This is a genomic window from Gracilibacillus sp. YIM 98692 (assembly GCF_010993965.1).
Taxonomy (GTDB): domain Bacteria; phylum Bacillota; class Bacilli; order Bacillales; family Amphibacillaceae; genus Gracilibacillus.
Genome location: NZ_WIXM01000013.1, coordinates 1 through 57,671 on the forward strand (window position 1 = coordinate 1; position 57,671 = coordinate 57,671).

Here is a 57,671-nt window from a genome sequence, read left to right on the forward strand (position 1 = left end):
TGAAGCGTTGCCCGCGGAAAGCGAAGTATATTTCCGAAGCGTCATTTAAACTCTCACCCTACAGTATTGCGCAGTTTGGTTCTACTACGCAGTTTTATGCAATTCATAAAAATGCTCCCCTCAAGTATCAGATTTTTATTTTTCAATCTGCCTACTTTGAGGGGAGCCTCTATTTTTTATTATTTTTATATAATAGATCAGTTTCTTATAGATCGGGTGCTTCACAATTAAATCATTACACTCATTATTTAGTAACGCTGCCTGGTTCTTTATGAAAATCAAGTCCAGAATATACGGCATCTACATACCCTTTGCGAACGACAAAATCCCCAAAATACTCATTTTCTTGACGTTCTTTTGCATAATGTTTAAAAATATCTTTCAAAATACTGAGGATCTCATCTTCTCCAATATTTTCACGATAAAGCTGATTGAGTCGGTCACCGACAAAGCTGCCACCTAAATAAAAATTATATTTACCCGGTGCTTTACCAATAAAACCAATTTCAGCTAGAGCTGGTCTTGCACAACCATTTGGGCAACCGGTCATACGGATAACAATCTCTTGATCTCTCAACCCTTCTTCCGCTAATGCATCCTCAATTTTGTCGATTAAGGACGGTAAATATCTTTCTGACTCTGCCATAGCAAGAGCACAAGTAGGCATTGCTACACAAGCCATTGAATTGCGACGTAGTCCCGAATAATGCTTTCCTTCTGTTAAGCCATATTCATCAATAATAGCTTGTACTTTTTTCTTCTTTTGTGCACTGACATTTGCGATAATAAGGTTTTGATTTGGCGTTAACCGAAAATCACCTGTATGAATTTTAGCGATTTCTCGTAAACCAGTCATTAATTGATAATCCTCTGTATCTTTAACACGTCCATTTTGAACGAATAATGTAAAATGCCATCTATTTTTCCCTTTGACCCATCCATAGCGATCACCATTATGATCAAAATGGTAATCTTTTTCTTCTTCTAGCTCCCATCCTAGGCGTTTGTTTAATTCTTCTTTGAACCAATCAAGGCCGTAGCGGTCAATCGTATATTTAAAACGAGCATTCTTACGATCAGAACGGTTTCCGTAATCACGCTGAATAGTTACTACTTTTTCTGCAACATCAATGACATCTTCTTTCGCACAATAACCAGCTATACGACCTAGCTGTGGGTACGTGTTTGTATTTCCATGGGTAGAACCCATACCACCACCAACAACAACATTAAAGCCCTTCACTTCATTTTCTTCGATAATGGCAATAAAACCTAAATCTTGTGAGAAGATATCTACATCATTAGATGGCGGTGCAGCAATTCCAATTTTAAATTTACGCGGTAAGTAAGTAGGCCCATATATTGGTTCCTCTTCTTTTGTATCCACGATTTTTTCATTATCCAGCCAAATTTCATGATACGCACCTGTTTTTGGTGATAAGTGATCACTAATGTTTTGTGCCCAATCTTGAATCTCCTGGTGGACGTCCGATTGATAAGGGTTCGGATTACACATTACGTTACGGTTTACGTCACCGCACGCAGCAATGGTAGTCATTAATTGATCATTAATAGTTTTAATCGTATCTTTTAAATTCCATTTTAAAATGCCATGTAATTGAAATGCTTGCCTAGTCGTTAATTTAATCGTATCATCACCGTATTTTTGGGAAAGTTCATCTACTGCCAGCCATTGGTTTGGTGTCGCAACACCACCAGGAATAGCGACACGTAACATGAATTGATAAGCAGGCTCAAGTTTTTGCTTACGTCTTTCATCTCGAATGTCACGGTCATCTTGTTGGTAACTACCATGGAACTTTAATAGCTTGGTATCCTCTTCTGATATAGATGCAGTTATTGGGTCTTGCAACCCTTCTTGTATGGTCCCTCTCAGGAATTCACTATTTGCTTTTATGGCTTCCATTGGATCTAATTTCTTCTTATCTGTCATAACCGTTTCCCCCCTCTTTAGTAGACATCACGCTGATAACGTTTTTCTGTTTTTAATCGATTGATAAAATCTTCTGCTTCCGTACTTGTCATATTGCCTTCTGTTTCTATAATAGTTAAGAGTGTTTGATGAACATCTTTCGCCATTCTTTTTTCATCACCACATACATAGATATGAGCGCCTTGTTCAATCCAACTGTATAGTTCTTTGGCTTTTTCTAACATACGGTGTTGTACATATACTTTCTCTTCACTATCTCGTGAGAAAGCCACATCCATTTTAGTTAATACGCCTTCTTTTAGCCACTTTTGGAAGTCTACTTGATATAAGAAGTCTGTTCGGAAGTGTTGATCACCAAAGAATAACCATGTTTTCCCTTCTAACTCAAGTTCTTCGCGTTCCTCTAAATATCCTCTGAATGGAGCAACTCCTGTACCTGGACCAATCATAATCACTGGTGTCTCATCCGTTGGGAATTTAAAATTCGGGTTTTTATGCACATACACATTTAATTGATCACCAGGCTTAATTCGTTCTGCAATTTCTCCTGAGCATACTCCAGTTCGATCACGGCCGTGTGTATGGTATCGAACTGTTGCAATTGTTAAGTGGACCTCATCAGGATTTGCTTGGTAACTGCTGGAGATAGAGTATTGCCTAGCTGGTATTTTGCGTAAAATTTGAACTAGCTTAGTAGGATCTAAATCTTTTGGTTGATAATCCGTAATTAAGTCTAAAAAGTCACGACCATCGATATATTCTTTCACCTTGTCTGTGTCTTGAATCAGTTTGTTCAACTCTTCATTCTCAAAGTGTTCGCTTGCTTTTTCTAATAAGCTTTTGGTAAGAACGGTTATTTCAAAAATGGAAGTGAGTGCTTCCGTTATCGAGCGTATTTCCCCCTGCTTATTAATAGGTATAGACTGTTCAGGGTCCCATGAAAGTTTTTTAATGATATTTGTCACAATAGTTGGCTCGTTTTTAGGATAAATAGCTAAGCAGTCTCCTGGTTCATAGCTAAGGTTAGAGCCTTCTAAAGAGATTTCAATATGTCTAGTTTCCTTTGCAGATCCTCGACCGCTCAGCTGAATATTTTCTAAAACTTCTGCTGAAAATGGATTTGTTCTTGAAAAGATTGGTTGTTCAGCAGGGCTAGGTGTTACATCACCGGTTTCTGCTGAATTACTTACACTTCCTTGTTCCTCTAAGATATCAATCACTTGGTTGATCCATTCTTCTGCTGGTTCATCAAAATCAACATCACAATCCACTCTCGGGTGGATGCGATTTGCTCCTAATTCTTCTAATCTTTTGTCAAAATCTTTGCCCGTTTGGCAGAAAAATTCATAAGATTCATCCCCCAAAGCGAGTACAGAGAAATTCACATCATTAAGTTTTGGCGCCTTTCGGCTGTGAAGAAATTCATGAAATTGAATTGCGTTATCTGGAGGATCTCCCTCACCATGTGTAGCACTCACAATAAATAGGTCTTCAACTTCTTTTAATTTCTTTGGCTTAAAGTCATCCATGCTGGAAACATTTGTTTCTCTGTTTAGTCCTTTTGCCTTTTCTGCTAATTGTTCTGCCACAGATTGGCTATTTCCTGTTTCGGATCCATAAAGGATGGTAACAGTCCTTAATTTTACGGGTTCTTTTTCTGTTTTCTTTGGCTGAGTAACAGTCCCTTCATTGTTTGCCTGAGAGGCAGCTAAGTACCCCGATAACCAATTCTTTTGTGCGTCTGTCAGAGTTGGTAATAGTTGGTTTAACATTTCTGTTTGTTTTTCATCAAAAGGGCTGTTCATTACTTGTAACGCCAATAGAATCACCTCTCTTTTGTATTTAAAAATAAGGTTTAGCGCCTTGAAATATAGGCGCTGTTCTTTTTCTTTATTATTCCGATAAGTTTACTTTGTTAAGGGTATAAAAATAAACCTTCTAATCAGATGATTGGGTTGCAGCGACATGTAATCCACATTCAGTTTTGTTAAAAGATGCCCATCTTCCAGCGCGTTCATCATCTGAATCAGAAACTGGAGATGTACATGGGATACAACCGATACTTGGGAAACCTTGGTCATGCAGTTCATTATATGGCAACTGCTTTTCCTCAATATAGTCCCAAACGTCGTCCCAAGACCAATAAATCAGTGGACAAACCTTTACGGACTTGAATCGTTCATCCTTATTGATGAAGTTTGTATTGGCTCGACTTGGTGATTGTTCCCGTCTTAAACCAGAAATCCATGCTGTCGCACCAGATAAAACTTCTTCAAGTGGCTTTATCTTACGAAGGTAACAACATTTATCAGGGTCTCGGCTCCATAGTGCTGATCCATGTTTTTTAGCCTGTTCATCCACCGTCAGTGATGGTTTCTTCATCGTTATTTGTAATGAAGGATATCTATTTTTTACTTCGTCAATTAAGTCATAGGTTTCTTGAAAATGTAAACCGGTATCTAAAAAAGCAAGCTTTGCATCAGGTTTAATATCAGCGATTAAGTCAATTAATACCATGCTCTCTGCACCAAAGCTGCATGCATAGACTAAGGAATCTTGGTACATTTCATATGCCCATTTTAATATAGTGTGAGCACCTTTTGTTGGATCGTTGTCATCTGGCTGAAAATCTTTCCACTGTGTATCTGTAAAATGGCTATAGGTAACGATTTGGTCTGACATACTCCCCCTCCTTGGTCAGGTCAATAAAAAAACTTCTTATCTAATTGATAAGAAGGTGTACTTGTATCTTCCACTTCTTATCTTCCGGGATATATTATATGATATCCCGCAGGAATTGGCACAGTGTCTAGTGAAATAGTACCTGTTGCCGAGGATTCACCGGGCCTGCCCCCTCCACCTCTCTGGATAAGAACTCTCGCTTATGAACTTAATATAATAGTATAACTATAAAATGGAAATGTCAACATCTAGGATAGAAAAATATATTAACTTAACATTTTATTAACATCAAGAATCACAAACTATTATTTTGTTTTCCCATTTGATTATAAGCGGTGAGCTCTTTCTCTTCAATGTTTGATTATTTAATTGGTTGTTATCTATACTATGAAACTCAAGTGCTTCATGTGCTTTATGCCATATTATTTATGGACTAATTTCACCAGCAGCTAGATGAGGAGAAAGTTTGGAAGTGGCATCCATTTATAAAAAGTTTCGATGAGGGTAGTAATCTATTATTCTTTCTTTCAAATACTGCCACTTCTTTAGTGCTGCAAGTTCACCTGTTTCCCAATACTATTTTTGAACAGTTCTACAGCTAGATAACACCCTGAGATATCATGGCATCTGCAACCTTTAAAAATCCGGCTATGTTTGCCCCGATAATCAAGTTTCCTCTTTTTCCATATTCCTCAGATGCTTCTATACAATCTTGGTAGATCCCTTGCATAATACTTTGCAATTGAGCTTCCACTTTATCAAACTCCCAAGATATTTTGGAACTATTTTGTGCCATTTCAAGAGAGGATACTGCCACACCACCTGCATTGGCTGCTTTAGCTGGTGCAAATAAGATGTTGTTCTCCACAAAAGTTGTGATAGCTCGAAGTGTAGATGGCATATTTGCTCCTTCACCAATCAGCTGAACGCCATTGTGAATGAGTGTCTTAGCTGATTTTTCATCCAATTCATTCTGAGTCGAGCATGGAAGAGCTATATCACATGGAATGTTCCAAATTCCTTCAAATCCAGGGGTGTAAGTAGCATTTGTATGTTCTTTCACGTATTCTTTAATTCTCTTTCGTTCAACTTCCTTAATCCTCTTAACAGTATCTAATTGGATTCCGTTTTTATCATATATATATCCACTGGAGTCACTACAACCCACAACATGAGCCCCAAGCTGAATAGCCTTTTCCATCGCATAGGTAGAGACATTTCCAGATCCAGATACGACAACGGTTTTTCCATCTAAACTTTCTCCTTGATCTTTCAACATTTCTTGTACAAAGTAAATGAGGCCATAGCCAGTTGCTTCCTTTCGAACTAAACTACCGCCGTAATGAATCCCTTTACCTGTTATAACACCTGCTTCATAGCTTCCTTTTAATCTTTTATATTGCCCGAATAAGTACCCAATCTCTCTAGCCCCCACTCCGATGTCTCCAGCTGGAACGTCCGTGTTTGGGCCAATATGCTTTGCTAATTCATTCATAAAGCTTTGGCAAAAACGCATGATTTCCCCATTTGATTTTTCTTTCGGATCAAAGTCTGAGCCCCCCTTACCACCACCTATCGGCTGACCTGTTAAAGCATTTTTAAAAATTTGTTCAAACCCTAAAAATTTTATAATGCTTGCGTTAACAGTAGAATGGAAACGCGTTCCTCCTTTATATGGGCCAATGGCACTGTTGAATTGGACTCGGAATCCACGGTTTACTCGTATATTCTCTTCATCATCTACCCAAGGAATACGAAAAGAAATCATTCTCTCCGGTTCTACTATTCTTTCTAAAATATTTTGTTCCATATAAATTGGATATTTTTCAAATATTGGTATTAACGAGTGAAATATTTCTTTTACTGCTTGGTGAAATTCCTTTTCATTTGGATTTCGCTGTTCCACGGTTTCAAAAACTCGATCAATATATCGCTGTGCTCTTTCCGATGACTGAGACATAAATCATCATTCGCTCCTTTGTCATGATTAGTCTTATAATATTTATAGTATGCCAATATTAGAAAGTTTGATTTATGTTACATGGACTCATTTAATTTTTTGTCAGAGGGAACAAAGGATAAAACGATCATACCTATAACGAAGAGCAAAATTAGACTTAGTATACCAGCATTCGATCTGCCAGTTATTTGAGCTGTAGCACCTAGTAAGAGTGGACCTGTAATGGAAGCGAATTTACCAAAAATATTATAAAAGCCAAAGAATTCATTCGATTGTTGTTTAGGAATAAGTTTGGCAAAATAAGATCTGCTAAGTGCTTGGATACCACCTTGAGAAGAAGCTACTAGCATAGCGATAATCCAAAAGTCGACAGCACTCTCTAAAAAATATCCATAAACACAAACTATAATATAGACTATAATTCCTATAAAAAGCATCGTTTTTGCTGAATATATATCCGCTAATTTACCATAAACAATGGAGAATGGAGCAGCAACTATTTGTGTTGCAAATAGAACGATTAAAATTGTAGAAGAGCTAAGCCCAACATCATCTCCATATGCAGAAGACATGGAGATAATAGTCCCAACACCATCAATATAAAAGAAGTAAGCAATAAGGAAAATCGATAAGTACTTGTATTGCTTCATGTTTTGTACGGTATGAAAAAGTCTTTTGAAGCTTGTTTTTATCGGATTAAGTTCTGGTTCGATAAAATGAACTTGGGAAACATTTTTAATGATTGGAATAGAAAAAGTTGCCCACCACAAACATGTGATGGCGAATGCTATCCTGCTTGCTGTTACACTTGATATCGGAATGATTTGTTTTTGTGCTAACAAAATAATGACAATACTGATAAGAAAAGGAATGGTGCTCCCAATATACCCAAATCCAAACCCACGGGCAGAAACATGATTCATTCGTTTATCGTTGGTTACATCCACCAAAAACGCGTCATAGAAAATGTTTGCCCCAGTAGAGCCAAGTGAAGCGAAGGTATAAAAAATTAAAAGAAGCAGCCATTCTCCTTCAGGTATAAATATAAGAACAGTAGTAGAAAAAATACCGAAAGCCATAAAGCTGAGGAAAAATTTCTTTTTAAACCCTTTGTAATCGGCAATCGCTCCTAGAATAGGGCCTAGCAGGGCCAATATAAAAGTAAAGGTAGCAATCGTATAGCCAAGGTACGCTGTGGAAGTTGCCCCAGAAATCCCTTGATTAGTAGCTTGAGCTTTATAATATAACGGAAATACAGCGGTGGTGATAATAATGGTAAAAGCGGAACTGGCCCAATCATAAAATACCCAGCTATTTTCCTTTTTAGAGTACCGTTTCATGACTTCTCAACTCCTTTACAAACATTGTACTAAATTAAAAGAGAAAATCTTACAATACGAAAAAAATTTAATAAATATTTAGTTTAATCATCGTTTATCATTTATCTATATGGGTAAATTAAAAATAAATATGATTTTGGGAGGATATGAAATAATGTATAAACCCTTACAAGCTTTCTTTAAAACCGAAGATGATGCCGAAACTGTAAAAGCATTATTAAATAAGTTAAAAGCAAACGATATAGTGATTGATCAGTTGCCTGATGGTGATGAGGGTGTCTTTTTGGTTCCGCTTGCATACTCTGGCAGTTCTACCAATGGAGTTGGAGCCGGTTCGGGAGGAGGTGTTCTCCCTCTTATCTCAAGGGATGAGATAGGTGGAGACGAAGAGTCAAGAGAATTTGTACTAGAGTGTGAAGTTGCTGAAGAAGACTATCAGGAGTCTTTGAAAATAGTCATGGAGAACGATGGTTATGTGGATAAAAAGCAAATAGATAACCACTAGTATTAGTTTCCCCCCTAAGTTTTTTCCAGGTGGGTAAATACCTTTTGCCCTCTTCTGGATTTTTTTGTTGACACACTTGTATATACAAGTTAAAATGTGAAAATGTATTCGGTTTCCTGTATATACAAGTACATGGATCCATAAAGAAAAGGAGGAAGCAGTATGAGTAAATATACAGAGCCTGCTAAAGATCTATTAGAAAAAGTTGGTGGAAGTGACAATATTTCAGTTGTAACACATTGTGCGACAAGAATGCGTTTTGTTCTAAATGATTCTAATAAAGCAGATGTAAACGCTATAGAAGATATAGATGTCGTGAAAGGAACTTTTACACAAGCTGGTCAATTCCAAGTTATTATCGGTAATGAAGTGGCAACCTTTTATAATGAATTTACGAAAATAGCAGGTGTAGATGATACATCAAAGGATGACGCCAAAGAAGCAGCTAAACAAAATATGAATATCATACAAAGACTTGTTTCTCACTTGGCAGATATTTTTACACCGATCATTCCTGCATTAGTTGTTGGTGGTCTTATATTAGGTTTTCGTAATGTTATCGGTGACGTTGAAATGATGAACAATGGAACGCAAACGTTAGCGGGTTCTTCCCAATTCTGGAGAGGGTTATATGATTTTCTTTGGTTAATCGGGGAAGCAATCTTTCACTTCCTGCCGGTCGCCATTACATGGGCGATATCAAGGAAGATGGGTACTACTCAAGTGCTAGGTATTGTGTTAGGTATTACATTAGTTTCACCTCAGCTACTTAATGCTTATGGTGTAGCTGGAGCTGAAGAAATCCCTGTTTGGGACTTTGGATTTGCACAAATCGACATGATTGGGTATCAAGCGCAAGTCATTCCCGCTATTTTAGCTGGTTTTGTCTTAGCTTACTTAGAAATTTGGTTACGTAAAATCATTCCGCAAGTAGTTTCGATGATTTTTGTTCCGTTTTTCTCATTAATCCCTGCCGTTTTGGTAGCACATGTTGTATTAGGGCCAATTGGCTGGGAGATTGGTTCATGGATCTCTAACATTGTATATTCGGGCTTAACTTCTGCTTTCGGTTGGCTATTTGCAGCTGTATTTGGTTTTGCCTATGCTCCACTTGTTATTACCGGACTGCATCATATGACAAATGCAATTGATTTACAGTTGATGAGTGAATTTAATGGGACGAACCTTTGGCCAATGATTGCGCTATCTAACATAGCACAAGGTTCAGCTGTTGTAGCGATCATTTATTTAAACCGCAAAGATAAGAAAGAGCAACAAGTTTCCGTCCCTGCTGCTATCTCTTGTTATCTAGGCGTAACAGAACCTGCATTGTTTGGTATTAATTTGAGATATTTATTTCCATTCATAGCAGGTATGTGTGGTTCTGCTATTGCAGCTGTTATTTCCGTAGGTTCTGGTGTGATGGCCAACTCTATTGGTGTTGGCGGTATACCAGGTATTCTTTCGATTCAAGTGCCGCATATGTTAATGTTTACGGTTGCTATGGTTATTGCTATTGTAGTTCCATTTATTTTAACAGTATTCTTATCCAAGACAAAAATGGGGAAAGATGCTTATGAACGTTTAGGGAAATAAGATGATGAAAGAGGAGACATCTCCTCTTTTTCCTATGTAAATAACTTTTTAAGGAAGGTGAGTAAAATGCGAGAAAAATGGTGGCAAAAATCAGTTGTTTATCAAATATATCCAAAAAGTTTTAATGATACAACTGGAAATGGAGTTGGGGATATACCAGGTATTATTCAAAAATTAGATTATTTAAAGACTTTAGGGGTTGATGTGATTTGGTTAACACCGATTTATGCGTCTCCACAAAGAGATAATGGGTACGACATTTCGGATTATTTTGCAATCCATGAAGAATATGGAACAATGGGAGATTTTGATCAGCTATTGAATGAAGCTCACCAACGTGGGCTGAAAATTATTATGGATATTGTGGTGAATCATACATCTACAGAGCACCATTGGTTTAAGGAGGCAAGAAAATCGGTCGACAATCCTTACCGTGACTACTATATCTGGAAGGGAGGAGATCCAAGTGAACCTCCAACGAATTGGCAATCCAAATTTGGTGGTTCTGCGTGGGAGTATGAGAAATCCACAGAGCAATATTACTTGCATTTATTTGATGTCACGCAAGCAGACTTGAATTGGGAAAAAGACCAAGTCCGCCGAGATGTTTATGAAATGATGCGATTTTGGTTAGATAAAGGGGTGGACGGTTTTCGGTTAGACGTCATAAATCTTATATCAAAAGATCAACGTTTCCCGAATGATGATGGTTCGCTGCCGCCAGGAGATGGACGAAGATTTTATACAGACGGGCCTCGAGTTCACGAATTTCTCCATGAAATGAACCAAGAAGTATTTAAAGGACGTCAAACGATGACAGTAGGTGAAATGTCTTCCACAACAATGGAAGATTGTATAAAATATACAAACCCAGAACGAGAAGAGTTAGATATGACATTTAATTTTCACCATCTCAAAGTGGATTATCCTAATGGAGAAAAGTGGACAAAGGCGCTATTTGATTTTCAAGAGTTAAAACAAATTTTGTCCAAATGGCAAGAGGGAATGCATGAGGGTGGTGGCTGGAATGCCTTATTCTGGTGTAATCATGACCAGCCTCGCATTGTTTCTAGGTTTGGCGATGATCAGAATTATCATCAAGAATCTGCAAAGATGCTGGCAACGACGATACATTTGATGCAAGGAACTCCTTACATTTATCAAGGAGAAGAGTTCGGGATGACCAACCCTGGTTTTGATGCTATCGAGCAATATCGAGATGTAGAATCTAAAAATATGTATGATTTAAAAAAAGAAGAGGGAATGTCTGAACAAGAAATTATAGACATCCTAAAAGAGAAATCGAGGGATAATTCGAGAACACCTGTACAATGGAGTGATGAACCGAATGCAGGATTCACAACAGGGACGCCGTGGATAGATATACCGCATAATTATCAACAAATTAATGCAAGCAAAGCCCTTCAAGAAGAAGGTTCTATATTTCAACATTACAGGAAACTGATTAGGCTAAGAAAGCAATATCAAGTTATTACAGATGGAACATATAGCTTGATTTCCCCTGAGCATCATGCTATTTTTGCCTATATTAGGGAAAATGACGTAGAACAATTAATGGTTATTAATAACTTTTATGGACAAAAAGTAGAGTTCTCTTTACCCGAAGAAATAAGCGGCGGTAACATCATCATTTCCAATTATTTAGACTCCCGTTGGGATCCGCAAATGCTGACTTTACGTCCATATGAATCAATAGCTTACTACAGAAAGAAGTAAATGAGGCAGATGATATGGAAAATAAGTACTTTGTTATCTATAAAGATATGGCAAAGAAAATGGACCACGGCCAATATAAACCAAAACAATTTTTACCATCGGAACATGAATTAAAAGAGCACTATGATACATCGAGAGAAACGATTCGAAAAGCCCTAACATTGCTAGCGCAAAACGGATATATACAAAAGATTCGAGGTAAGGGTTCTATTGTGATTGATCGCAGTAAATATGACTTTCCTGTGTCGGGATTAGTGAGTTTTAAAGAACTCACCAAAAAGCTGGGCCAAAAATCGGAGACGATTGTGCATACGTGTCAATTGGTGCATGCTTTTGGTTTTATAAGGGATCAATTAAACTTATCTGCCAAACACAAAGTGTGGGAAGTCATTCGGTCTAGAAACCTAGACAATTGTCGAGTTATCTTAGATAAGGATTACTTTGTGGAAAAGTATGTACCGTATTTAACAGAAGAGATTGCGAAGGATTCTATTTATGAATATATTGAAAACCATTTAGGCTTAACGATTAGTTTTGCTAAAAAAGAGATTGTGGTAGAAGAACCTACAGATGAGGATCGTTCTTTATTAGATTTAGAGGGTTACCATAATATTGTCGTAATTAAAAATTATGTGTATTTGGAAGATGCTAGCTTATTTCAATATACCGAATCACGCCATCGGCCAGATAAATTTCGTTTCGTTGATTTTGCAAGGCGAAACTCTTAAAAGCTTGGTAAGCACTTTTCCTTCCATTTTAAAAAAGCGCAGTATAGGTGTTTATACTGCGCTTTTTTTTATCTTTTTACCAAAAGAAAAATGGCGAAAAAGCAATGGTTGCAATAGCACCTAATGCAATACCAATACCTAAACCAGCACCATACCCGAAAAAGCCAATTCCATAACCACCTAAGTTTCTGCGGCCTCCTATTGGCTCTAAAAATACACGTGAAGGGCTAACACGGCGAATAATTCCTCTATGCACTTGCCCATCATGTGTTACAATTTTGGCGGGTCTCCCAATGTTTCTACAACATAAATCATAATGATGTCTGGACATACCTATACTCCTTTCCTGCATGCATAATACAATATATGCGGAATAAACCAAGTTGTATGGTTATGTGGAAGGTGGTATGCGCACATCTTATTCGTGTCCCCTGATGTCATTGATTACATCAAGGAATGTCGCATTAGGTAAGTATAGTAATTTAGATATAGGATAAGTGTTTCGTTTGATAAATTGTTTGATTAAGTTGTAACCAATTAAATACCCTAAGTTTTTTGGTATACCGCGTCCGCCATACATAATATGATCGTGGATGGCATCATTTCGAGTAATAGATAGATGAGGGGAGATCAGATCTTCCCAATAGGAACAAAAAGTTTCCGGAGGTATTATTTCGAGTCGTTGGTTGCCATAAGCATTGCCTAAAAGTTTACGAACAGCGTATTCTGCAATTCCCTCTAAAATGATCGCATCTAATAATTGATATTCTTGCTCCTCTTTCGGGAAGTGTTTTAAGCGACATGCATGACTATATTCATGAACAAACACAGCAGCTACTTGCTTTGCGGTAGCATTGCTATTGATAAATAAAAAAAGCTTATCAGGATAGCAGAGACCTGCATTTCCTCCATACCATTTACTTAATTCAAGGCTTCGCTCATTGGATGGTAATACAAAAATAGGTATATCCGGTCCATTCCACTTTTGGCGGAATTTTTGATACAGCTTTTCAGTGATCGTCAAAAATCGTTTCTTTAACCATGCTTGAATATAGGGGGGATCATTTTTTACTGGTACAAATAGGCCGTTTTGGATGAGATAATCTTGTATTATATCTGCCTCTGCATTTTGAAAAAATCCCATTAATGGCTCACAGATTTTGTTCTGTTGCTTACGAAAAGCTTCAGCATTTGATGTAGCTTCTAATTGAGTATAAGCTTTCAGCCACTGATTGGTTGGCTTCAACCCCATGCCAATTCACCTGCCTTCTAAATAATAAAAAAAGGGGCTATGTAAGGTCGATACCAAAGATTCTGTAGAAAATAACTTTTAAAAGTTCTATAGGCTGTCTTTCCAGCTATGCGGTTTATCTTTGAAATAAATTGTAGTAAGATTAGATATAATTGTTATTAAGTAGTGTATACTGAATGTTTAAAGAAGGTGAATAAAATGGAACAAAAAGAGATTGAATTATTGAAATTGTTAGAAAAAAACGGTCGTTTAGACACGGTTACGATAAGTAAAATGATTGATATCAGTCCAGAAGAAGTAGAACAAATGATTGCAAAGCTAGAAAAGGAAAATGCGATACTCGGATATTCAACACTGGTGGATTGGTCTAACGTGTATGAATATGAAGGGGTTGCTGCATTAATAGATGTCAAAGTAACGCCGGTAAGAGGGGTTGGCTTTGACAAAATTGCTTCTAGAATTTATAGGTTCCCCGAAGTAAAAGCTGTGTATTTAATGTCAGGCTCTTATGATTTAAGTGTGTCTGTTGAGGGACGTACCATGATGGAAGTTAGTCGATTTGTATCGGAAAAATTATCTACTTTAGATACGGTAATCTCCACCACTACTCATTTTATTTTGAAGAAATATAAGCACGATGGCATTATTTTTGATGAAGATAATGACGATGATAAAAGGATTATGGTGACACCATGAGCACTTCTTATTTAGCAAAAAATGTGGAAAATCTAAAGCCATCAGGTATTCGGAAATTTTTTGATCTCGCATCAAAGATGGACAATGTTATCTCATTAGGGGTTGGAGAACCAGATTTTGTGACACCTTGGAATGTAATTGAAGCAAGCTATCACTCCTTAGAAAAAGGATATACCGCATATACAGCAAATGCAGGGTTAATGGAGTTAAGAGAAGCGATTAGCGATTACTTAAATAAGACCTTTTCCATTTCCTACGAACCAGAGTCTCAAGTGCTTGTCACGGTAGGAGCTAGTCAAGCGATCGATTTAGCTTTACGAGCCGTCGTTGACCCAGAGGACGAGGTACTTATTGTAGAACCGTGCTTTGTATCCTACGGCCCAGCTATTAGTCTGGCAGGAGGGATCCCTGTACCTATAAGTGCCCAGGCTAAGAATGAATTTAAAATAACACCAGAACAAATAGAGGAAGCCGTCACAGAAAAAACAAAAGCCATTGTGTTATGCAGCCCTAACAACCCTACCGGGACAGTCTTAAATCAGTCAGAACTAGAAGAAGTTTCAAGCGTCATATGTAAACATGACCTTTTAGTGATTTCTGATGAAATTTATGCAGAATTATCTTATGATGACCAAGCGGCAAGTATTGCGTCCATTAACGGTATGACAGACCGTACTGTTGTCATTTCAGGTTTTTCCAAATCATTTGCCATGACAGGTTGGAGACTTGGTTATGCAGTGGGACCGACCGATATTATTCGAGCAATGACCAAAATTCATCAATATACGATGATGTGTGCTCCAACAATGGCACAACATGGTGCATTAGAAGCTTTGAGAAATGGTAATGATAGTGTAATGGAAATGAAAACAAGTTACCGGCAAAGAAGAAATTTGGTAGTCAAAGCATTAAATGAAATGGGATTATCCTGTCATTTGCCAGGTGGTGCTTTTTATGTTTTTCCTTCGATTCGAGAAACAGGCCTAAGCTCAGAGACGTTTGCTCAAAAGTTATTAGAAGAAGAAGGAGTTGCTGTTGTACCAGGACATGTATTTGGGGAAAGCGGGGAAGGATATATTCGTTGTTCCTATGCTACATCGATTAAACAATTAGATGAAGCAATGAAGCGAATGAATAGATTTGTTGAGAAGCACACATAAGTTATCGCCAAGTTGTAAGACACTTTAAACCAGAACCGGTATCAGGTTCTGGTTTTTATATGTTAAAAAACAAGAAATAGTATAAGCAGGCGTCACCATTTATGGCATAAGACTATCAGCTAGCGTAATATGCGAGATTTTATTAGCATCCTTTTATAGTTGTAGGTATAAGTTTGATTAAGGAAACTAAAAAATAATATTTGTACTTACAAGTTGAAGTATATTATAATAAGAGTTATAGAAAGACAGAGAGAGAGGATGGCATAAATGGAAATAAAGCGCATACACAATGTGGAGCTGACAACGAAGATAGGGGAAAAAGTTGAGCTTCCTGAAAGAGTATTAGCAGACATTAATGAAAATATTACAGCAGAATTTAAAGTTTCATGGACTGATATTCCTGCTGAACAATGGAATCAACCGGGAACCATTGAAGTCGAGGGGGAAATTGAACATAAAGAATATCCAAAACCTTTTATCGAACAACGAGCAGATCCATATTTGTATAAGCACTCAGATGGATATTATTACTTTACAGGATCGTACCCATTATATGACAGAATCGTTTTAAGACGCGCTAAAACGATTGATGAACTGCCAAACGCGGAAGAAAAAGTCATTTGGTGGAAACATGAATCCGGTATCATGTCTGAACATATTTGGGCACCGGAAATCCACTATATAGATGGAAAATGGTACATTCATGTTGCGGCAGGAGATAAAGATGACGTATGGGCGATTCGACCGTATGTGCTGGAATGCAATGCAGAAAACCCTTTAGAAGGGGATTGGGTGGAAAAAGGGCAAATCAACACTGAATTCCAGAGTTTTTCATTAGATGCTACAACATTCGAGCATCAAGGAAAGCGGTATTTAGTTTGGGCACAAAAAGTAGAAAACAATACGATTTCGAATTTATATATTGCCGAAATGGAGAACCCTTGGACCATCAAAAAGCAAGTATTTTTATCTACGCCTGAGTACAATTGGGAAACGATTGGGTTTGATGTCAATGAAGGACCTGCCATGATAAAGAATGGCCATAAAATATTTATTGCTTTTTCTGCTAGTGCTACGGATGAAAACTATGCAATGGGGCTATTGCAAGCAGACATCGACAGTGATTTATTAGATCCTGATTCATGGACAAAGGAAAAAGAGCCTGTGCTTGTATCCAGTGACCAAACAGGTGAATATGGACCTGGACATAATAGCTTTACAACGGATGAGGATGGATTTGATTTACTTGTTTATCATGCCAGACCATATAAAGGATTTAACACAGAGAATCCTCTTTATGACCATAATCGTCATGCACGAATTCAACGTTTATTTTGGACGAAAGATGGTTTTCCATACTTTGGGGAACCTGGCTACCAATTAAACTATCAGGGTATGAAAGCAAAAGCCATTATTACAGTAAAATAAGAAATGCCGAGCCACTATGCTCGGCATTTTTTCTCTTATCATAACAGAAGTATAAAATTTGTTCGTAATATCCATAAACTACGCAATAACTTTGGAAAGTTTTCCTCCCACTTTGCTCACGATGAGTGCTTAATCTAAGCTGCGGAAAATCGAAGTATATTTCAGAAGCTGTATTTATATACCACTCTCTCCAACCTTTGCACAATCGAATTTATTGGATGATATATTCAATTTCATCAAGCTTTCTTGAATATTTGATGTGAAAATCTTTTTGGTCAAAATACCACATATCTGATTCTTCTACAAAAAAGTAGATGCCCTCTTCTTCAATTCCCGCACCAGGATCTTGTGGCTCTGTTTTTTCAATGGCTAGAGAAAATCCTTTATGTACACCGCCAAAGCCACCGTACCTTGCTAAGAACCGCAAAGAGTCATTTTCTTTTAATTCTAATTCTTTAATAAACCACTTTGCAGCTGGTTTTGTGATAGACATTTCCAATGTTCTTCCCCCTTTTCGTTTAATATACCAAAAGGATGGGATGGATTACTACCTTTTGTATTTAAGTTACATTGGCTAAAATAAATACTGTTAGATTTTCTTACATTTAAATAGGAATGCTTTTTCATATTTTGTATACTGTAAACAAGAAGTTACGACGAATGCATAAGTGAAATAGGTGGTGTTACGAATGTCAGATAATCCGTCCTATAAGCAGAGAAAAGTGATCACCATAGGTGTAGTAAGTGAGTTGACGGGATTATCGGAACGTCAAATCCGATATTATGAGGAACGGAAGCTAGTTTTTCCGCAGAGATCACCGAAGGGAAATCGAAAGTATTCCTTTGCCGATGTGGAGTTATTAATAGATATTGCAAATAAGCGTGAAGAAGGCGTACAAACTTTTGAGATTAGACAAGACATGTTAAGGGAAGAAAGAAAAAAGGAAAAGAAATTGCGTAAACAACTATTACGTGGTGAAATTAATGCGCGATTTGGAGTGCAAAAAGAATAGACTGCAAAAAAAGGGAAGCCTAGTGTAAACGAGGCTTCTCTTCTTTTTGATATGGATTGTATCTAGTAAGTTTTATGGCATATTGACTGTCTCTTTCAAACTCCTGGCAATACCTTTCATAGTCCTGAACAATTTCACTTATCGGCTTTTTATACAGATCTTGATCATTCACATCGACTACACCTTTAGCCATCAACTGCTCGATTACATACGCTTTTTGCCTTTCGACCGCTTCACGTAAAAACGCCATGGCATAAGCCTCCTATAATTTAATTATGTGAGATTGCTTATTGTAAGTATTACCATGTTTGCTATATGTTATACTATCTGAACATATGCGATTATAGCGGAAATGTGACAGTGTAGTAGTCATGTCGTGTGCATGATTTTACTGTATCAATAGTTCGTGTCGAGTGTAGAATTACTATATAATATTGGTAGAAGTATGGAAAATCTAACTTTAGTATATGTTATTATCTTACCTTTGTATTGGCTTTTGTCAAGTAACTTAACATACAATTTAATAAAATAAATGAGGTGTTTACAAATGGGTAATCTACAGGTATCTGTGATTATTCCTACATATAATCGGCCCGTGGCACTAGCGGAGTTGCTAGGAGCTCTTGTTGAACAAACATTCCAGCATTTTGAAGTCATCATAGTGAATGATGCTGGTCAAGAGGTGGATTCTGTTGCGGCTTTGTATCCAGAATTAGATATAAGGGTGATTGATTTACAGGAAAATCATTACCATGTCTATGCCCGGAATCAAGGGATAAAGGCTGCTAAGGGGTCCTATATTATGTTTATGGATGATGATGATCTGCCATTGCCTTCTCATATGGAGCGGATGGTGAATGGTTTAAAAAGTGCTGAGCTTGTATATAGTGATGTAGAAATTGTAGATTATGAAGAAACGGAAACAAAGCGGATTCCGTTAAACCATTATTTATTTGCTTATGAGTACGATTTACAAGCTATGCGCCAATTTTCTACATATGTTCCATCTGGAAGTATGTATAAAAAAGAGATTCATGATCAGGTGGGAAGGCTTGATGAGGAGATGCGTAATTACTGGGATTGGGATTTCTTCTTAAGAGTGGCGGAGGGTTTCCGTGTGGAAAGAATCCCTGTTGCTAGTGTATTATATGGATTTTCTTTAGAAGGAAATAACCAATCCAAAAATTTAGATAACATGCGGTTTTATTTGAACCGTCTTAGTAAAAAGCATGATTTAGGATATCTACCGACGAAAAATTTTTATTTGTTATTGGAAGAACCTAGTGTTAAGCAAAGGGAATCGGAAAGCGAACGGATTTGGGATGGTGAGATGCCCCCATCTCGTTATGTAAGGTAGGGGATACTTTTGAGTCGACAACGTGACTTTACTAACGGAAATTTATGGGTAGATTTATTTTATTTTTCTGCGCCCATAATGTTTGCCAACCTTTTGCAGGTATCTTATCAATTTATTGATAGCCTTTGGGTTGGTAATTTGCTTGGTGCGAATGCTTTAGGAGCAGTGGCTGTTTCAGGTACTGTTATCTTTACCGTTCTTTCCTTTATTATTGGTATGAATAACACGACATTAACGATATTGTCTCAGCAAAAGGGCAAAGGAAATGAAGAAGGATTAAAAAATTATTTGAATGCTTTTGTTGTCACATTATCTTGTTTAGCTCTATTGATGGGTACATTTGGATTCATTTTTGCAAAGCCAATTCTACAGTTGTTAGGTACACCAATTAATATGCTGGCTGATGCTACCATTTATTTCCGAATTAATGCAATGGGAATCTTTTTTTTAGTTGGATATAATTTTATTAGTACCGTATTAAGGGCAGTTGGTGATAGTAAAACACCGTTAAAATTCGTAGCTATAGCTGTTTTACTTAATATTGTATTAGATCCTTTATTTATCTCTGTATTTGGATGGGGGATAGAAGGTGCAGCTCTTGCCACTATCTTTTCTCAAGGTTTTTCTTTCATCTATGGTGTGATTTATGTGTTAAGACAGAAGCTAGTCCCATTTCAGTGGCCAGATATTCCAAAATGGAAAGAAGTTCGTCTCATTCTGCATCTAGGTATTCCGTCTGGTCTGCAAATGGCAGTTATCTCAGCAGGATCTGCTGCTATTATGAGTGTTGTTACATCACATGGAGAAGCTGTAGTAGCAGGATATGGTGCAGCTCAAAGACTGGATAGCTTATTTTTATTACCTGCACATGCCTTAAGTGCAACAGTCAACAGCATGGCTGGTCAAAATATTGGTGTTGGAAAATGGGATCGAGTGAAAAAAATCTCTTTATATGGTGTGGTTTATAATACGTTTATTATGCTTTTTTTCGCTTGTTTAATTGTATTTTTTGCCCCGTTTGGTATCCAATTATTTATACAAGAAGATCAAGCGATAGCATTTGGTGCTCAATATTTAACGATTATTGCCTTTTTTTATCCGTTTTTAGGGATTAATTTTGTTTTAAATGGGATTGTACGGGCATCTGGAGCAATGTATCAAGTGTTAATATTGAACCTTTTATCTTTTTGGGCATTACGTTTTCCTTTAGCATATCTCTTCTCTAAATGGATGGGGGAAGATGGGATTGGTTATGGTATTGGTGTCAGCTTTATGGTCAGCAGTATGATTGCTTTTTTATATTATCGATTCGGGAAATGGCGTATGAAACAAATTTTCCCTAGCGATGAAAGAGAATAGTAAAAGCTGGATGGAATAAAAACGTAACGATTGAACAAAGTAAGAATACACGTCAAAAAATGAACAGGAGGAATCCTTATGAATAAACGTGTGTTTTTACTATTTAGTATTTTATGTTTGTTTTTGATTGTCGCTTGTAACCAACAATCATTAGAGCCTGAAAATGAAGAAGGAACAAATCCAGAGTATGTTGGCTTTGGTGGTGATCAGGGTGGGGGAGATAATCCGCAAATAACGGAAAGACGTTTCAGAGTACCGATCACTCCAGGTAAAGAGCAAAACATATTTGGTGACGAAGATAGATATACCCAACGCTATCAAGATGGGGAAAGAAATGATGAGAATAATCAACAGCAACAACAAAATCTACAACAAAATCAGCAACAAAATCAGCAACAAGAGCAAGCAGACCAAGGAAATGAGCCACAAGGTAACACAAATCAAGGTAAATTAGGTGATTTTAGGCAAAAAGTGATTGATTTAACAAATCAAAGAAGAAGTGAAAATGGAGCAGGAAATGTTTCGCTAGATCAAGAATTAGCGGAAGTGGCACAAAAAAAGTCGCAAGATATGGCAGAAAATAATTACTTTTCCCATACCTCTCCAACTTATGGCTCTCCATTTAATATGCTGGATCAATTTGGAGTAGACTATACAAAAGCATCCGAAAACATAGCAGCTGGTCAAACCTCCCCTGAACAGGTTGTTGAAAGTTGGATGAACAGCGAAGGGCACCGCAAAAATTTATTAGATCCGGCTGTTACACATATTGGTGTAGGATATGCATCAGATGGTGATTACTGGACACAACTGTTTATTAAAAAATAAAGTAAAAGGAGCTGTTTCATTTTGGAAATAGCTCCTTTTTTATGACGCTATCCTTTTCATTCATTATTTTTAGACGTATAATATCCATTTGGAACTTTATAATAGCTGGAATAAGAAGGGAGCCATTTTTATGGCACGTCATGAATCTACATTACCATTAAAGATGTTATTGTTTTGCTTTCATGGGGCAAATACCATTATTGTTAGTTTTTTACCATTATATCTTCAATATAGAGGATTAAGCGGTACCGAAATTGGCTGGGTAATGGCAATAGGACCATTAATTGCTATTTTTTCGCAGCCGTTTTGGGGTTACCTTAGTGATAAATATCAAACCGTTAAACGAATCTTAATGTTATGTTTAATCGGTTTATTGATAAGTAGTTCGGTTTTTCTTCAATTGGCCTCTTTGCCATTATTGCTCACTTTAGGAGCTTTATTTTTCTTTTTTGCAGCACCTGTTGGGGCATTGGGTGATAGCCTGTCACAACGTCGGGCTGATCAGCTTGGTATCTCGTTTGGATCGATTAGAACATGGGGATCGATAGGTTTTGCTGTGTCTACTTTAACCATTGGAGAATTATTGTCGGTTATAGGCATTCAGTATATTGTTTGGCCATATCTTTGTTTAGCTTTTGCTTGTTTTATAGTAAGTACAAGGCTTGTCGATGTGAAAGTCGAGACTGCTCCAGTTCAGCTGAAAGATGTACGTTTATTAATAAAAAAGAAACCGTTTGTCATATTTCTTGTACTTATTACTTTCATTACAATATCTCATCGTGCGAATGATAGTTTTATTGGCATTTATATTGCGTCATTAGGCGGTGGAGAAGATTTAGTAGGTATTGCTTGGTTTGCTGGTGTAGCCAGTGAGGCGATCATTTTTGCAACGGCAGGCTATTGGTTTAAGAAATTCCATCCTTTAATATTTATTATCGGTGCGGGTTTATTGTATTCGATCCGTTGGTATTTTTATGCAATATTTGAGGATCCGATGTTTATTGTGGGATTACAGTTTTTACATGGGCTGACTTTTGGAGTGTTTTACTTAACCGCCTTTCAGTATGTTACAAGAGTAATACCTAATATACTGCAATCGACAGGTCATTTAGTTTTTGTATCAGTATTCTTTGGTTTTTCAGGTATAATTGGTTCACTATTTGGAGGTATGGTGATAGACAGCTTGGGTGGCGGGTCGTTATACTTCTTTATGGGTCTATTAACAACCATTGGCACCATTTTGATGCTTATATATCATTGGCTGCCGTTTGGAAAATCATAAATGTTAGGTGATGAATAATGAGTTTTGTTGGTGTTTTAATTCCGATTTTCGGTATTTTTGCAATTGGTTATATAGGGATGAAATTACTAAAAATTGATATTAAACCAATTTCAACATTAACGTTGTATTTAATGTCGCCATTTTTGGCGTTTCGAACCTTTTATCAAAATCAGTTGAATATGGATTATTTATATTTTGGGGGCTTTTTATTAGCGTTATGCTTTGTCAGCTTACTATTTTGCTATGTAGCGGGAGCTATAAAAAAATGGGATACATCGCGCAGAAGTGGTTTTATCCTTTCCTCCGTTTTTATGAATAATGGAAATTATGGAGCACCGCTTGTTTTACTTGTATTTGGGGAAGAAGGCTTTCATTATGCGATTATTCTAATGGTGCTTCAAACTTTAATTATGTGTACGATTGGAATTTACGTAGCGGCACAAGGTGGTGCTGGCAATCGGCCGATCAAAGTTTCGCCAATGAAAGATGTGCTAAAGGTGCCTATTATTTATGGCGCCATTTTGGGTGTTTTATTCAATTTATTAAACATTCATATTGATAGCCAAACGATGACGGCGGTTGACATGGTGGCTGATGCAACAATTCCAACGATTATGATTGTGTTAGGGATGCAACTTGCGCAAATACGTTTAGGAGACATAGAAGTGGGAAGGTTATCTGTCGCTGTTGGCTTTCGTTTAATTTTAGCCCCGGTTATTGCTTTTCTAATTACTTTGCCACTTCCTTTAGATGAAATGGTCAAAGATATTCTAATTTTAATGGCAGCTATGCCAACTGCTGCTAATACGACGATGTATGCTTTGCAATTCAATGCAACACCTGGTTTTGTTTCAAGTGCCACATTAGTAAGTACGATATTGAGTATTGTAACATTACCTATTCTGTTAATGATTATTTTATAAGTATTATTCAAAATACACAAAATTAGGAAGTCTCTCTTTATCTTGAATCTTTGTACGGTGGCTCTAGAAATTATGTGCTTTTTCACCTAATTGTACTGGACATAAAACTCATTCGTTCTAAATAGATTTTTTTCATGGTAAGATAGTGGTAAAAGCAGGGAGGGATTCCATTGAAGTTAGTGACGTATCAACTAAAGCACTTATTTGCAAAACAACGAATAGGAATATTTTTTAATGACCAAGTTATTGATATCGAAGAAACCTACAAGGAAATGGAAAAGAACCAAAAGGCAGAAAATATAGGTTTTGATATACCATCATATCCCAATGACTTTTATGCTTTAGGACAAGCAGGATTGCATTATGCCAAAAAGGTTTTGGAGTATGCCCAAACAAAATCTCCTGCTTTTACCTTTAGTCGAGAGGAAGTGATTTTAGGCCCCCCAGTTCCGAACCCTTCTAAAATTATTTGTGTGGGTATTAATTATGCAGATCATGTCGCAGAGATGGGTGCGGAATTACCGGAATATCCTGTACTATTTTCAAAGTTTCGTAATGCATTAATCGGGCCGGAAGATGATATTTATAAATCTAGTGAAACAAACAAGTTAGATTATGAAGTGGAGCTAGCAGTTGTGATAGGTGAGAAAGCATCTAAAGTACCACAAGAGCTTGCCATGGATTATATTGCTGGTTATACAATTGGAAATGACACTTCTGCTCGAGATTTGCAAAAACGTACTGTACAATGGCTTCAGGGGAAGTCATTAGATCATACGACACCTATTGGCCCATGGTTAGTAACAGCAGATGAACTAACAGATCCAAGCCAATTAAAAATCCAATCTTATGTAAATGGAGAGTTGCGCCAATCATCTAATACAAAACATTTGATCTTTAATATTCCTCATTTAATCAGCTTTATCTCCAACCTTATGACATTAGAGCCAGGTGATATTATTTTAACAGGAACGCCTGATGGGGTGGGAATGGCAATGGATCCACCTCAATTTCTGCAAGACGGTGATAAAGTAACGATGGAAATTGAGCAAATAGGGAAATTAGAAAATAACGTACGAAGCCAAAACTAATACCGAAACACTTATGCAGAAAAAAAGCTGTGTAAGTGTTTTTTATTAGGAAAGAGTGTATATATTGAATTCTAGTTATTCTCCTGAGTTAAAAAGCTGATGGAATTTTAGGGCACTTCCAAGACATAAAAACGCCATGTTAAGCATATAATGATAATAAATCAACTAATGTATAAATAAGTGGATATTTATACATTTAAAAAAAGAGGAGTACGGAAATTACTTAATCAAAACAGATAGACATACATTCCAACTATAATATATTTTATGCGGAAATTTTAAATTATAACTATGTTTTTTTATAAACAATATTGCATGAAAATACAAAATGCAGTATAATTATAAATCAATCACATACGGAATTTTTAGGGGGAACTATCGTGAACGTAGCAATTATAGGAGGCACAGGATACGGTGCCGTAGAGTTACTGCGATTTTTATATAATCATCCATACGTCGAAGTAAAGAAAATTATCTCGCATTCGAATAGTGGCACATCTTTTTCTGATGTATATCCACACCTTACAGATTTAGTAGAAACAAAGATGGAATCACTAGATATAGAAGAGCTAGCGAAAGAGGTGGATACAGTCTTTTTTGCTACACCGTCTAATGTCAGCAAAAACTTTATCCCCTCTTTTATGGACAAAGGGATTCGTTGTATTGATTTATCAGGAGATTTTAGATTACGTGACAAAGAGGTATATCAACAATATTATGGTGAAGAATTAGCAGAAGGAACATATATCAAGCAAGCAGTATACGGATTATCTGAGATTCATAAAGAAGAGATTCAAAAAGCAAAACTTATTGCTAATCCAGGATGTTACCCAACTGCTACAACATTAGGTCTAATTCCTGCATTAGAGAACGATCTAGTAGATCGCAATCATATAATTATTGATGCCAAAACAGGGGTATCTGGTGCAGGTAGAAGCCTTTCGTTAAACGTTCATTTTTCAGAGATGAATGAAAATTTTAAAGCGTATAAAGTTGGTGTTCATAAACATATACCTGAAATAGAACAAATGTTATCTGAAACAGCAGATGAGCCAATTCAGGTCACTTTCACTCCGCATATAGTGCCGATGACTAGAGGGATTTTGAGCACGATTTATGTGGACTTAAAAGACAAGAAATCTACCACAGAGTTAGTAGAAACGTATAAAGCATTTTATCAAGAGCATCCATTTGTACGTGTGCGTGATGAAGGGGTTATACCTGCTACAAAAGAAGTTTATGGCAGCAATTATTGTGATATTGGTTTATATGCAGATGAACGAACAGGCAAGTTGATTATTGTATCGGTTATCGATAATTTAGTTAAAGGTGCTTCTGGCCAGGCTATACAAAATATGAATTTGATGAACGGATGGAAAGAAACTACCGGCTTAAACCAATTACCTATATTTCCTTAAGGAGTGAAACGGAACATGTTATCGTCACAAAACGAAGACAGTCAAAAACATTTTACATTAATAGATAATGGCAATGTGGCCTCTGCAAAAGGCTTTAAAGCAGGCGGGCTGCATTGCGGTATTCGTAAGAAAAAAATAGATTTTGGATGGTTTTATTCAGATGTACCTGCCCAAGTAGCAGGTGTATATACAACAAATGTTTTCCAAGCAGCGCCATTAAAAGTGACTCAGGAAAGTATTGCAACAGAAGAAGTTCTTCAGGCAGTTGTTGTCAACTCTGGTATTGCCAATGCATGTACTGGAGAGCAAGGACTGCAGGATGCTTATGATATGCGAAAAATATTTGCGGAAACGATTGGTGTGAAGGAGCATTTAGCTGCCGTTGCTTCCACCGGCTTAATCGGAGAGCCTTTGCCAATGGATAAGATCCAATATGGAATGGAGCAAATTCCAAATAAAGAGCATGATGGTGCAAATAAGTTTGAAACAGCTATCCTCACAACAGACACGAAAGAAAAAGGGATTGCAATAGAATTGGAAATTGACGGGCAAGTTGTCACCATTGGAGGTGCGGCAAAAGGTTCTGGAATGATCCATCCTAATATGGCAACAATGCTCGCGTTTATTACAACAGATGCAAACATTCCATCTAAATATCTATCTGCTGCTTTAAAGGATATTACGAATAAATCCTTTAACATGATAACAGTGGATGGAGATACAAGTACAAATGACATGGTACTTGTACTTGCGAATGGCGAAGCAGGAAATGAATCACTATCTCCGGAACATAAGGAATGGCAAAAATTCTATCAGGCACTTAAGTTTGTTAGTGAATACTTAGCAAAAGAGATTGCTAGAGACGGTGAAGGTGCTAGTAAACTAGTAGAAGTTAATGTAAAAGGTGCCTTTACAGATGAATCGGCTCAAGCCATTGCGAAATCTATTATATCTTCTAATTTGGTGAAAACAGCTGTGCATGGTGCTGACGCCAACTGGGGACGTATTATTACAGCAATTGGATATAGCGGTGTTTCATTAGATCCTGATAGTGTCAGCATTTATTTGGGAGATATTTTAGTAGTGGAAAATGGTATTCCACACCCTTTTGATGAAGAGGAAGCAAAACAATACTTATTACAAGATGAAATCAAAATATTAGCGCAACTAGGAGATGCGAATGGGAAAGCAACGGCTTGGGGTTGTGACCTTTCGTATGAATATGTAAGAATTAATGCTTCTTATCGAACGTAAGGAGGAAGTCACTTGAATTATGTAGTCATTAAATGTGGAGGCAGTGTCTTTGAACAACTGCCCCCATCTTTTTATCAAAATATAGTGGATATTCAAAAGCAAGGGGAATGGCAGCCAATTATTGTACACGGGGGCGGCCCGCTTATTTCCCAGTTATTAGAGCAAGTAAACGTTCAGACAACCTTTGTAAATGGTTTGCGCGTAACGACGAATGAAGTATTAGATGTAGTCGAGATGGCCTTAAGTGGAGCAATGAACAAACAAATAGTCCGCCATATCACACAATCAGATGGAGCGGCATTCGGGGTCAGTGGCATTGATGGCAAGTTGTTAGAAGCAGTTCCTGTAGAGGATAGCGACAAGTTAGGTTTTGTTGGTGACGTCAAAAAAGTAAACACGGATATTATTACTTCTATCGCTGAACAAGGGTCTGTGCCTGTTATTTCCCCAATTGGGATAGATGCAAAAGGACAAAGGTATAATATTAATGCAGATATGGCTGCTTCAGCTGTGGCACAAGCATTAGAAGCAAAGCTATGCTTTATTAGTGATATTCCTGGTATTTACCAAGAAAGAGACGGCAAAAAAGAGGTTTATCATCAATTGAACGAAGAACGTATTCAGCAGTTAATGGATGAGGAAGTCATTTTCGGTGGGATGATACCGAAAGTTCAATCCGCCTTGCATGCCTTGCATCAAAATGTATTAGAAGTTTCGATCGTGAATGGTACCGATGAGAACGGGTTATGGCATTTCATGCAAGGAAAAGAAGTGGGAACAAGAATTACTTTAGATAAGGAGATGCCAAATGTCTGAATTACAGTACTCTCAAAAAGTTAATCCAATTATGGCAACATATGGTCGGTTTCCTATTGCTCTTGTAGAAGGGAAAGGAAGCTATGTATGGGATGATAAAGGAACTAAATACTTAGATTACTCATCAGGACTTGCGACATGTAATCTTGGGCATGTACCAGATGTCGTAAAAAATGCCATGGATCAACAGTTAAGCAAGCTGTGGCATTGCTCTAATTTATATCATATCCCTTCTCAGGAAAAATTGGCACAGGTATTAGTGGAAAATAGTTGTGGAGATCAAGTTTTCTTTTGTAATAGTGGGGCAGAAGCAAATGAAGCTGCTATTAAGATTGCTAGAAAATATTCTCAACAGGGAGATCCGACGATTGTTTCCTTTCAAAATTCTTTCCACGGAAGAACGATGGCGACACTTTCAGCAACAGGGCAAGAGAAAATTCAACAAGGGTTTGCTCCATTAACACCTGGTTTTGAGTATCTGTCATATAATAATGTGGATGATCTAAATAAATTAAAAGAAATCAAGCCGTGTGCAGTCATTTTAGAGGTCGTGCAAGGAGAAGGCGGTGTGATTCCTGCAGATCCTCAATGGTTAAAAATGCTGGATCAAGTGTGTAAAGAGCACGATATTTTATTAATGATCGATGAAATACAAACAGGAATGGGGAGAACAGGAAGCTTATTTGCTTATCAAGATTATGACCTAGAACCAGATGTGATTAGTGTTGCTAAAGGTTTAGGTTCAGGTATCCCTATTGGTGCAATTATTGCTAAAGAGCATGTTGCTAAACATTTTTCAGCAGGAACACATGGGAGTACTTTCGGTGGTAACCCAATTGCTACAACAGCAGGACTAGCTACTGTGCAACATTTAGTAGAATCTAATGTTTTAGACGAAGCTCAAAGCCTCTCTTCCTATTTATGGAATGAATTGAAACAATTAGCAGAAGGAGATAATAGTATTCAGTCCGTAAGGGGAAAAGGGATGTTGATTGGTTTACAAGTAAATGAACCGGCGATTGATATTGTTCATAAAGCAAGAGAAGAACATCAACTGCTTCTTGTAGTAGCTGGTCCAAATGTGGTTCGGGTTCTTCCGCCATTAACAACCAATCAAGAAGAAGCCGATCAATTTTTAGAAATAATGAAAAAAATATTTGCTTAAGAAAAAATTTTTAGCGGAATACTTGATAATCTTTCTTAACATGATAAAGTATTATAGGAATGATACAAGTAGTAAAGAGGGATTAAGATGAGAAGCTATATAAAAGAAAAAGTCGATGCATTTCGCTATGAAAATAAAAATCGTGCGAGACTATTAATAAATTGCGCCGACCAACCTGGTATCGTGGCAGCTGTTTCGCAATTTTTATATGAGCATGATGCCAATATTATTGAGTCGAACCAATATTCTACAGATCCTGAGGGTGGAGAATTCTTTATCCGTGTAGAATTCGAACTTCCAGGATTAAAGGACAAAGTAGAAAAATTAGAGTCAGACTTCCAAGAAATACGTGAGCAATTTGGTATGCAAGCCACTTTTAAATATGTGGACCAAATTAAAAAGATGGCTATTTTTGTATCAAAAGAGCCACATTGTTTATTGGAATTATTGTGGGAATGGCAAAGTGGTGATTTGTTGGCAGATATAAGCATGGTAATTAGTAACCATGAGACTTCCCGAGAAATGGTGGAGTCCCTAGGTATTCCATATTATTATATTCCGGCTAACAAGGATATTCGTAAGGAAGTAGAAGAAAAGCAAATCCAGCTGTTAAAAGAACATGGTATTGACATTATTGTACTAGCCAGATATATGCAAATTTTAACACCACATTTTGTAGAAACCTTTAAAAATCAAATCATTAATATACATCATTCTTTCTTACCTGCTTTTATTGGCGCAAAACCTTATGAGCGTGCTTATAATAGAGGGGTGAAATTAATTGGGGCAACATCTCACTATGTTACCAATGATTTAGATGAAGGGCCAATCATCGAGCAGGATATAAGCCGTGTAGATCACAGAGATAATGCGGAAGCGATGAAGAAAATTGGTCAATCCGTAGAACGGAGTGTATTATCTCGTGCTGTAAAATGGCATTTAGAAGATCGGATTATTGTATATGGCAATAAGACTATTGTATTTTAAAGAAAACTCGGTGACTGCCGAGCCTTTAGGCGACAGCAGAGCCGTAGTTGCACTTATACTTCATTCCTAAACCTGGCTTCTACGCCGACTTTCTTCTCCGCTGCCAGGTTACACGTTCTTAACGTGTAAAGAAAACTCGGTGATTGCTGAGTGCTTGGCGAAGTTAAAGACGTAGTGGCCCTTATCTATTTTTCTAATCGTGGTACTACGTCGAATTCACTTCATCTGTAACACGAAATAAATTCTAATAAGGTAAATGAGACACTCAAGTTTTAACTTGGGTGCTTTTTTATTTCTCGGGAAATAATAGAGTAATAAAAGAAGTAGAAGTGGGGCTTTTCATCCCCTACATCTACTTCTTTTATTATTCTAAGTCTTGAAGTGGGGGGCTTACGGACGATTGTTCACCGTGATAAATTTTTGGGTTACCTGACCCCATCTTACCGCATAGGATGAGGTGAGGTGATCTCATAATGATGCGTTTTTTTGAAGTGGTACGGGACGGGCGAAGTGTTCATATCAATCCTTCATATCCGTTACGTTTCTATCAAATTCATATGGATAACTATTTCCTGGGAATACAGAATGGTGGACCAACAACTATTACATTTTATGACAGAGGCTCTTTTTCATCTCTCACTTTAATAGGAGCAATGGCAGGTTCAAAAAGGATAGAAGAAACTTATACATTACATCCCAATACTGCAATAAGAGAGCGTAACTTTCAACCAGGAGATATTTTAGTAGCAAGTGATAATGTTAAATCAGAGATGACAGGATATATGGGGCATTCTGCTATTGTGGTAGATGATGAGACATTAGTTGAATCACCTGGAAGGTATCCAGCGATCGTAAAGTCAACGATCCAACAATTCTTAGATAAACACCCAGAACATGCTCAGTTTAGACCGAAAGACCATGAGATAGGAGTTGACGCTGCTGCCTATGCTTTAGACTATTACAACAGCTATAAGAAAAACTTAGAGGAAGGCATTAATGAGCCTATTTTTTCATTTGATTTGTCACAGTCACTAGACGATCCTTGGGAAAAAGTATATTGCTCTAAGCTAGTATGGTTAAGCTACCATTATGGAGCAAATTATACGTTTGAAAACGACTACCTGTGGTTTTCGCCAGAAGATCTTTACACACAGTTAAAAGATAATCCGGATTTTGAGCAAGTTTACAAACATCCTAATGTTAAATTTATTATTAACACATAATACAGCAGAGCAAATTGTACAGTGGGATAAGTACTCACTGTATTTTTTTTATAAAATTATGCTTTTTATATTGAATGTACGTACGAATTATATTATTATAAGAGTAAATCTTCACACACATACGTACAAGGATAGAGGGAAATAGAAGAAAGAAAGGTGGATATAAATGCTGGAAAGGTTGAAACAGCAAGTGTTAGAAGCAAATCTTGATTTACCTAAACACGACTTAGTAACGTTTACTTGGGGTAATGTAAGCGGTTTCGATAGAGATTCAGGATTGATGGTTATTAAACCAAGTGGTGTGCCGTATGAAGATCTAAAAGCAGAAGATCTGGTTGTGTTGGACTTAGATGGAAATATTGTAGAAGGTGATTTAAAGCCTTCATCAGACACGCCGACCCATCGATTGTTATATCAAAAGTTCCCAGGAATTGGCGGTATTGTACACACTCATTCACCATGGGCTACGAGTTGGGCTCAAGCAGGAAAAGGTATTCCTGCGCTTGGAACAACACAGGCTGATTATTTTTATGGAACAATTCCTTGTACTAGAAGGATGACAGAGGAAGAAGTAGCTGGCGAATACGAATGGGAAACAGGAAATGTGATTGCCGAAACGTTTCAAGACATCGACCCATTACAAATTCCAAGTGTGCTGGTGCATAGCCATGCACCATTTAATTGGGGGAAAGATCCGCAAGAGGCACTGCATAATGCGGTCGTATTAGAGGAAGTAGCTAAAATGGCTTTACACACTTATCAATTAAATCCAGATGTGGGATCGATGGATCAATATTTATTGGATAAGCATTATCTAAGAAAGCATGGTGCAAATGCTTATTATGGACAAGATAAAAACTAAGCAATTTTTTATATCAAATTATGCGGTTAATGGCTGGTGATATTTTACTCGTATTCTATCGCTGTCTAATCGATTAGTGATCTAGTTTATCAATCTATAGAACAATGAGGAGGAGAAAGTATGTTAGAAATTAGACCATATACGTTTTGGTTTGTAACAGGAAGTCAACATTTGTATGGAGAAGAGACATTAAAGGAAGTAGAAGATAATTCGCGTGGAGTAGTAAAAGGACTGAACGCTGAAGGTCATCTGCCTTTTTCAGTAGAATTTAAAGAAGTACTAACAACTGCTGATGATATTCACCAATTAGTATTAAAAGCAAATGCAGATGAAAATTGTGCAGGTATTATTACATGGATGCATACTTTTTCACCTGCAAAAATGTGGATTGCTGGATTAAAAGCCTTACAGAAACCTTTATTGCATTTGCATACACAATATAACCGTGATATTCCATGGGATAGCATTGATATGGACTTTATGAATTTAAATCAAGCAGCTCATGGTGATCGTGAATATGGATTTATTGGAACGAGAATGGATGTTTCCAGGAAAGTTGTAGTCGGACATTGGCAAAGTAAAGAAGTAACAAGGAAAGTAGCCGATTGGATGAAAACAGCGGTAGCAGTAGCTGAAGGTTCTAATATCCGTGTTGCTCGTTTTGGTGATAACATGCGTAATGTTGCTGTTACGGATGGTGATAAAATTGAAGCACAAATTAAGTTTGGTTGGACAGTAGATTACTTTGGCATTGGTGATCTAGTGGAAGAAATGGACAAGGTAACGGAAGAGGAATTAAATGCACTTTATCAAGAATATGAAGAGTTATATGATTTGCCGGAAGAAGCTGGGCAACCTGGTCCTGTAAGAGATTCTATTTTAGAGCAAGGGAAGATTGAGCTAGGGCTGAAGGCTTTCTTATCGAAGGGAAATTACACAGCATTTACGACAAATTTTGAGGATTTACATGGTATGAAGCAACTGCCTGGTCTAGCCGCGCAACGTTTAATGGCAGAAGGATACGGCTTTGCTGGTGAAGGGGACTGGCGTACAGCTGCACTATTACGCTTTATGAAGATTATTTCAAATAATCAAGGTACATCGTTTATGGAAGATTATACGTATCACTTAGAGCCAGGAAATGAAATGGTACTTGGTTCACACATGCTTGAGATATGTCCAACGGTAAAGGCAACAAAACCGAAAATTGTTGTACACCCATTAGGAATTGGCGGGAAAGAAGACCCAGCCCGTCTTGTGTTCGACGGTAGAGGCGGAGATGCAGTAAATGCTTCTCTTGTTGAGATGGGAGGGCGTTACCGCCTAGTAATTAATGAGGTAAAAGCAGAGCAACCAGAAATAGAAACACCAAACCTTCCTGTTGCAAAGGTGCTATGGAAGCCGCAGCCATCTTTAAGTGAAGCAACAGAGGCTTGGATTTATGCAGGTGGTGCACATCATACCGTATTCTCTTTTGATGTAACGACAGAGCAGCTATATGATTTTGCTAATATGGCTAAGATCGAATGTGTGGTTATCGATGAAGATACGAAATTACGTCAATTTAGAAATGAATTAAAATGGAATGAAGCCATTTACCGTTAAACTACAACTGAGCAGAGATTTACCTTTGTAAATCTCTGCATTATTTTTTACACTTAGAAAAGGTATAGAATTTTATAAGGGCAACTAAGGCTATTGCTGTCGCCAAAGGCTCGTTTATCAACGAGTTTTTCTTTAAGGAGCATAAACTATATAAGTAATAAAGAAATACACTTCGAACCTTGACAGTGGTTGTTTATGCTATATGCTTATAATTAGGAAACATATTGCTTAGAATACTAACTGGCTTTTTACTGGGGTGTAATAGATGCAGACAAAATATAATATCGTAAAACAAGCGATTAAATCGAAAATATTAGATGGTACTTTCCAGCCGCATCAAAAAATTAGTTCAGAAAGTGAATTAATGAAACAATTTAACGTGAGCCGTCACACTGTTCGATTAGCGATTGGCGACCTTGTTAATCAAGGCTGGTTATATCGTGAGCAAGGAGCGGGTACATTCTGTGCAGATCGCTCTAAAGAAGATAAGAGTTCATTTATAAAACAAAACAATATAGCGATTATTACAACATATATATCGGATTATATTTTTCCATCAATTATTCGTGGAGCAGAGTCCTATTTAAGTGATCATGGTTATCAGGTAAGTTTGTTTAGCACAAATAATGATCATGGAAATGAACGGCGTTTTTTGGAAAGCATTTTAACCCAACATTTCGATGGCGTTATTATTGAACCGACAAGAAGTGCTTTAACGAATCCAAACATTAACTATTATTTAAATTTAGAAAGACAGAATATTCCATACTTAATGATCAATGCTTATTACGATGAATTAGAGCCCTTCCACCTTGTCATGGATGATGAAAAAGGCGGCTTCATACAAACAGAACATTTAATTGAACTTGGGCATCAAAATATTGTTGGATTTTTTAAAAATGATGATATCCAAGGGACGAAACGTATGAAGGGATATTTAAAAGCACATCGAAAGCACGGTATTGAGTTATCGCCAAATAATATTGTGACATACAATACAGAAGAAAAATCAACAAAGCCAGTGGAATTATTAGAGAAATTTTTAGAAGAGCCTCAAGAAAAACGTCCGACAGCTATTGTTTGCTATAATGATGAACTAGCGATCAAATTACTAGACATTATTCGTAAATTCCATTTACGAGTGCCGCAAGATATTTCGATAGTGGGCTTTGATGATTCTTTTATGGCGGAAGTAACAGAGGTAAAACTGACAACAGTGAAGCATCCGCAAAGTGAAATGGGAGAGCTTGCGGCAAAGGCTGTTTTAGATATGATAAAGCGGTCGAGAGGTCCTCGGAGCAATACAGAAAAGGATATGGTTCTATTTGAACCTGAATTAGTGGTAAGACATTCAACAGCACGATTAGAAGCAAATAACCGCTAAAAACCACTATGAATAATAAGATTAATTAGAATGCTGAATGATCTACTAGGGTAGATGATTCAGTATTTTTTTGTTACTTAAAAGCTGTTAGCTGTAAAACAAACCTTCCCTTAATTAACTTATTTATTAATGAAAAACTGAAATGTAATAACTTTCTTAAGGATAAAATAACTTATTGATTGATAACTAACAAAATAATGTAAAAGGTATTGTAAATTAGAGGGTGTTTGGTATACTATTAGTACGTACAAATTGTAAATATTCCATTTTATTTTCCAACCATTTGTAATCGTTCACATGTAAAGTTTGTTTTAATTTAGGGCGGATTGCCCAGACAAAAGGTAATAATAAATACTTAGTTAGATAGATAGTTTTTTTCGGTATATAAAATTGGGGGTATGAAGGATGGAGGCAAAATATAAAAAAATTAAACAATCGATTAAATCAAGAATTTTAGAAGGTTTAATCTCACCAAATGAGAAAATAAGCTCCGAAAGTGAATTAATGAGGGAATTTAATGTAAGTCGTCATACGGTGCGACTAGCATTAGGTGAACTAGTAAATGAAGGGTGGCTATACCGTGAACAAGGAGCAGGGACATTTTGTGCGGACAGGTCGAATATAGACAAAAAAAAGTCAGCTGACAAGCCTCATAAAAATATTGCGATTGTGACGACTTATATATCAGAATATATTTTTCCAAGTATTATTCGAGGAGCAGAATCTTACCTAAGCCAGCAAGGTTATCATGTTAGCATATTCAACACACACAATCGATATGAGGAAGAAAAGGATATACTAAGCAAAATATTATTAGGCAATTATGATGGTGTCATCATTGAACCAACGAACAGTGCATCTTCTAATCCTAATTTAAAATATTATCTAAACTTAGAAAAGGAAAATATCCCTTATGTTATGATCAATGCTAGATATGAGGAGTTAGAGCCAATTAGCTTTATGATGAATGATGTACAAGGGGGATTTATTCAAACGAAACACCTAATAGACCAAGGGCATAAAGAAATTGCATGTATGTATAAAACCGATGATGCACAAGGGCAAAAGAGATTAAAAGGATATATCAAAGCCCATCGTGAGCTAAACTTACCTCTTAATCCAAAAAACATTGTCACATATGATACAGAAAATCAACACCAAAAGCCTGTTAACGCATTAAGAAAGTTATTATCTCAAAAAAGTGATAAACTTACAGGACTTGTTTGTTACAATGATCAACTTGTTTTAAGGCTGATGGATTTCTTGAGAAGTGAAGGCATTCAAATACCAAAGGATATCTCTTTAGTCGGATATGATGATTCGATGCTAGCTGAAGTGTCGGAAGTAAAATTAACATCTGTTGCTCATCCTAAAAGTCAACTCGGCTTAGATGCAGCCAAAACAATTATTCAGATGATTAAAAGAAATAATACTATTAACGGTAAGGAAAACTGGTCAAAACTTTATGAACCAGAATTGAAAATAAGACAATCCACTAGTGATTTAAAAAAAGGCGTGGTGATTTAATACGAAAGAAATTAAACACTGTATACAAAGTATACGGTGTTTTTTTATGTGATTTTTAGGATTATCAAAAAACAAAAATAAGATATGGGTTCAAAAATAGGATACATGAAATAACAAGGATAAGCATAAATGAGGGAACTTATACGATCAAAAATGTTATTCTGACACACATTTTTAGAAAAGATGTCTTCCGATTTTTTATTTTGAAATTCTATAAATCTATTGAATCCACTTGACAAACTAACTAATATTTCATAATCTTAGTAATATACGTACAAATTATACAAAAGGGACAATTTTTTATTAAATGTACGTTCGAGTTAAGGGAGTTTCTATGAAAACTCTTTTTATTTAAACTATTTGTAAGCGTTTCATGAAAGTTTTAATTATAATATAACTAAACGCTCAAGGGAAGGGATGAGAGAAATGGGAAAAGAATCAGTAAAAGCAAAGATGGTTGTAGATAAGGAGTTTAAAATTTCCGAAATTGATCCGAGAGTCTATGGATCGTTTATTGAGCATTTAGGGAGAGCGGTGTACGGCGGGATTTATGAGCCAGAGCATCCAAAGGCTGACGAAAAAGGGTTTAGACAAGATGTGTTAGATCTTGTAAGAGAACTGCAAGTGCCGATTGTTCGCTATCCAGGTGGAAACATGGTATCCGCTTATAATTGGGAAGATGGTGTAGGACCGAAAGAAGATAGACCGAGCCGTTTAGAGTTAGCATGGAGAGTGATTGAAACAAACCAAGTTGGTACGAATGAGTTTGTTGATTGGGCAAAGGCAGCTAATACAGATGTCATGATGGCAGTTAACCTCGGAACCAGAGGTATTGATGCAGCACGAAATCTGCTTGAATATTGTAACCATCCTGGCGGAACTTACTGGAGTGATTTGCGAAAGTCACACGGTTATGAAAACCCTCACAATATTAAAACATGGTGTTTAGGAAACGAAATGGATGGACCTTGGCAAGTCGGTCAGAAAACGGCGTATGAATATGGCCGTTTAGCTGCTGAAACAGGAAAAGCAATGCGATTAGTAGATCCAAGCATTGAGCTAGTAAGTTGTGGAAGCTCTAATTCCAATATGCCAACATTCCCGCAATGGGAAGCAGAAACATTAGAGCACACTTATGAAGTAGCCGATTATATTTCCTTGCATCAGTACTATGGCAATCGAAGCGGCGATACAGCTAACTACTTAGCAAAATCGATGGATATGGAGAATTTTATCCAAACGGTTATTGCAACATGTGATTATATTAAAGCGAAGAAACGCAGTAAGAAAAAAATGTATCTAAGCTTTGATGAATGGAATGTGTGGTTCCACTCTAACCAACAAGATAAAGAAATCGAACCTTGGACGGTAGCACCGCCGCAATTAGAGGATGTATACACTTTTGAGGATGCATTACTTGTAGGAAGTATGTTAAACACCATGCTTCGTCACTCTGATCGTGTAAAAATCGCTTGTATGGCACAACTGGTGAACGTCATTGCACCAATCATGACTGAAAACGGTGGCGCTGCTTGGAAACAAACTATTTTCTACCCTTATTTCTATACGTCTGTATATGGAAGAGGAGTTGCATTAAACCCAGTGGTTAGCTCACCTAAATACGATAGTAAAGATTTCACAGATGTTCCATATTTAGACCCTTCTGTTGTATACAATGAAGAGAAAGAAGAGTTAGTTATTTTTGCTACTAACCGTCATCTTGAGAAAACATTAGAAGTAGATATTGATGTACGAGCATTTGAAGGATATGAAGTAACTGAACACGTTGTTTTAGAAAACGAAGATGCAAAAGCGATTAATACAGCAGCCCAAGAAAATGTGAAACCACATACAAATGGAGAATCCTATTTAGATGATGGCAAGTTAGCAGGTGTTTTTCCGAAATTTTCTTGGAATATGATTCGTTTAAACAAAAAGCAGTCGTAACCAATGGGAATTTACCGTCAAATGAAAGGAAGCCATTCATTTGGAACACCATCAATATACACTAACCCACTAAAGCTCCTATTGTCAAAAGGTAACATTATTAAATCTATAAAATTATAATGAGGTGAAAAAATGAGTCAACATAAAGTAGTCGTCAATACGGATGTGAAACAGGGGACGATTAATAAGAATATTTATGGACACTTTGCTGAGCATTTAGGCCGTTGTATTTATGAAGGTTTTTGGGTAGGAGAAGATTCCTCCATCCCAAATACAAATGGAATTCGTAACGATGTGGTAGAAGCATTGAAAAATATTAATATTCCTGTACTACGTTGGCCTGGGGGTTGTTTTGCAGATGAATACCATTGGAAAGACGGTGTGGGGCCAAGAGAAAATCGGAAGCGTATGGTGAACACCCACTGGGGCGGTGTCATCGAGAATAATCACTTTGGTACACATGAATTTATGATGCTATGTGACATGCTAGAGACCGAACCATATATTTGCGGTAACGTTGGAAGCGGTACTATTCAAGAGATGTCCGAATGGGTAGAGTATATGACATTTGACGGGGAATCTCCTATGGCTAATTGGCGCCAAGAAAATGGCAGAGAAGAATCATGGCCACTCACTTATTTCGGAGTTGGGAACGAGAATTGGGGATGTGGCGGTAATATGCGCCCGCAATATTATGCTGATCTATATCGCAGGTTTCAAACATATGTAAGAAACTATGGTGATAACAAGATTTATCGTATTGCAGGGGGTCCAAATGTTGATGATTACAATTGGACAGAAGTATTAATGAGAGAAGCAACTGACTTCATGGATGGCTTAAGTCTGCATTATTACACGATTCCAGGTGATTTCTGGCTAGGAAAAGGATCTGCCACTGATTTCCCTGAAGATGAATGGGCTATTACAATGCAAAAGGCCTACCATATTCAAGAATTAATTGAAAAACACAGTACGATTATGGATAAGTATGACCCAGAAAAACGAGTAGGATTAATTATTGATGAATGGGGCACTTGGTTCGATGTAGAAGAAGGAACAAATCCAGGATTTCTTTATCAACAAAATACGATTCGTGATGCATTAGTTGCTGGTGTATCTTTGAATATTTTTAATGATCATAATGATCGAGTGCAAATGGCAAATATCGCACAAACTATTAATGTGCTTCAGTCCATGATTTTAACAGATGAAGAAAAAATGATCCTAACGCCAACTTATCATGTGTTTGAAATGTATAAGGTACACCAAGATGCCGAAAAAGTTGCGCTTGATTTAGAAACAGATACGTTAAAAGCAGGCGATAAAGAAATGCCGCAAATAACAGCATCTGCATCGCAAAACAAAGAAGGTAAATATCATATCTCACTATGTAACGTAGACAAAGATAACGAAGCAGAAGTCACCATAGATTGGAGAGGTGCAGGTCTAGCCAATGTCAATGGCCGTGTGTTAACGGCAGATGAAATCGATGCTCATAATACATTTGAAAACCCAGATAACATCAAGCCAGTAGAATATCAGGACTTTCAAGTTAACGACAATCAACTAACATTACAATTACCAGCTAAATCAGTAGTAGTATTATCAGTAGAAGAATAACAGATACCTGTCTAAAAAGCCGATAAGTAAGTTATCGGCTTTTTTTAGCAGCCATATGATCTTTAATCGTGCTTCTTGTATGCATAAGTTGTTAAAGATTATACATTGTTGATCAGGGTTTATAAAAGGAGGAGAGGAATTAATGGACTTTTATAAGGAATTGTCCCTATTAATGGAGGAAGAGGGAGTTTCTGATATACCATTGCCAGATATCATGGTAGGGAATAAGTTGAAAAAATTACTAAGTGAAGCTGATATTCAAGTAAAAGTGGTGTTGCTATCCCAAACAGAACATCAACAAGTTGTTGCAGATGAACAAACAATTGTAGAATTATTTTTAGAAACAACGGAAGAAACCGATATACTGATTGCAGCAGGGACAGGAACAATACATGATATCCGTACGTTTTGTAGGATATAAAATGGATGTACCATTTATATCAGTGCCTACAGCAGCATCTGTGGATGGATTTACATCCAAAGGAGCTCCATTAATTCTCAAAGGAACAAAAAAGACGATTCAAACGGCATCACCAATGGCTGTCTTTGCGGACATAGCGATATTGAAGGATGCACCAAAAGAATTAACTGCAGCAGGATTTGGAGACATTATGGGGAAGTATACCTCTTTAGTAGATTGGGAGATTTCTCGTTGGATAGGTGGCGAGCCATATAACGAACGAGCGGATAGAATGACCCGTTATGCACTAGATGTATGTGTAAATAATCTCGAAGATATTGCCGAACGAACGGAGTTTGGTATAGAATGTTTGATCCGTGCTTTAATAGAATCAGGACTTGTTATGCTAATTTTAGATTTTTCTAGACCTGCTTCAGGAGGGGAGCATCATTTATCCCACTATTGGGAAATGGATTTATTACAGAATAGTGCAAAACAACATTTACACGGAGCGAAAGTCGGTGTAACCACGACGATTATTACAGACTTATATAAAAAACTATCGGATGAATGGGATGCTGTAAATAAGAGCCATACAGAATATAAGGGGAAATTGAAAGAGCACTGGTCTAAAATAGAACAAGAAATCCTTGCTATTCCAGAAACAAATAAGTTGAAAGAATACCTTCGTAGAGTTGGAGGTCCTGATTCACCAGCAGCATTAGGAAGGGATTCAAATGTTGTACGTGCTAGTTTAAATGAAGCCTATTTAATACGTGATCGCTGTACTGGTCTAATGCTTCTAAGTAAGCATAAAAGAGGAGATATCTCGTATCCATTTATGAACCAACCATTACCGTTAACCTAATTGATAGATTTATTTTAAGCACCTCTTCTTATTGTGAGAGGTGCTTTTGTTATGTTTTTTGCAAGGATAAATGAATGAGGGATTTTGAAAAGTAAAAGCGAGAAAAAGTAATATAATATCAAAATATAGTTAAAAAATCGTATAAAAGTTTTAGAAAAAGATTGAAAAAAGTTATACAGTTATATATAATAGAATCAACCAATACTTATACGTACGTTTATCATTTTTCTCGTATTTGTATTGAACTTTATTTGAACGATATACAAATCTTAATCGTAACGCGCGTTGTTTGAAAGCGTATTCAGTTGTTAGGTTATTATATAAGGAGGGGTAAAAGTGGCTACTAATCAATCGATAGAAGTAACCAAAAAACGTTCTAATCCTATTATAGGGTTCCTTAATTCCAAAAAGGTTGTACCATATATTTTTGTATCACCTTTTATTATTTCTTTTTTAATATTAACGTTATATCCAGCAATACGTGGTGTGATTATGAGTTTCCAAAGCGTATTGCCTGGACAAGTTGAATTTATTGGATTAACGAATTATGAAAGGGTTTTTAATCCAACATTTTATAAAGCGCTAACAAACACGACTATTTATGTGATACTAACCGTTACGATTTTGACTATTTTACCAATTATTCTGGCTGTCATATTAGATTCACGGTTTGTAAAGTTAAAGACACTATTCCGTGCATCATTATTTATGCCAGCACTAGCATCTACTATTGTAGCTGGTATGATTTTTCGATTAATGTTTGGAGAGACAGATACAGCTGCTGCCAACCAAATACTTAATTGGTTAGGTATGGGATCGGTAGAATGGCGATTTAATGCATGGTCTGGAATGTTCTTGATGGTTATGTTATGTGTTTGGAGATGGCTAGGTGTTAATATATTGTATTTCTTAGCGGCATTACAGAATGTGCCAAGTGAGTTGTATGAAGCAGCGGATATTGATGGGGCATCTCTTTTTCAAAAATTCTGGTATGTGACACTGCCATTCTTAAAACCAGTAACCATTTTTGTTGTAACGATTTCGATTATTAATGGATTTAGAATGTTCGAGGAGAGCTTTGTGTTTTGGGAAGCAGGATCCCCAGGTAATATAGGTTTAACAGTGGTAGGCTATATTTATCAACAAGGTATCCAGCAAAATGACATGGGCTTCGGTGCAGCCATTGGAGTCATATTAATGCTTATTATCTTTGTGATTAGCTTTATTCAGCTGATTTTAACAGGTGCATTTAAGAGAGGTGACGCATAATGAAAAAACAACAAAGCAGTACCTTAAAATGGGTAACAAATATAGGAATGGCTATTGTTTGTTTAACTGCATTGTTCCCAGTTTTAATGTTATTATTATCGTCTTTTCGGCCATCATCAGAATTAATGCGTACAGGAATTAGTTTGAAATTTGATTGGTCCTTATTGAACTTAGATAACTATATCTATATATTCTCTCAAGCGGGTGAATATTGGACGTGGTATATGAATAGTTTAATTATTTCAGCTGTAACCATTGTATTATCGTTGTTTTTTTCCGCAATGGTTGGCTATGCACTTGCTGTGTATGATTTTAAAGGTAAAAACCTTTTCTTTACATTCGTAGTATTTATATTAATGGTTCCATTTGAGATTTTAATGCTGCCACTATTCCAAATGATGATTAATTTCCAATTAGTAAACTCATACCTTGGGGTAATATTACCAATGGTTGTAGCACCAATCGCTGTTTTCTTCTTTAGACAATATGCACTTGGATTACCAGTTCAGCTAATGGATGCAGCAAGAATAGATGGTGCTACTGAGTATGGAATCTATTTCAAAATTATGCTGCCACTAATGGCTCCATCCTTAGGTGCCATGGCTATTTTACAAGGACTTGGAAGTTGGAATAACTTCTTATGGCCATTAATTGTACTTCGTTCCAATGATATGTTTACATTGCCGATTGGCTTGGCAACACTTCTAACACCGTATGGGAACAACTATGATGTTTTAATAGCAGGATCTGTTATGACAGTTATTCCGATTATCATTCTATTTATATTCTTCCAACGCTACTTCGTTGCAGGTTTAACCGTTGGTGGAGTGAAAGGATAAATTTACTTTTAAGTTGTTTTATTTAGGATGTGACACAGATGTTTGGACAACAAATTGTAGAATCATTGGACCGATTTTTAAAAGCAATATTGAAGATTGCTTGGCTGAATGCTCTATGGTTCATATTCTCGAGCATAGGGTTAGTTGTGGCAGGTGCTTTTCCAGCCACAACTGCTGCACTAGGTGTGGCTCGGAAGTGGGTGCAGCAAGAGTATCATATTTCTATTTACGATACTTTTAGGCAAGTTTATAAGCGAGAATTTATTAAATCCAATGTGGTCGGCTGGGTGTTGACACTCATTGCTGGTGTGTTGTTTTTGAATTATTATGCACTCCGCCAGTTAGGAGATCAGATACCAATACTTGTTGTATTTGCCTATTACTTTGTGATTTTCTTATATGGGATCATTGTACTATGGGTCTTTCCGTTAATGAGTCATTATCAAAATACTATTCGCCAATATTTTAAAAATGCTTTAATAATAGGGATTACGAAAATACACTTTACATTAGGTATAGGTTTTTCTGTCTTTTTCATCAGTTATGTGTCACTGGAGTTACCTAGTATGTTACTTTTTTGTACGATTAGTTTCATTGCTATGGCAACCATGTATTTTGCTACTAAAGCGTTTGCGAGTTTTGACACAGGAGATAACTATAATTAATATACGTACAAATAACAAGATTATTAATTAAGTTTAATGAATACATTTAAAGTTATCTAAAATGTTAAATAACTTATTGACAAGTTTGTTATCTAGTGATAATCTTTTATTGAACAACAAGATAGAATTAATGCGAAGCGGTCATAATGAAAGCGATACATTGTACGTACAACAATACTTTGTACCAATTAGTATGTAACTTCGCATAGAGTTGTTTTATTGTTGTAAGCGGTTTCTATTGAAGTGGAAAAATTTAAAAATGGGGGTTTATAGAAATGAAAAAACATAGTTTATTAGCAATCATGTTAGGACTTGTTATGTTAATTCTAGCTGCATGTGGCGGTGGAGGAGATCCCTCCGGGGATGCAGAGGAAGTATCAACGGTTGGCGATGATATTGAAGATGCAACCGAAATTTCTTTATGGACATTTGCTGGTCAACACGTAGATTTTTATGTAGATGCTGCGGAAAATTGGAACGAAGAGAATCCGGATAGACCGATAAAATTAACAGCTGAAACATATCCGTTCGATCAAATGCACAATAACTTATTACTTTCCTTACAATCAGGTGATGGTGCACCGGATATAGCAGATATCGAAATTTCCCGTTTTCCCAACTATCTAGAAGGTGTACCGCAGTTAGAGCCAATGAATGAGTATGTAGAACCAGTACTCGAAAACTTTATTGAGTCACGATTTGACATATATGCACAAGATGGAAACTACTACGGTTTGCCGACACACGTTGGTGCTTCTATGATGTATTATAATACAGAAATCATGGAAGAGGCTGGAGTAGATATTGAATCTATCCAAACATGGGATGACTTTATGGAAGCAGGACAAAAGGTTGTTGACAACACGGATGCCATGATGTTTAACACATTCCCTGGTGACTATCTGCCATATTTCCAAATGGTATCACAGCAAGGATCAGACTTTATTGATGAGAATGATAACATTACTATTAATCGTCAAGAAAATGTCGATGCTCTTCAATTATTAGTAGATATGCAAGAAGCAGAGATTGCTGAGGTTGCTCCTGGCGGTGCTCCACATGCAGAAGAATATTATTCATATTTCAATGATGGCGGTGCAGCAGCAGTATCGATGCCAATTTGGTACATGGGACGTTTTACAGATAATATGCCTGATCTAAAAGGAAAAATGGCCGTACGACCAATGCCTGCATTTGAACAAGGTGGAAACCGTTCAGCTGGTATGGGTGGTACAGGAACAGTTGTCACGAATCAATCTGAAAATACAGAGCTTGCCAAAGAATTTTTAGCATATGCGAAGTTATCAAAAGAGGGTAACGTTAAATTATGGACGATTTTAGGATTTGACCCAGTTCGTCATGATGTATGGGATCACCCAGATGTTCTCGAAGAGAATAAATACTTCGAATATTTTGGGGATGATATCTTTGACGTTTTAACTGAAGTAAAAGACGAAATTAATGCGATAAATGTATCACCATACACGCCAGACGTAGCTACAGAAATTACTACTAATACTTTAAATAATGTATTAAGAGATGGATCACAAACACCACAAGAAGCATTAGACGCTGCGCAAGAGGCGGTAGAATCTCAAATAACAGAATAACGCGGGTAGAAAAGGCTGTTCCATTAAGGGAGCGGCCTTTTTGGTTGAAAAAGCAAATGTTAACGCTTAATATATGGTTAATGATATAGGAAGAGGTGTATTATGATGCGTACATTATATATAGATTGTTTTTCAGGTATAAGTGGAGATATGACCATTGCATCGTTATTGGATTTAGGGCTTGATTTTGATTATCTTAAAGAGCAGTTACAGAAGTTACGTTTAGAGCAAGAGTATGAATTGACATTAAGTAATGTTGTGAAAAATGGGATATCCAGTCTTAAATTTGATGTCCAATTTGAAGAGCATCATCACCACCGTACATATAAAGATATTGTAAAGATGATAGATGATAGTACCTTAAATGACCAAATCAAAAAGCTATCTAAAGAGATGTTTCGAGTAATTGGAGAGGCAGAAGGAAAAATACATGGAGTAGAATTGGATCGAGTCCATTTTCATGAAGTTGGAGCTATAGATTCTATTATTGATATCGTTGGTACTGCTATTTTGATTGATCAACTGCAGTTAGATCAAATTATTTCATCGGCAGTTCCGGTTGGTTCTGGCAACATTCATATAGATCATGGAATTTACCCAGTACCTGCTCCAGCCACGTTAGAAGTGTTAAAGGATGTTCCATTGAAAAACAGTGATGTTCAAGGGGAATTGACCACACCAACGGGGGCAGCCATTATAAAAGTTCTAGCACAAGAAATCAGCAATATTCCAAACATGACCGTACAAGAGGTTGGTTATGGGGCTGGTACTAAAACGTTTGACGATCATCCCAATGTATTACGCACCATGATAGGAACAATATAATAAAAAGGAAATCTACGAGTTTATTAAAAAACCACGGAGAATAATATTTCTCCGTGGTTTTTATATGCTAACCAGTAAAAGTGCTCACTATATTTTTGAAACGAGAAACAAGGCGTCTCTATGATTTTTTAAAAAGGCTGTTTTCTAAAGTAGTACATACTAGTGTAGGAAATATACGTAGACTCCTGCGGGAAAAGCAACAGCTGAAGCGTTGCCCGCGGAAAGCGAAGTATATTTCCAAAGCGGTAACCTAACGCTTCAAATGTATGATAAAACCAAAAAAGAGTACGAAAAGTGCCTTTAAAAAACTCTAAGCTTGTTTACTTTTATATTGTGAACGGTATTTCCCTGGCGTGATACCTTCAAGCTTTCTAAATGATCGAATAAAGTTCTGAGAATTATTGTATTGCAATTGTTCCGCTATATTTTTTACGGACATATCTGTCGTCGTTAACCACTCTTTTGCTTTATTTAATCGATAACGCAATAGATATTCACTAAAAGAGTATCCAGTCTCTTTTTGAAAGATACTGCTTAAATAGTTCGGGTTATAATGTAACTCAGCTGCTATCATATCTAGCGATAAATCTTGATTGAAATGGTCTTGAATAAACCGAATCATTTTATCCGAAATTCGTTTGTTTTTCGAATCATCCCGTGCTTCGACGCTCTCAATAAGAGGTGAAATAATATCATTTAAGAGCCATGATTGGATTTCTTGTAGCGAATGAAAATCTTGATAATGTGTAATCATGTCGGTTGATTCCAGATTCTCAATATCTGCGCCTAATAGTTCTTTTAATTCAAATAGCTCATACAAAAACCTTGATAAAATAACTTCAAGTTGTTGATGGTGAATATCATTTCGATCAATATAATCAAAGAAGCGATTCAATTCATTTATTGCTTCTTCTTTATTACTTAATTTAATAGCATCGAACATTTTGTTTTTAATAGCTGATGGATAAGGCGCGACACTAGAATATTTTCTGTTTAAGTTTTCGTAAAATATAATAGAGGAATCGCCCATTTTTAAGCGGTATTTCAAGGCTTCATTACTTTCTTTAAAAGCTTGTGGAGCCTGATTTAACGCTTCGTAGCGCTTGCTAATACCGATACTGACTGTTAAATGAAAAAGTTCATACACTTTCTGTTGAATTAATTCGACCTTTTGATTGATATAATGCGTATAATTCGCTTCATTATCACTTTCTGTAATAATAATAGTTGATTGTACATCGTTTATGACAACAGGTGTAAATCGTTCAGATGGATCAATGAGATCTTCGATTAAATTATTAATAGCAAATAGAATAAGATCTTGATCACTTTTGTTAAATTTATCTTGATCGATAGCATCAAGCTTTAAGGAAAAGATCGTGATCCATGTCCAATTTTGATTATAATGTAATGATTTGACTTTAAAATCTAATTCGCTATCTCCAACTTTCCCTTGCATTAGACGAATCATAAATAATTGCTTTAATTGTGTCACTTGATTTTGTACACGTTGTTCTAGTCGGTTATTTTGACTAAGCAATTTATTAATATGTGTTTCAATAAGATCAAATTCATTTCCACTAACTGTGGATGAATTTTCCTCAATTGCTTGTTTAAGCTTTTTTACAGGTTTATAAAGCACTTTACTTCCAATAAATGCAAAACAAATAGAAATCAATAAAAGAATGCCAACAATCCATACAGTAATCCAGCCTATAGAGCTAGATCGCATATGCAAATCACTAAGCTTTACAAACGATAGGTAAGTCCAATCGTTGTAAGAAGATGTGTGATACGTTATTTTGTAGGAAGTTCCATTTAAGTCATATTCAAATTGCCCTTCTTCTACACTTCTATCTATTTCTTGATAAAGAGCTTGCGGTATATATCCATCTTCACCGGTATAAGATGTGTTGCTGTGAGCGATTGGCTGATTACGTTCATCTAAAATTAAAAAAGATTCACTATCATTGCTTTGGGCCATAATCTCTGTCAATTCACATGCAGGCACAAACACACTAATCAATCCATAAGGATCGCTTGTAAGCAACGGAAGTTTTTTCACTAAAGTAATATAGTGAGAACAGCTTCGTTTCGTTGCATTTGGTAAGCTGATACGGTCTGCTTCCCCCATAATCCAATTGGACTTTCCTGGTAATTGAAGATAATTCTTATTAATGTCCTCTTGCATACTCCGCGTAACGGTTACTAATCCATCATTGTTTACTAACCAGTTATGATTTAAATTGACAAACACAATATCTTCAATACCTGTCTCCAGTGTTTGTAGATGATTTAAATCCCGTCTAAGCTGATGAAAGTCTGTAAAGGTAGTTGCATTCAAATTAGTATTAAGGATCTGTTGTGTATGAGTAGATCGGACGAAATAGGTAGTAGATAAATCGATATATTGTAATACTTGTTCTACATTTGTTTGTATCTGGTAAATATTTTGCTTTTTTTCATCATTCGAATACTCGACAATTGCTTTAGAAGATTGCCAATAAGACAATGCTCCCGTAATAATAACGGGAACAGTACTAAGAATGATAAGAAAAGCAATTAATTGAAAATAGTGTTTAGCAGAAAACCTTTTCATAGACATACTTCCTTATCATATTATATTCCAAATAATAAATGTAACTAAAAGGATGATGTAGTTACTTGTTCTTGTTGCTCAAGTTGTTCTTGTTGTTTTTTCAACAATTGTTGGAAACCGAGGTGAGCTAAAAACATCACAACGTAAGCGCTAACACTAAAACTGAAAAATAAACCGATCCCAGGATATTTAAAAGACAGAAAGTAAATACCAGCTAATATTGTAAGTGCACAAATAGAATAATGCAGATTAACTGCACCAATAGTGACAGCATAACGGATATATTGCCAAAAGGTTAGTTCAAAATGCACAAAAACAGGTGCAATATACAAGATCAGCATAACGTAGAAAAATGAAGCTATGATAAATAGTCCTAGTAAAATAGGATAAAGTGAACTATTATGCATAAACCCAGTATATTGAAGAAATACAGATAAGAAATAACCTATTACATATACTATTATACCAAAAAGGTTGGCACGAACAAAGTAAACTTTAAATTGCTGGAAAAAAACATCAAATACCTGAAAATCCGTTTCTTTCAGTACCCATTTTCGAACAACGGTAAACATAGCGATTGTTGCAGGCATTAGACCGAAAAATACTAATCCTAATAAAGTAAAAAGCAACCATAATATATTGAGCCAAGCAAACCGTGTTACCCATAAACTGAAACGGTAAAGGTTTGCCCACATGCCTGTCATTTCCATTATATATGCCCCCCATTTTTTGAAATATTGCTATCCATAGGATACCTTTTTCCAATCTTTTAGTAAATATTTAATTAAAGCGTTTTCACTGTATAATCATTATGTGATATGCCTTCACCCCTTGCCATAATAAGGTTTAAATCGATATGATTATTTGAAATAATCATTATATAACAACATGATAAGAGCTGGGTAATAATGATTATTTTGCGAAATTTTCAAAAAATTACGCTTTGTGCGGTAAGCGTTTACATAGTTTCTGAAAAAGTGATTATATACAAATATAAAAGTTTTCCTTACTATTAAAAGTGTACAATTAATCTTGTGCAAACAAAAATATTTTTGGAGGGTGGTTAATTTGAGTCATTTTAAAAAAGTAATCGCATTCATGTTATTTATGCTTCTATTAATAGTAGCAGTAGCATGTAACTCATCTGAAAGTGGAGGAGAAGAAGAAAATCAATCAGATGATAACAATTCTAATTCTAATGAAGAAACAGCGGATTCTGATGGAGGGGAGTCATCAGATGAACCATTTTCATTCTCCTTAATGGCAAATCTTCATACACCTGAAGTACCAGAGGAAAAGGTGTTAGAAGAAATCGAAGGAATTACGAATACAGATGTTGAAATTCAATGGGTTCCAGACAATAACTATGAAGATCGTCTGAACACGGCTTTTGCAACAAACTCATTGCCTGATGCAGTTTTCCTGAAAAATCAAACAACGTTTATTCAGTTCCGTGATGCCATTGAAGATGATCAATTCTGGGAAATCGGTCCGTACTTAGATGAGTTTGAAAACTTACAGAAACTTAAAGATAACGTATTAGATAACACAAGAGTAAATGGAAACTTATATACCTTGTATCAAGGACGTCCTTTATCTAGACAAGGGATGATTTATCGTAAAGACTGGGCAGATAATCTAGGGTTAGAAGCACCAACAACAACAGAGGAATTTATGGAAATGGCACGTGCTTTTACAGAGGATGACCCAGATGGAAATGGGGAAAATGATACATTTGGTGTAACAGATCGTAGTGATTTAATTTACGGTGCATTTAAAACGGTTTCATCTTGGTTCGGTACACCTAACTATTGGGGTGAAAAAGACGGCCAGCTATTACCTGAATTCATGTTCGATGAGTATGTACAAACAATGGATTTCTTTAGAGAAATGCACGAAAATGGCTATATTAACCAAGATTTCCCTGTAACTAGTAAAGTAGATCAACAAGAATTTATTAAAAATGGATCTGCTGGTATTTATGTAGGTTCCATGGGGGATGTTATCAGTCTTTATAATGATGCAGTCGCTATTAATCCAGATGTAGAATATGATGTTCACAATTATGTAGAAGGACCAGATGGTGAATTTGGTGTTTGGGCAATCCCTGGCTTTGGTAACTTAGTTATGTTCCCTAAGAGCTCTGTTGAAACAGAAGAGGACTTAAAGAAAATTTTAGGATTCTTTGACAGTTTAATGGCGCCGGAAGTGGCAAACTTATCTTACTGGGGCTTGGAAGGAGAGCATTACGAAGTAGTAGATGGAAGTGCTAAGGTGACAGACGATCAAGCGAAGTTTGACCGTGAAGTAAAACCTTACCAAGCAATTGGAATTGGTGAACCTGAAACAAATGGCCGTTATGAAGGGTTCTTTGAGTATGAACCAAAAGCGAAATCAGAGGAACTGTTCAAAGATAACGAAAACTATTTAATTGAAGATCCTACTGTTCCGCTTTACTCTGAGACATATGTTCAAGATGGTGCTCGTTTACAGCAAATCATTACTGACGCAACTTATCAATATATTTTAGGTCAAACAGATCTAGAAGGATTTGAGGCAGCAATTGAAGATTGGAAGTCTCAAGGTGGAGAAGACATTATCGAAGAATTTAACGCATCTGAATAAGGATTTGGATTAATGGCAGTTGGGCTCTTAAAATGACTAGATTTTAAGAGCCCATCCCATATCAAGAACAATTAACAAACGAAATGATCATTATGTTATGTTAGTTGCTTCAACTTTTATTCAAATTCTTGATAACGCTTTAACATCAGTCATGTCAGTAACTCGTAAGATAATGATTATTTACGTTATGAAGGGGTTAGCGTACGATGTAATCAAACATAAAAAGACAATTATTTTAAAAAGAAAGGATACTGCTTATGGAAACGACTACTTTAACACCACGGGAAGAAGCAAGACAGTTGAAGAAAATGAAGAAGGCTGAGACGTGGCGAAGAATTAAAAGAAATAAAATGATCTATCTAATGATTCTGCCTGGTTTGCTTTATTTCTTAATCTATAAGTATCTGCCAATGTACGGTTTAATTATCTCTTTTCAAGATTACAAACCTTACAAAGGGATTGCGGGAAGTGAATGGGTAGGATTAGAGCATTTCCACCGATTAGTCACAAGTTCTGAGTTCTGGATGATCTTTAAAAACACATTAGTATTGTTCGGGCTGCAAATTTTCATTTTCTTCCCAATACCTATCATTATTTCATTGATGTTAAATGAAGTGCGTCATACGTTTTTTAAGAAAGGTGTACAGACGTTAATTTATATTCCACACTTTATGTCATGGGTGGTTATCGTCTCGATTTCGTATGTCATGTTAACACTTGATGGCGGTATCATTAACGCTATTATCGAATCATTAGGGTTTGAAAAAATTAATTTTTTACTAAATGATGATTGGTTCCGGCCAATGTATATTCTGCAGGTAATATGGAGAGAAGCTGGTTGGGGAACGATTATCTTCTTGGCAGCAATTACTGCTGTAGATCCACAGTTATATGAGGCTGCAAGAATGGACGGGGCCAACCGTTTCCGTCAAATGTGGCATATCACACTGCCGGCTATCCGTAACGTTATCATCGTTTTGTTAATTTTGAAAATTGGGGATGTTTTAGAACTAGGTTTCGAGCATGTGTACCTATTATTAAATTCCTCGAACCGTAATGTCGCTGAAATTTTTGATACGTATGTATATGTTGCTGGTTTACAACAAGGTCAGTTCAGCTACAGTACCGCAGTTGGTTTCTTTAAAGGGGCTGTCGGTTTGGTAATGGTTGTCTTTGCCAACTGGCTAGCGAAGAGATTTAACGAAGAAGGTATTTATTAATTACAACGAATAGGAGAGGTGAACGAGATGGCAAAACAACAAAGAATTTCGATGGGTAGCAGAGTCTTCGATTTCTTTAATTACTTTTTACTAGCACTGCTTGCCATTATTACGGTTCTTCCCTTTATTCACGTAGTGGGAAGTTCATTTGCAACAAGTGCTGAAATTGCTAGAACAAAGTTTCTATTATTTCCAACAGAATTTTCATTAAATGCCTATAAATATATTTTTTCAACCGATACGATTTTTCGTGCATTAGGTGTATCGATCATTGTTACAGTTGGCGGGACACTTTGGAGTATGTTTTTCTCCACTTTGACTGCATATGGCCTGGCAAGAAGAGATTTAGTGGGACGTCGTGTTATTAACTTTTTAATCGTTTTCACCTTGTTATTTAATGGTGGGATGATCCCAACTTTCTTAGTTGTTCAACAAACAGGGTTATTAAACTCTTTATGGGCACTAGTTGTACCTGTAACCATTAATGCATTTAATATGATTATTTTACGCAGTTTCTTTATGAATTTGCCGCAAGGTTTGGAAGAATCAGCAAAAATTGATGGAGCCAATGATTTTAGTATTCTTTTCCGGATTGTGATCCCGATTTCGTTACCAGCTATCGCAACGATTTCTTTATTCTATGCGGTAACTTATTGGAATACGTATATGCACGCCATCCTTTATCTAAGTGATGCGGACAAATGGCCAGTACAAGTATTGTTAAGACAGATTGTTGTATTAGCAAGTGGTATTAACTATGACGGCCAAGCTTATACGGATGTGCCGCCACCAGAGGTAACCGTTAAAATGGCTACGATTGTTGTTGCAACGGTACCGGTATTATTAGTATATCCGTTCTTGCAGAAATACTTTGCTAAAGGTGCGCTGCTAGGTTCTGTAAAAGGTTAATAGTTTATCGAGAGGAAGTCTGGTAGATGGGATGGAAGGATGAACAAGTAATAGAGTTAGATTCACTTTATCAAGGGCTATTTGATTGGTTATGTAAGCAGCATGATTCTATCAGTGGCGGGTTCTATTATGCAAGGAGCTCTATAGCAGATCCAAATTTAACACCAGACATAGAATCTACTGCTCAGGCTATCAATATCCTCAGGAGGCATCAGTTACTAGAAACATTACCTATGGAAATAAAAAAGGGCTTGATTCGTTTTTTTCAACTAAAACAGGATCCTCGAACAGGGTATTTTTATGATAGTAATCCTTATATGAAAATGGATGAGGTGATGGTGCATAGGGCATTGAATTATGCTTCCAATTCTTTAAAACGAATTGGTTCTAAACCTTTATACCCTATGCCTGTAGATTTAAATGTCGCCCCATCCTACACGAAGTCATTAGCATCGTATAAAAGAAAGTGGGAAAGTATTGATTTAAGTAATAGTTGGAGAGGCTGTGATATCTTGGCCTCTTCAACTGTGTATATGGGACAGTTAGAACCGTCTAAGCAAGAAGCTTACACAAAGGAAATGGCCGCATTTCTAGCAGATCTCCAAGATGAAGAAACCGGTCTTTGGGGAGAAGGATCTTATTATGTAAGGATATCGGGAACATTTAAGCTCCATACTTTTTATCGAAAGTTTCAGATTCCGATGCCAAATCAGGATAAGATTTATCAAAGCATTTTGTACAGCTTAAGGAATGAAAAAGCATTAGACATGTGTTATGTCAGAAATCCAATTGATTTATTGTCCTATTTAGATATACCAATAGATGAAAGTGAATTGCGTGAAATTATGACAATTACGATCCAGAATTTAAGGCGTTTAAAACGAGAGGATGGAGCGTTTTCTAGAGAGGTAGACCATTCACCTAAAGCACCAAATGTAGCCCAAGTGAAGGGGCTGGGGGATTATCCAGATATGCCAACACCTGTCATATTAAGTCATGGTTTATATGAAGGGGATATGAATGCAACGACGCAGGCAACGTTGATTAGAAATCAGCTTCATCGTTTTTTAAACAAAGAACCACGACCTTTAGTAGATCGTGTTTCTTTTTATGAACTATTAAAACAACAAATATAAAGAAAGAAGTGTAACGTTTGATACAATCTGTGAAGTTAGATAAGGAAAAGCGTCTATCGAAGGATGCAATAAATATTCTCATTAATCACGCTATTTTTCAATTTGGTGGATCCTTATCGATTATTTTTGTCAATTTATATCTATGGCGGTTAACCAATAGTTTATGGGTTAATGGCATGTATAATTTAGTCGCACTTCTTGCTCAAGCAGCAACAACAATCATGATTGGAAAGATGTCCAAGAGAAAGGGCAGAACAACGATATATCGTTATGGTATTTTTATGACTGCTCTTTTTTATTTGCTCATTGTCCTGATACGTGAAGACATCGTCACCTATTTTTATTTATTTGCATTACTAAGAGGGTTAGCACAAGGGTTATATTGGGTGGCTTATTTCACGATTGTACATGAAGTATCTTCAGATCAAAATCGCCATCGATACTTAGGCTGGAATCAAATGGTGATGGGATCGAACAACCTTTTAGCACCTGCTCTAGCTGGGTTTGTCATCGGGCTGTTCACAGGGTTAACAGGGTATATGATTGTCTTTTCTATCGCATTTTGTATGTTTTTTATTGCAACGATTAGAAGTTTTCGTTTTAAAAAAGAGTCTATTCGACATCGCAATTACTATATGAAGTATTTGGGACTAATTCTAAAAAAGGAAAAAGCATTTAAAAGTGCTTTAATCGGATGGTTTGTTATTGGGTTTCCGCAAGGGATATTGATGTATATTCCGCCCATTTTAATTTATAGCATTTTCGAAAATGAAGGGGTTGTAGGATACTTGAATGCTGGTTTTTTAGCTGTATCGATCCTTTCCAGTTATGTGATATCAAGATTCGCTAATATTGCACATACCAAAAGATATTTGTGGATTGCGGGTACAGGCTTCCTGTTAGCGGGTAGTTTTTTAACATGGGAAATTGCGATTTGGAGCGTTATTGTATTTATGGTTACCTTAAATATATTTAAACCATTGCAAGCGAATGCTTACGCAGCTTACTACTTCCAATGGATAAACCGAATTCCATTGGGTTCAGAGTTCCGTGTGGAATCAGTCGTTTTAAGAGAAACGATTATCAATATCGGGCGCGGGCTTGGGATTATATCATTTATGGTTTTTTCGGATGGCATTAATACCAATACAGTCGCGTATGTCATTTTATTTGCCATGTTGATTCAATTATTATTACCAATTTTAATTAAAACGAAAGAGGGGAAGAAGTCATAATGAGTATAAATCAATGGGAAAAGGCAGAACCAGGCGTACAGAGAAGAATCCATTCTCCTGGTAAAGAAGTAATGATGATGGAGGTTCTCTTTGAAGAAGGAGCAGAAGGTTCTTCTCATCATCATCCACATGAACAACTAACTTATTGTGTCGAAGGAAAATTAGCTTTTCATGTAAATGGAGAAGAAAAAGTGATCGAAGCAGGAGAATCCTTACATATCCCATCTAATGCGGAACATGGAGTCAAAGCATTAAAGAGAAGTAAAATAATCGATATGTTTACACCACTTCGAGAGGATTTACTAGGTTAGGAGGGAAATGGATGAGTTTTAATACTATCACAGAATACGGGGCAGTCGGAGACGGTAAGGTCATGAATACAAACTTTATTCAAAAAGCCATTGATAGCTGTGCTGAAAGTGGAGGTGGAACAGTCTATGTTCCAACGGGTGCCTTTTTAACAGGGCCTATTTCTTTAAAGAGTCATATCACGCTTTATTTAGAAGCGGGGGCGACGTTACGTTTTACGGATGATTTTGAAAAGTATCCAGTTGTAAAGACTCGCTGGTCAGGCTATGTTTGCCATGGTTTTATGCCGCTTATTTTTGCAGAAAATGTATCAAACACCGCTATTAAGGGCGACGGGGTGATTGATGGAAATGGAGAAGCTTGGTGGAACATCAACCGTCGGTTAAGAAGAAAAGAAACTTATATATCGCAGAAAACAGAGGAAATAGCCCATGCGAATCGAGATTTTACAGAACCTGCGGAT

The 57,671-nt window shown here is 36.6% G+C and carries 52 protein-coding genes and 1 riboswitch (1 of these 53 running past the window's edge); of the genes, 41 read left to right on the forward strand and 11 right to left on the reverse strand.

Annotation, left to right across the window (positions count from 1 at the left end):
- A partial coding sequence (locus GHD00_RS20940) for a hypothetical protein (RefSeq protein ID WP_205600759.1) occupies nucleotides 1–275 on the forward strand: 275 nt, incomplete at its 5' end.
- On the opposite strand, the gene cysI is transcribed toward GHD00_RS20940, so the two are convergent.
- From cysI to GHD00_RS12405, 5 genes are all read right to left on the reverse strand, one after another.
- A complete protein-coding gene (gene cysI / locus GHD00_RS12385) occupies nucleotides 245–1,954 on the reverse strand; it encodes an assimilatory sulfite reductase (NADPH) hemoprotein subunit (protein ID WP_163538489.1) in 1,710 nt (569 codons plus the stop codon). The two genes, GHD00_RS20940 and cysI, sit on opposite strands and share 31 nt — an antisense overlap.
- Before the next feature lie 17 nt (nucleotides 1,955–1,971).
- Nucleotides 1,972–3,774: an assimilatory sulfite reductase (NADPH) flavoprotein subunit gene (locus GHD00_RS12390; RefSeq protein WP_163538490.1), complete on the reverse strand. Its 1,803-nt coding sequence runs from the start codon at nucleotides 3,772–3,774 to the stop codon at nucleotides 1,972–1,974.
- A 118-nt stretch (nucleotides 3,775–3,892) separates the two neighbouring features.
- Complete coding sequence (locus GHD00_RS12395; protein WP_163538491.1) at nucleotides 3,893–4,636, reverse strand: phosphoadenylyl-sulfate reductase; 744 nt, start codon at nucleotides 4,634–4,636, stop codon at nucleotides 3,893–3,895.
- A gap of 74 nt (nucleotides 4,637–4,710) precedes the next feature.
- A riboswitch (SAM riboswitch) is annotated at nucleotides 4,711–4,829 on the reverse strand.
- 405 nt (nucleotides 4,830–5,234) lie between these two features.
- Nucleotides 5,235–6,596, reverse strand: a complete 1,362-nt coding sequence (gene gdhA / locus GHD00_RS12400) for an NADP-specific glutamate dehydrogenase (protein WP_163538492.1) — start codon at nucleotides 6,594–6,596, stop codon at nucleotides 5,235–5,237.
- Between the two features lie 77 nt (nucleotides 6,597–6,673).
- Nucleotides 6,674–7,936, reverse strand: coding sequence for an MFS transporter (locus GHD00_RS12405; RefSeq protein WP_163538493.1), 1,263 nt, complete (start codon nucleotides 7,934–7,936; stop codon nucleotides 6,674–6,676).
- A gap of 154 nt (nucleotides 7,937–8,090) precedes the next feature.
- On the opposite strand from GHD00_RS12405, the gene GHD00_RS12410 reads away from it, so the two are divergent.
- The 4 genes from GHD00_RS12410 (at nucleotide 8,091) to treR (ending at nucleotide 12,502) form a co-directional block, all read left to right on the forward strand.
- Nucleotides 8,091–8,441 carry a hypothetical protein gene (locus GHD00_RS12410; protein ID WP_163538494.1) on the forward strand — a complete coding sequence of 117 codons (351 nt, stop codon included), beginning with the start codon at nucleotides 8,091–8,093 and terminating at the stop codon, nucleotides 8,439–8,441.
- A 162-nt stretch (nucleotides 8,442–8,603) separates the two neighbouring features.
- Nucleotides 8,604–10,037, forward strand: coding sequence for a PTS system trehalose-specific EIIBC component (treP, locus tag GHD00_RS12415; RefSeq protein WP_163538495.1), 1,434 nt, complete (start codon nucleotides 8,604–8,606; stop codon nucleotides 10,035–10,037).
- A gap of 66 nt (nucleotides 10,038–10,103) precedes the next feature.
- A complete protein-coding gene (gene treC, locus GHD00_RS12420) occupies nucleotides 10,104–11,774 on the forward strand; it encodes an alpha,alpha-phosphotrehalase (RefSeq protein WP_163538496.1) in 1,671 nt (556 codons plus the stop codon).
- Nucleotides 11,775–11,788: 14 nt separating this feature from the next.
- Nucleotides 11,789–12,502 carry a trehalose operon repressor gene (treR, locus tag GHD00_RS12425; protein WP_163538497.1) on the forward strand — a complete coding sequence of 238 codons (714 nt, stop codon included), beginning with the start codon at nucleotides 11,789–11,791 and terminating at the stop codon, nucleotides 12,500–12,502.
- 76 nt (nucleotides 12,503–12,578) lie between these two features.
- Here the strand turns inward: treR and GHD00_RS12430 are convergent, their stop codons facing one another.
- Nucleotides 12,579–12,833 (reverse strand): hypothetical protein, encoded by a 255-nt coding sequence (locus GHD00_RS12430; protein ID WP_163538498.1) that lies wholly within the window; start codon nucleotides 12,831–12,833, stop codon nucleotides 12,579–12,581.
- A gap of 87 nt (nucleotides 12,834–12,920) precedes the next feature.
- The gene (locus GHD00_RS12435; protein WP_163538499.1) at nucleotides 12,921–13,754 is read right to left on the reverse strand and encodes a DUF2268 domain-containing putative Zn-dependent protease; all 834 of its coding nucleotides are present in this window, start codon (nucleotides 13,752–13,754) and stop codon (nucleotides 12,921–12,923) included.
- Between the two features lie 198 nt (nucleotides 13,755–13,952).
- Here GHD00_RS12435 and GHD00_RS12440 point away from each other — a divergent pair, with 198 nt between their 5' ends.
- From GHD00_RS12440 to GHD00_RS12450, 3 genes are all read left to right on the forward strand, one after another.
- On the forward strand, nucleotides 13,953–14,450 hold the full coding sequence (locus GHD00_RS12440; protein ID WP_163538500.1) for an Lrp/AsnC family transcriptional regulator: 498 nt from the start codon (nucleotides 13,953–13,955) through the stop codon (nucleotides 14,448–14,450).
- Entirely contained in the window at nucleotides 14,447–15,610 is a 1,164-nt protein-coding gene (locus GHD00_RS12445) for an aminotransferase (RefSeq protein WP_163538501.1), read from the forward strand. Before GHD00_RS12440 ends, GHD00_RS12445 begins: the two co-directional genes overlap by 4 nt.
- Nucleotides 15,611–15,877: 267 nt before the next feature.
- Nucleotides 15,878–17,038: a family 43 glycosylhydrolase gene (locus GHD00_RS12450; RefSeq protein ID WP_163538502.1), complete on the forward strand. Its 1,161-nt coding sequence runs from the start codon at nucleotides 15,878–15,880 to the stop codon at nucleotides 17,036–17,038.
- A 211-nt stretch (nucleotides 17,039–17,249) separates the two neighbouring features.
- On the opposite strand, the gene GHD00_RS12455 is transcribed toward GHD00_RS12450, so the two are convergent.
- On the reverse strand, nucleotides 17,250–17,531 hold the full coding sequence (locus GHD00_RS12455) for a HesB/YadR/YfhF family protein (protein WP_240468687.1): 282 nt from the start codon (nucleotides 17,529–17,531) through the stop codon (nucleotides 17,250–17,252).
- A gap of 196 nt (nucleotides 17,532–17,727) precedes the next feature.
- Between GHD00_RS12455 and GHD00_RS12460 the strand changes: the two genes are divergently transcribed.
- Nucleotides 17,728–18,051, forward strand: a complete 324-nt coding sequence (locus tag GHD00_RS12460) for a MerR family transcriptional regulator (protein ID WP_163538504.1) — start codon at nucleotides 17,728–17,730, stop codon at nucleotides 18,049–18,051.
- 19 nt (nucleotides 18,052–18,070) lie between these two features.
- Here the strand turns inward: GHD00_RS12460 and GHD00_RS12465 are convergent, their stop codons facing one another.
- Nucleotides 18,071–18,301 (reverse strand): hypothetical protein, encoded by a 231-nt coding sequence (locus GHD00_RS12465; RefSeq protein ID WP_163538505.1) that lies wholly within the window; start codon nucleotides 18,299–18,301, stop codon nucleotides 18,071–18,073.
- Nucleotides 18,302–18,598: 297 nt separating this feature from the next.
- Between GHD00_RS12465 and GHD00_RS12470 the strand changes: the two genes are divergently transcribed.
- From GHD00_RS12470 to larC, 25 genes are all read left to right on the forward strand, one after another.
- Nucleotides 18,599–19,408 (forward strand): glycosyltransferase family 2 protein, encoded by an 810-nt coding sequence (locus GHD00_RS12470; RefSeq protein ID WP_163538506.1) that lies wholly within the window; start codon nucleotides 18,599–18,601, stop codon nucleotides 19,406–19,408.
- A 9-nt stretch (nucleotides 19,409–19,417) separates the two neighbouring features.
- Complete coding sequence (locus tag GHD00_RS12475; protein ID WP_163538507.1) at nucleotides 19,418–20,767, forward strand: MATE family efflux transporter; 1,350 nt, start codon at nucleotides 19,418–19,420, stop codon at nucleotides 20,765–20,767.
- Between the two features lie 78 nt (nucleotides 20,768–20,845).
- Nucleotides 20,846–21,595, forward strand: coding sequence for a CAP domain-containing protein (locus GHD00_RS12480; protein WP_163538508.1), 750 nt, complete (start codon nucleotides 20,846–20,848; stop codon nucleotides 21,593–21,595).
- A 130-nt stretch (nucleotides 21,596–21,725) separates the two neighbouring features.
- Nucleotides 21,726–22,877: an MFS transporter gene (locus GHD00_RS12485; protein ID WP_163538509.1), complete on the forward strand. Its 1,152-nt coding sequence runs from the start codon at nucleotides 21,726–21,728 to the stop codon at nucleotides 22,875–22,877.
- 17 nt (nucleotides 22,878–22,894) lie between these two features.
- Nucleotides 22,895–23,800, forward strand: coding sequence for an AEC family transporter (locus GHD00_RS12490; RefSeq protein WP_163538510.1), 906 nt, complete (start codon nucleotides 22,895–22,897; stop codon nucleotides 23,798–23,800).
- Nucleotides 23,801–23,970: 170 nt separating this feature from the next.
- A complete protein-coding gene (locus GHD00_RS12495) occupies nucleotides 23,971–24,891 on the forward strand; it encodes a fumarylacetoacetate hydrolase family protein (RefSeq protein WP_163538511.1) in 921 nt (306 codons plus the stop codon).
- Between the two features lie 380 nt (nucleotides 24,892–25,271).
- Nucleotides 25,272–26,309, forward strand: coding sequence for an N-acetyl-gamma-glutamyl-phosphate reductase (gene argC, locus GHD00_RS12500; RefSeq protein ID WP_163538512.1), 1,038 nt, complete (start codon nucleotides 25,272–25,274; stop codon nucleotides 26,307–26,309).
- A 15-nt stretch (nucleotides 26,310–26,324) separates the two neighbouring features.
- Nucleotides 26,325–27,563 (forward strand): bifunctional glutamate N-acetyltransferase/amino-acid acetyltransferase ArgJ, encoded by a 1,239-nt coding sequence (gene argJ / locus GHD00_RS12505; RefSeq protein WP_163538513.1) that lies wholly within the window; start codon nucleotides 26,325–26,327, stop codon nucleotides 27,561–27,563.
- A gap of 12 nt (nucleotides 27,564–27,575) precedes the next feature.
- Nucleotides 27,576–28,379 (forward strand): acetylglutamate kinase, encoded by an 804-nt coding sequence (gene argB, locus GHD00_RS12510; RefSeq protein ID WP_163538514.1) that lies wholly within the window; start codon nucleotides 27,576–27,578, stop codon nucleotides 28,377–28,379.
- Complete coding sequence (locus GHD00_RS12515; RefSeq protein WP_163538515.1) at nucleotides 28,372–29,544, forward strand: aspartate aminotransferase family protein; 1,173 nt, start codon at nucleotides 28,372–28,374, stop codon at nucleotides 29,542–29,544. Before argB ends, GHD00_RS12515 begins: the two co-directional genes overlap by 8 nt.
- Before the next feature lie 87 nt (nucleotides 29,545–29,631).
- Nucleotides 29,632–30,531 carry a formyltetrahydrofolate deformylase gene (gene purU / locus GHD00_RS12520; protein ID WP_163538516.1) on the forward strand — a complete coding sequence of 300 codons (900 nt, stop codon included), beginning with the start codon at nucleotides 29,632–29,634 and terminating at the stop codon, nucleotides 30,529–30,531.
- Nucleotides 30,532–31,004: 473 nt separating this feature from the next.
- Nucleotides 31,005–31,754: a C40 family peptidase gene (locus tag GHD00_RS12525; RefSeq protein ID WP_163538517.1), complete on the forward strand. Its 750-nt coding sequence runs from the start codon at nucleotides 31,005–31,007 to the stop codon at nucleotides 31,752–31,754.
- Between the two features lie 166 nt (nucleotides 31,755–31,920).
- Nucleotides 31,921–32,616 (forward strand): L-ribulose-5-phosphate 4-epimerase, encoded by a 696-nt coding sequence (gene araD / locus GHD00_RS12530; protein ID WP_163538518.1) that lies wholly within the window; start codon nucleotides 31,921–31,923, stop codon nucleotides 32,614–32,616.
- Nucleotides 32,617–32,736: 120 nt separating this feature from the next.
- Nucleotides 32,737–34,221, forward strand: a complete 1,485-nt coding sequence (araA, locus tag GHD00_RS12535) for an L-arabinose isomerase (RefSeq protein WP_163538519.1) — start codon at nucleotides 32,737–32,739, stop codon at nucleotides 34,219–34,221.
- 265 nt (nucleotides 34,222–34,486) lie between these two features.
- Entirely contained in the window at nucleotides 34,487–35,605 is a 1,119-nt protein-coding gene (locus GHD00_RS12540) for a GntR family transcriptional regulator (RefSeq protein ID WP_163538520.1), read from the forward strand.
- Nucleotides 35,606–36,010: 405 nt separating this feature from the next.
- Nucleotides 36,011–37,132 (forward strand): GntR family transcriptional regulator, encoded by a 1,122-nt coding sequence (locus GHD00_RS12545; RefSeq protein WP_163538521.1) that lies wholly within the window; start codon nucleotides 36,011–36,013, stop codon nucleotides 37,130–37,132.
- A 426-nt stretch (nucleotides 37,133–37,558) separates the two neighbouring features.
- A complete protein-coding gene (arfA, locus tag GHD00_RS12550; RefSeq protein ID WP_205600760.1) occupies nucleotides 37,559–39,079 on the forward strand; it encodes an arabinosylfuranosidase ArfA in 1,521 nt (506 codons plus the stop codon).
- 132 nt (nucleotides 39,080–39,211) lie between these two features.
- Nucleotides 39,212–40,699, forward strand: a complete 1,488-nt coding sequence (locus tag GHD00_RS12555) for an alpha-N-arabinofuranosidase (RefSeq protein ID WP_163538523.1) — start codon at nucleotides 39,212–39,214, stop codon at nucleotides 40,697–40,699.
- A 142-nt stretch (nucleotides 40,700–40,841) separates the two neighbouring features.
- The gene (locus GHD00_RS12560) at nucleotides 40,842–41,120 is read left to right on the forward strand and encodes a sn-glycerol-1-phosphate dehydrogenase (protein ID WP_163538524.1); all 279 of its coding nucleotides are present in this window, start codon (nucleotides 40,842–40,844) and stop codon (nucleotides 41,118–41,120) included.
- A gap of 1 nt (nucleotide 41,121) precedes the next feature.
- A complete protein-coding gene (locus GHD00_RS12565; RefSeq protein WP_163538525.1) occupies nucleotides 41,122–41,967 on the forward strand; it encodes a sn-glycerol-1-phosphate dehydrogenase in 846 nt (281 codons plus the stop codon).
- A 336-nt stretch (nucleotides 41,968–42,303) separates the two neighbouring features.
- Nucleotides 42,304–43,236 (forward strand): carbohydrate ABC transporter permease, encoded by a 933-nt coding sequence (locus tag GHD00_RS12570; RefSeq protein WP_163538526.1) that lies wholly within the window; start codon nucleotides 42,304–42,306, stop codon nucleotides 43,234–43,236.
- Nucleotides 43,236–44,075: a carbohydrate ABC transporter permease gene (locus GHD00_RS12575; RefSeq protein ID WP_163538527.1), complete on the forward strand. Its 840-nt coding sequence runs from the start codon at nucleotides 43,236–43,238 to the stop codon at nucleotides 44,073–44,075. Before GHD00_RS12570 ends, GHD00_RS12575 begins: the two co-directional genes overlap by 1 nt.
- 38 nt (nucleotides 44,076–44,113) lie before the next feature.
- Nucleotides 44,114–44,740 (forward strand): YesL family protein, encoded by a 627-nt coding sequence (locus GHD00_RS12580; RefSeq protein WP_163538528.1) that lies wholly within the window; start codon nucleotides 44,114–44,116, stop codon nucleotides 44,738–44,740.
- Between the two features lie 275 nt (nucleotides 44,741–45,015).
- Nucleotides 45,016–46,350 carry an ABC transporter substrate-binding protein gene (locus tag GHD00_RS12585; RefSeq protein WP_163538529.1) on the forward strand — a complete coding sequence of 445 codons (1,335 nt, stop codon included), beginning with the start codon at nucleotides 45,016–45,018 and terminating at the stop codon, nucleotides 46,348–46,350.
- Nucleotides 46,351–46,455: 105 nt separating this feature from the next.
- Nucleotides 46,456–47,175, forward strand: a complete 720-nt coding sequence (gene larC, locus GHD00_RS12590) for a nickel pincer cofactor biosynthesis protein LarC (RefSeq protein WP_163538563.1) — start codon at nucleotides 46,456–46,458, stop codon at nucleotides 47,173–47,175.
- A gap of 310 nt (nucleotides 47,176–47,485) precedes the next feature.
- Here the strand turns inward: larC and GHD00_RS12595 are convergent, their stop codons facing one another.
- Nucleotides 47,486–49,774, reverse strand: a complete 2,289-nt coding sequence (locus GHD00_RS12595) for a helix-turn-helix domain-containing protein (RefSeq protein ID WP_163538530.1) — start codon at nucleotides 49,772–49,774, stop codon at nucleotides 47,486–47,488.
- A 44-nt stretch (nucleotides 49,775–49,818) separates the two neighbouring features.
- On the reverse strand, nucleotides 49,819–50,484 hold the full coding sequence (locus GHD00_RS12600) for a YesL family protein (RefSeq protein WP_163538531.1): 666 nt from the start codon (nucleotides 50,482–50,484) through the stop codon (nucleotides 49,819–49,821).
- Between the two features lie 388 nt (nucleotides 50,485–50,872).
- On the opposite strand from GHD00_RS12600, the gene GHD00_RS12605 reads away from it, so the two are divergent.
- The 7 genes from GHD00_RS12605 to GHD00_RS12635 all read left to right on the forward strand — a co-directional run.
- Nucleotides 50,873–52,399 carry an extracellular solute-binding protein gene (locus GHD00_RS12605; RefSeq protein WP_163538564.1) on the forward strand — a complete coding sequence of 509 codons (1,527 nt, stop codon included), beginning with the start codon at nucleotides 50,873–50,875 and terminating at the stop codon, nucleotides 52,397–52,399.
- A 308-nt stretch (nucleotides 52,400–52,707) separates the two neighbouring features.
- Nucleotides 52,708–53,619 (forward strand): ABC transporter permease, encoded by a 912-nt coding sequence (locus tag GHD00_RS12610; RefSeq protein ID WP_240468688.1) that lies wholly within the window; start codon nucleotides 52,708–52,710, stop codon nucleotides 53,617–53,619.
- A gap of 27 nt (nucleotides 53,620–53,646) precedes the next feature.
- Nucleotides 53,647–54,528, forward strand: coding sequence for a carbohydrate ABC transporter permease (locus GHD00_RS12615; protein WP_163538533.1), 882 nt, complete (start codon nucleotides 53,647–53,649; stop codon nucleotides 54,526–54,528).
- Nucleotides 54,529–54,554: 26 nt separating this feature from the next.
- A complete protein-coding gene (locus GHD00_RS12620; RefSeq protein ID WP_163538534.1) occupies nucleotides 54,555–55,664 on the forward strand; it encodes a hypothetical protein in 1,110 nt (369 codons plus the stop codon).
- Nucleotides 55,665–55,681: 17 nt separating this feature from the next.
- On the forward strand, nucleotides 55,682–56,899 hold the full coding sequence (locus GHD00_RS12625) for an MFS transporter (RefSeq protein ID WP_163538535.1): 1,218 nt from the start codon (nucleotides 55,682–55,684) through the stop codon (nucleotides 56,897–56,899).
- Nucleotides 56,899–57,210 carry a cupin domain-containing protein gene (locus GHD00_RS12630; RefSeq protein WP_205600761.1) on the forward strand — a complete coding sequence of 104 codons (312 nt, stop codon included), beginning with the start codon at nucleotides 56,899–56,901 and terminating at the stop codon, nucleotides 57,208–57,210. Before GHD00_RS12625 ends, GHD00_RS12630 begins: the two co-directional genes overlap by 1 nt.
- A gap of 11 nt (nucleotides 57,211–57,221) precedes the next feature.
- Nucleotides 57,222–57,671 carry the 5' portion of a glycoside hydrolase family 28 protein gene (locus GHD00_RS12635; RefSeq protein ID WP_163538536.1) on the forward strand. 1,065 nt of this gene lie beyond the right edge of the window, so 450 of the gene's 1,515 nt are visible here — the first part of the coding sequence; the start codon lies at nucleotides 57,222–57,224; the stop codon falls past the right edge of the window.

What these genes read in the sequence shown, in the direction of transcription:
- cysI (WP_163538489.1), bottom strand. Translation starts at nt 1,954, where the DNA reads ATGACAGATAAGAAGAAATTAGATCCAATGGAAGCCATAAAAGCAAAT.
- GHD00_RS12395 (WP_163538491.1), bottom strand. Translation starts at nt 4,636, where the DNA reads ATGTCAGACCAAATCGTTACCTATAGCCATTTTACAGATACACAGTGG.
- gdhA (WP_163538492.1), bottom strand. Translation starts at nt 6,596, where the DNA reads ATGTCTCAGTCATCGGAAAGAGCACAGCGATATATTGATCGAGTTTTT.
- GHD00_RS12405 (WP_163538493.1), bottom strand. Translation starts at nt 7,936, where the DNA reads ATGAAACGGTACTCTAAAAAGGAAAATAGCTGGGTATTTTATGATTGG.
- GHD00_RS12410 (WP_163538494.1), top strand. Translation starts at nt 8,091, where the DNA reads ATGTATAAACCCTTACAAGCTTTCTTTAAAACCGAAGATGATGCCGAA.
- treP (WP_163538495.1), top strand. Translation starts at nt 8,604, where the DNA reads ATGAGTAAATATACAGAGCCTGCTAAAGATCTATTAGAAAAAGTTGGT.
- treC (WP_163538496.1), top strand. Translation starts at nt 10,104, where the DNA reads ATGCGAGAAAAATGGTGGCAAAAATCAGTTGTTTATCAAATATATCCA.
- treR (WP_163538497.1), top strand. Translation starts at nt 11,789, where the DNA reads ATGGAAAATAAGTACTTTGTTATCTATAAAGATATGGCAAAGAAAATG.
- GHD00_RS12430 (WP_163538498.1), bottom strand. Translation starts at nt 12,833, where the DNA reads ATGTCCAGACATCATTATGATTTATGTTGTAGAAACATTGGGAGACCC.
- GHD00_RS12435 (WP_163538499.1), bottom strand. Translation starts at nt 13,754, where the DNA reads ATGGGGTTGAAGCCAACCAATCAGTGGCTGAAAGCTTATACTCAATTA.
- GHD00_RS12440 (WP_163538500.1), top strand. Translation starts at nt 13,953, where the DNA reads ATGGAACAAAAAGAGATTGAATTATTGAAATTGTTAGAAAAAAACGGT.
- GHD00_RS12445 (WP_163538501.1), top strand. Translation starts at nt 14,447, where the DNA reads ATGAGCACTTCTTATTTAGCAAAAAATGTGGAAAATCTAAAGCCATCA.
- GHD00_RS12450 (WP_163538502.1), top strand. Translation starts at nt 15,878, where the DNA reads ATGGAAATAAAGCGCATACACAATGTGGAGCTGACAACGAAGATAGGG.
- GHD00_RS12455 (WP_240468687.1), bottom strand. Translation starts at nt 17,531, where the DNA reads ATGTCTATCACAAAACCAGCTGCAAAGTGGTTTATTAAAGAATTAGAA.
- GHD00_RS12460 (WP_163538504.1), top strand. Translation starts at nt 17,728, where the DNA reads ATGTCAGATAATCCGTCCTATAAGCAGAGAAAAGTGATCACCATAGGT.
- GHD00_RS12465 (WP_163538505.1), bottom strand. Translation starts at nt 18,301, where the DNA reads ATGGCGTTTTTACGTGAAGCGGTCGAAAGGCAAAAAGCGTATGTAATC.
- GHD00_RS12470 (WP_163538506.1), top strand. Translation starts at nt 18,599, where the DNA reads ATGGGTAATCTACAGGTATCTGTGATTATTCCTACATATAATCGGCCC.
- GHD00_RS12480 (WP_163538508.1), top strand. Translation starts at nt 20,846, where the DNA reads ATGAATAAACGTGTGTTTTTACTATTTAGTATTTTATGTTTGTTTTTG.
- GHD00_RS12485 (WP_163538509.1), top strand. Translation starts at nt 21,726, where the DNA reads ATGGCACGTCATGAATCTACATTACCATTAAAGATGTTATTGTTTTGC.
- GHD00_RS12490 (WP_163538510.1), top strand. Translation starts at nt 22,895, where the DNA reads ATGAGTTTTGTTGGTGTTTTAATTCCGATTTTCGGTATTTTTGCAATT.
- argJ (WP_163538513.1), top strand. Translation starts at nt 26,325, where the DNA reads ATGTTATCGTCACAAAACGAAGACAGTCAAAAACATTTTACATTAATA.
- GHD00_RS12515 (WP_163538515.1), top strand. Translation starts at nt 28,372, where the DNA reads ATGTCTGAATTACAGTACTCTCAAAAAGTTAATCCAATTATGGCAACA.
- purU (WP_163538516.1), top strand. Translation starts at nt 29,632, where the DNA reads ATGAGAAGCTATATAAAAGAAAAAGTCGATGCATTTCGCTATGAAAAT.
- GHD00_RS12525 (WP_163538517.1), top strand. Translation starts at nt 31,005, where the DNA reads ATGATGCGTTTTTTTGAAGTGGTACGGGACGGGCGAAGTGTTCATATC.
- araD (WP_163538518.1), top strand. Translation starts at nt 31,921, where the DNA reads ATGCTGGAAAGGTTGAAACAGCAAGTGTTAGAAGCAAATCTTGATTTA.
- araA (WP_163538519.1), top strand. Translation starts at nt 32,737, where the DNA reads ATGTTAGAAATTAGACCATATACGTTTTGGTTTGTAACAGGAAGTCAA.
- GHD00_RS12540 (WP_163538520.1), top strand. Translation starts at nt 34,487, where the DNA reads ATGCAGACAAAATATAATATCGTAAAACAAGCGATTAAATCGAAAATA.
- GHD00_RS12545 (WP_163538521.1), top strand. Translation starts at nt 36,011, where the DNA reads ATGGAGGCAAAATATAAAAAAATTAAACAATCGATTAAATCAAGAATT.
- arfA (WP_205600760.1), top strand. Translation starts at nt 37,559, where the DNA reads ATGGGAAAAGAATCAGTAAAAGCAAAGATGGTTGTAGATAAGGAGTTT.
- GHD00_RS12555 (WP_163538523.1), top strand. Translation starts at nt 39,212, where the DNA reads ATGAGTCAACATAAAGTAGTCGTCAATACGGATGTGAAACAGGGGACG.
- GHD00_RS12560 (WP_163538524.1), top strand. Translation starts at nt 40,842, where the DNA reads ATGGACTTTTATAAGGAATTGTCCCTATTAATGGAGGAAGAGGGAGTT.
- GHD00_RS12565 (WP_163538525.1), top strand. Translation starts at nt 41,122, where the DNA reads ATGGATGTACCATTTATATCAGTGCCTACAGCAGCATCTGTGGATGGA.
- GHD00_RS12575 (WP_163538527.1), top strand. Translation starts at nt 43,236, where the DNA reads ATGAAAAAACAACAAAGCAGTACCTTAAAATGGGTAACAAATATAGGA.
- GHD00_RS12580 (WP_163538528.1), top strand. Translation starts at nt 44,114, where the DNA reads ATGTTTGGACAACAAATTGTAGAATCATTGGACCGATTTTTAAAAGCA.
- GHD00_RS12585 (WP_163538529.1), top strand. Translation starts at nt 45,016, where the DNA reads ATGAAAAAACATAGTTTATTAGCAATCATGTTAGGACTTGTTATGTTA.
- larC (WP_163538563.1), top strand. Translation starts at nt 46,456, where the DNA reads ATGCGTACATTATATATAGATTGTTTTTCAGGTATAAGTGGAGATATG.
- GHD00_RS12595 (WP_163538530.1), bottom strand. Translation starts at nt 49,774, where the DNA reads ATGAAAAGGTTTTCTGCTAAACACTATTTTCAATTAATTGCTTTTCTT.
- GHD00_RS12600 (WP_163538531.1), bottom strand. Translation starts at nt 50,484, where the DNA reads ATGGAAATGACAGGCATGTGGGCAAACCTTTACCGTTTCAGTTTATGG.
- GHD00_RS12605 (WP_163538564.1), top strand. Translation starts at nt 50,873, where the DNA reads ATGTTATTTATGCTTCTATTAATAGTAGCAGTAGCATGTAACTCATCT.
- GHD00_RS12610 (WP_240468688.1), top strand. Translation starts at nt 52,708, where the DNA reads ATGAAGAAGGCTGAGACGTGGCGAAGAATTAAAAGAAATAAAATGATC.
- GHD00_RS12615 (WP_163538533.1), top strand. Translation starts at nt 53,647, where the DNA reads ATGGCAAAACAACAAAGAATTTCGATGGGTAGCAGAGTCTTCGATTTC.
- GHD00_RS12620 (WP_163538534.1), top strand. Translation starts at nt 54,555, where the DNA reads ATGGGATGGAAGGATGAACAAGTAATAGAGTTAGATTCACTTTATCAA.
- GHD00_RS12630 (WP_205600761.1), top strand. Translation starts at nt 56,899, where the DNA reads ATGAGTATAAATCAATGGGAAAAGGCAGAACCAGGCGTACAGAGAAGA.